General features: G+C 35.3%; 63 protein-coding genes (1 of these 63 running past the window's edge). 11 read left to right on the top strand and 52 right to left on the bottom strand.

The window, feature by feature from the left end:
* Together aroQ and J2X31_RS09510 are read left to right on the top strand one after the other, a co-directional pair.
* A protein-coding gene (gene aroQ, locus J2X31_RS09515) for a type II 3-dehydroquinate dehydratase (RefSeq protein WP_310026314.1) crosses the window boundary here: on the top strand, nucleotides 1-149 show its 3' end. Its footprint begins 265 nt before the window's first position; only the last 149 of its 414 coding nucleotides appear in the window; the start codon falls outside the window, past its left edge; the stop codon is at nucleotides 147-149.
* 112 nt (nucleotides 150-261) lie between these two features.
* Entirely contained in the window at nucleotides 262-2742 is a 2481-nt protein-coding gene (locus J2X31_RS09510) for a DUF5686 and carboxypeptidase regulatory-like domain-containing protein (RefSeq protein ID WP_310026311.1), read from the top strand.
* Between the two features lie 85 nt (nucleotides 2743-2827).
* On the opposite strand, the gene ctlX is transcribed toward J2X31_RS09510, so the two are convergent.
* From ctlX to J2X31_RS09470, 8 genes are all read right to left on the bottom strand, one after another.
* On the bottom strand, nucleotides 2828-3763 hold the full coding sequence (ctlX, locus tag J2X31_RS09505) for a citrulline utilization hydrolase CtlX (protein WP_310026309.1): 936 nt from the start codon (nucleotides 3761-3763) through the stop codon (nucleotides 2828-2830).
* A 44-nt stretch (nucleotides 3764-3807) separates the two neighbouring features.
* Nucleotides 3808-4176 (bottom strand): four helix bundle protein, encoded by a 369-nt coding sequence (locus J2X31_RS09500; RefSeq protein WP_310026307.1) that lies wholly within the window; start codon nucleotides 4174-4176, stop codon nucleotides 3808-3810.
* A 44-nt stretch (nucleotides 4177-4220) separates the two neighbouring features.
* Nucleotides 4221-5135, bottom strand: coding sequence for a dimethylarginine dimethylaminohydrolase family protein (locus J2X31_RS09495; RefSeq protein WP_310026306.1), 915 nt, complete (start codon nucleotides 5133-5135; stop codon nucleotides 4221-4223).
* Between the two features lie 179 nt (nucleotides 5136-5314).
* Nucleotides 5315-6598 (bottom strand): citrate synthase, encoded by a 1284-nt coding sequence (locus J2X31_RS09490; protein WP_310026305.1) that lies wholly within the window; start codon nucleotides 6596-6598, stop codon nucleotides 5315-5317.
* A 199-nt stretch (nucleotides 6599-6797) separates the two neighbouring features.
* Nucleotides 6798-10700 carry a leucine-rich repeat domain-containing protein gene (locus J2X31_RS09485; protein WP_310026304.1) on the bottom strand — a complete coding sequence of 1301 codons (3903 nt, stop codon included), beginning with the start codon at nucleotides 10698-10700 and terminating at the stop codon, nucleotides 6798-6800.
* Between the two features lie 184 nt (nucleotides 10701-10884).
* Nucleotides 10885-13941 carry a DUF7619 domain-containing protein gene (locus tag J2X31_RS09480; RefSeq protein ID WP_310026302.1) on the bottom strand — a complete coding sequence of 1019 codons (3057 nt, stop codon included), beginning with the start codon at nucleotides 13939-13941 and terminating at the stop codon, nucleotides 10885-10887.
* A 102-nt stretch (nucleotides 13942-14043) separates the two neighbouring features.
* Entirely contained in the window at nucleotides 14044-14805 is a 762-nt protein-coding gene (locus J2X31_RS09475; RefSeq protein WP_310026301.1) for a LytR/AlgR family response regulator transcription factor, read from the bottom strand.
* Between the two features lie 97 nt (nucleotides 14806-14902).
* Entirely contained in the window at nucleotides 14903-16876 is a 1974-nt protein-coding gene (locus tag J2X31_RS09470) for a tetratricopeptide repeat-containing sensor histidine kinase (RefSeq protein ID WP_310026299.1), read from the bottom strand.
* A 370-nt stretch (nucleotides 16877-17246) separates the two neighbouring features.
* On the opposite strand from J2X31_RS09470, the gene J2X31_RS09465 reads away from it, so the two are divergent.
* Nucleotides 17247-18851, top strand: a complete 1605-nt coding sequence (locus tag J2X31_RS09465) for a peptide-N-glycosidase F-related protein (protein ID WP_310026297.1) — start codon at nucleotides 17247-17249, stop codon at nucleotides 18849-18851.
* A 57-nt stretch (nucleotides 18852-18908) separates the two neighbouring features.
* On the opposite strand, the gene J2X31_RS09460 is transcribed toward J2X31_RS09465, so the two are convergent.
* Entirely contained in the window at nucleotides 18909-19340 is a 432-nt protein-coding gene (locus tag J2X31_RS09460; RefSeq protein ID WP_310026296.1) for a thioredoxin family protein, read from the bottom strand.
* A gap of 88 nt (nucleotides 19341-19428) precedes the next feature.
* Nucleotides 19429-20223 carry a class I SAM-dependent methyltransferase gene (locus J2X31_RS09455; RefSeq protein WP_310026294.1) on the bottom strand — a complete coding sequence of 265 codons (795 nt, stop codon included), beginning with the start codon at nucleotides 20221-20223 and terminating at the stop codon, nucleotides 19429-19431.
* 190 nt (nucleotides 20224-20413) lie between these two features.
* On the opposite strand from J2X31_RS09455, the gene J2X31_RS09450 reads away from it, so the two are divergent.
* The gene (locus tag J2X31_RS09450; RefSeq protein WP_310026292.1) at nucleotides 20414-20887 is read left to right on the top strand and encodes a hypothetical protein; all 474 of its coding nucleotides are present in this window, start codon (nucleotides 20414-20416) and stop codon (nucleotides 20885-20887) included.
* Nucleotides 20888-20956: 69 nt separating this feature from the next.
* A complete protein-coding gene (locus J2X31_RS09445; RefSeq protein ID WP_310026291.1) occupies nucleotides 20957-21448 on the top strand; it encodes a GNAT family N-acetyltransferase in 492 nt (163 codons plus the stop codon).
* Between the two features lie 47 nt (nucleotides 21449-21495).
* Here the strand turns inward: J2X31_RS09445 and eno are convergent, their stop codons facing one another.
* The gene (gene eno / locus J2X31_RS09440; RefSeq protein ID WP_310026289.1) at nucleotides 21496-22794 is read right to left on the bottom strand and encodes a phosphopyruvate hydratase; all 1299 of its coding nucleotides are present in this window, start codon (nucleotides 22792-22794) and stop codon (nucleotides 21496-21498) included.
* 380 nt (nucleotides 22795-23174) lie between these two features.
* Here eno and J2X31_RS09435 point away from each other — a divergent pair, with 380 nt between their 5' ends.
* The 3 genes from J2X31_RS09435 (at nucleotide 23175) to J2X31_RS09425 (ending at nucleotide 26875) form a co-directional block, all read left to right on the top strand.
* Nucleotides 23175-24605, top strand: coding sequence for a phospholipase D-like domain-containing protein (locus tag J2X31_RS09435; RefSeq protein WP_310026288.1), 1431 nt, complete (start codon nucleotides 23175-23177; stop codon nucleotides 24603-24605).
* A complete protein-coding gene (locus J2X31_RS09430) occupies nucleotides 24592-26175 on the top strand; it encodes a hypothetical protein (RefSeq protein WP_310026286.1) in 1584 nt (527 codons plus the stop codon). Before J2X31_RS09435 ends, J2X31_RS09430 begins: the two co-directional genes overlap by 14 nt.
* 61 nt (nucleotides 26176-26236) lie before the next feature.
* A complete protein-coding gene (locus J2X31_RS09425) occupies nucleotides 26237-26875 on the top strand; it encodes a hypothetical protein (RefSeq protein WP_310026285.1) in 639 nt (212 codons plus the stop codon).
* 5 nt (nucleotides 26876-26880) lie between these two features.
* Here the strand turns inward: J2X31_RS09425 and J2X31_RS09420 are convergent, their stop codons facing one another.
* The 34 genes from J2X31_RS09420 to rpsL form a co-directional block, all read right to left on the bottom strand.
* Nucleotides 26881-27105, bottom strand: coding sequence for a hypothetical protein (locus J2X31_RS09420; protein WP_310026284.1), 225 nt, complete (start codon nucleotides 27103-27105; stop codon nucleotides 26881-26883).
* Between the two features lie 186 nt (nucleotides 27106-27291).
* Nucleotides 27292-28392 (bottom strand): glutamine-hydrolyzing carbamoyl-phosphate synthase small subunit, encoded by a 1101-nt coding sequence (carA, locus tag J2X31_RS09415; RefSeq protein WP_310026282.1) that lies wholly within the window; start codon nucleotides 28390-28392, stop codon nucleotides 27292-27294.
* A 345-nt stretch (nucleotides 28393-28737) separates the two neighbouring features.
* On the bottom strand, nucleotides 28738-29244 hold the full coding sequence (gene rplQ / locus J2X31_RS09410) for a 50S ribosomal protein L17 (protein WP_310026281.1): 507 nt from the start codon (nucleotides 29242-29244) through the stop codon (nucleotides 28738-28740).
* A 62-nt stretch (nucleotides 29245-29306) separates the two neighbouring features.
* On the bottom strand, nucleotides 29307-30299 hold the full coding sequence (locus tag J2X31_RS09405; RefSeq protein ID WP_310026280.1) for a DNA-directed RNA polymerase subunit alpha: 993 nt from the start codon (nucleotides 30297-30299) through the stop codon (nucleotides 29307-29309).
* 20 nt (nucleotides 30300-30319) lie between these two features.
* On the bottom strand, nucleotides 30320-30925 hold the full coding sequence (gene rpsD, locus J2X31_RS09400; RefSeq protein ID WP_026706260.1) for a 30S ribosomal protein S4: 606 nt from the start codon (nucleotides 30923-30925) through the stop codon (nucleotides 30320-30322).
* Between the two features lie 123 nt (nucleotides 30926-31048).
* The gene (rpsK, locus tag J2X31_RS09395) at nucleotides 31049-31432 is read right to left on the bottom strand and encodes a 30S ribosomal protein S11 (RefSeq protein ID WP_026706259.1); all 384 of its coding nucleotides are present in this window, start codon (nucleotides 31430-31432) and stop codon (nucleotides 31049-31051) included.
* A gap of 8 nt (nucleotides 31433-31440) precedes the next feature.
* Complete coding sequence (gene rpsM, locus J2X31_RS09390) at nucleotides 31441-31815, bottom strand: 30S ribosomal protein S13 (RefSeq protein WP_026706258.1); 375 nt, start codon at nucleotides 31813-31815, stop codon at nucleotides 31441-31443.
* Between the two features lie 2 nt (nucleotides 31816-31817).
* Nucleotides 31818-31934, bottom strand: coding sequence for a type B 50S ribosomal protein L36 (ykgO, locus tag J2X31_RS09385; RefSeq protein WP_073370549.1), 117 nt, complete (start codon nucleotides 31932-31934; stop codon nucleotides 31818-31820).
* A 5-nt stretch (nucleotides 31935-31939) separates the two neighbouring features.
* On the bottom strand, nucleotides 31940-32155 hold the full coding sequence (gene infA / locus J2X31_RS09380; protein ID WP_007136545.1) for a translation initiation factor IF-1: 216 nt from the start codon (nucleotides 32153-32155) through the stop codon (nucleotides 31940-31942).
* 3 nt (nucleotides 32156-32158) lie between these two features.
* The gene (gene secY / locus J2X31_RS09375) at nucleotides 32159-33508 is read right to left on the bottom strand and encodes a preprotein translocase subunit SecY (protein ID WP_310026274.1); all 1350 of its coding nucleotides are present in this window, start codon (nucleotides 33506-33508) and stop codon (nucleotides 32159-32161) included.
* 13 nt (nucleotides 33509-33521) lie between these two features.
* A complete protein-coding gene (rplO, locus tag J2X31_RS09370) occupies nucleotides 33522-33974 on the bottom strand; it encodes a 50S ribosomal protein L15 (RefSeq protein ID WP_026706256.1) in 453 nt (150 codons plus the stop codon).
* A 12-nt stretch (nucleotides 33975-33986) separates the two neighbouring features.
* Nucleotides 33987-34169, bottom strand: a complete 183-nt coding sequence (gene rpmD, locus J2X31_RS09365; protein WP_035637325.1) for a 50S ribosomal protein L30 — start codon at nucleotides 34167-34169, stop codon at nucleotides 33987-33989.
* Nucleotides 34170-34181: 12 nt separating this feature from the next.
* On the bottom strand, nucleotides 34182-34709 hold the full coding sequence (rpsE, locus tag J2X31_RS09360) for a 30S ribosomal protein S5 (RefSeq protein ID WP_310026273.1): 528 nt from the start codon (nucleotides 34707-34709) through the stop codon (nucleotides 34182-34184).
* A 6-nt stretch (nucleotides 34710-34715) separates the two neighbouring features.
* On the bottom strand, nucleotides 34716-35066 hold the full coding sequence (gene rplR, locus J2X31_RS09355) for a 50S ribosomal protein L18 (protein WP_026706253.1): 351 nt from the start codon (nucleotides 35064-35066) through the stop codon (nucleotides 34716-34718).
* A gap of 14 nt (nucleotides 35067-35080) precedes the next feature.
* Nucleotides 35081-35623 (bottom strand): 50S ribosomal protein L6, encoded by a 543-nt coding sequence (gene rplF / locus J2X31_RS09350; RefSeq protein WP_310026272.1) that lies wholly within the window; start codon nucleotides 35621-35623, stop codon nucleotides 35081-35083.
* Between the two features lie 14 nt (nucleotides 35624-35637).
* Complete coding sequence (gene rpsH, locus J2X31_RS09345; protein WP_026706251.1) at nucleotides 35638-36036, bottom strand: 30S ribosomal protein S8; 399 nt, start codon at nucleotides 36034-36036, stop codon at nucleotides 35638-35640.
* Between the two features lie 158 nt (nucleotides 36037-36194).
* Entirely contained in the window at nucleotides 36195-36464 is a 270-nt protein-coding gene (rpsN, locus tag J2X31_RS09340; protein ID WP_026706250.1) for a 30S ribosomal protein S14, read from the bottom strand.
* Nucleotides 36465-36467: 3 nt separating this feature from the next.
* The gene (rplE, locus tag J2X31_RS09335) at nucleotides 36468-37019 is read right to left on the bottom strand and encodes a 50S ribosomal protein L5 (protein WP_310026270.1); all 552 of its coding nucleotides are present in this window, start codon (nucleotides 37017-37019) and stop codon (nucleotides 36468-36470) included.
* A gap of 2 nt (nucleotides 37020-37021) precedes the next feature.
* Nucleotides 37022-37336, bottom strand: a complete 315-nt coding sequence (gene rplX, locus J2X31_RS09330) for a 50S ribosomal protein L24 (RefSeq protein ID WP_026706248.1) — start codon at nucleotides 37334-37336, stop codon at nucleotides 37022-37024.
* A gap of 11 nt (nucleotides 37337-37347) precedes the next feature.
* Nucleotides 37348-37716, bottom strand: a complete 369-nt coding sequence (gene rplN / locus J2X31_RS09325; RefSeq protein ID WP_007803649.1) for a 50S ribosomal protein L14 — start codon at nucleotides 37714-37716, stop codon at nucleotides 37348-37350.
* A 2-nt stretch (nucleotides 37717-37718) separates the two neighbouring features.
* Entirely contained in the window at nucleotides 37719-37979 is a 261-nt protein-coding gene (gene rpsQ / locus J2X31_RS09320; RefSeq protein ID WP_026706247.1) for a 30S ribosomal protein S17, read from the bottom strand.
* Between the two features lie 17 nt (nucleotides 37980-37996).
* The gene (gene rpmC, locus J2X31_RS09315) at nucleotides 37997-38188 is read right to left on the bottom strand and encodes a 50S ribosomal protein L29 (RefSeq protein ID WP_026706246.1); all 192 of its coding nucleotides are present in this window, start codon (nucleotides 38186-38188) and stop codon (nucleotides 37997-37999) included.
* A gap of 11 nt (nucleotides 38189-38199) precedes the next feature.
* Nucleotides 38200-38625 carry a 50S ribosomal protein L16 gene (rplP, locus tag J2X31_RS09310; RefSeq protein WP_007803637.1) on the bottom strand — a complete coding sequence of 142 codons (426 nt, stop codon included), beginning with the start codon at nucleotides 38623-38625 and terminating at the stop codon, nucleotides 38200-38202.
* Nucleotides 38626-38644: 19 nt separating this feature from the next.
* Nucleotides 38645-39412, bottom strand: a complete 768-nt coding sequence (rpsC, locus tag J2X31_RS09305; RefSeq protein WP_310026267.1) for a 30S ribosomal protein S3 — start codon at nucleotides 39410-39412, stop codon at nucleotides 38645-38647.
* A gap of 1 nt (nucleotide 39413) precedes the next feature.
* Nucleotides 39414-39827, bottom strand: coding sequence for a 50S ribosomal protein L22 (gene rplV / locus J2X31_RS09300; protein WP_026706244.1), 414 nt, complete (start codon nucleotides 39825-39827; stop codon nucleotides 39414-39416).
* 6 nt (nucleotides 39828-39833) lie between these two features.
* Nucleotides 39834-40112 carry a 30S ribosomal protein S19 gene (gene rpsS / locus J2X31_RS09295; protein WP_014085019.1) on the bottom strand — a complete coding sequence of 93 codons (279 nt, stop codon included), beginning with the start codon at nucleotides 40110-40112 and terminating at the stop codon, nucleotides 39834-39836.
* 6 nt (nucleotides 40113-40118) lie between these two features.
* Nucleotides 40119-40943, bottom strand: coding sequence for a 50S ribosomal protein L2 (rplB, locus tag J2X31_RS09290; protein WP_026706243.1), 825 nt, complete (start codon nucleotides 40941-40943; stop codon nucleotides 40119-40121).
* A 17-nt stretch (nucleotides 40944-40960) separates the two neighbouring features.
* On the bottom strand, nucleotides 40961-41251 hold the full coding sequence (gene rplW / locus J2X31_RS09285) for a 50S ribosomal protein L23 (RefSeq protein WP_310026266.1): 291 nt from the start codon (nucleotides 41249-41251) through the stop codon (nucleotides 40961-40963).
* A gap of 7 nt (nucleotides 41252-41258) precedes the next feature.
* The gene (gene rplD / locus J2X31_RS09280; protein WP_310026264.1) at nucleotides 41259-41888 is read right to left on the bottom strand and encodes a 50S ribosomal protein L4; all 630 of its coding nucleotides are present in this window, start codon (nucleotides 41886-41888) and stop codon (nucleotides 41259-41261) included.
* Nucleotides 41888-42505, bottom strand: coding sequence for a 50S ribosomal protein L3 (gene rplC / locus J2X31_RS09275; RefSeq protein ID WP_026706240.1), 618 nt, complete (start codon nucleotides 42503-42505; stop codon nucleotides 41888-41890). The genes rplD and rplC overlap by 1 nt, the downstream gene beginning before the upstream one ends.
* A gap of 199 nt (nucleotides 42506-42704) precedes the next feature.
* A complete protein-coding gene (gene rpsJ, locus J2X31_RS09270; RefSeq protein WP_011963470.1) occupies nucleotides 42705-43010 on the bottom strand; it encodes a 30S ribosomal protein S10 in 306 nt (101 codons plus the stop codon).
* Nucleotides 43011-43021: 11 nt separating this feature from the next.
* The gene (gene fusA, locus J2X31_RS09265; protein ID WP_310026261.1) at nucleotides 43022-45178 is read right to left on the bottom strand and encodes an elongation factor G; all 2157 of its coding nucleotides are present in this window, start codon (nucleotides 45176-45178) and stop codon (nucleotides 43022-43024) included.
* Nucleotides 45179-45188: 10 nt separating this feature from the next.
* Complete coding sequence (gene rpsG / locus J2X31_RS09260; protein ID WP_026706238.1) at nucleotides 45189-45665, bottom strand: 30S ribosomal protein S7; 477 nt, start codon at nucleotides 45663-45665, stop codon at nucleotides 45189-45191.
* Nucleotides 45666-45737: 72 nt separating this feature from the next.
* Nucleotides 45738-46121, bottom strand: a complete 384-nt coding sequence (gene rpsL, locus J2X31_RS09255; RefSeq protein WP_007136570.1) for a 30S ribosomal protein S12 — start codon at nucleotides 46119-46121, stop codon at nucleotides 45738-45740.
* Nucleotides 46122-46407: 286 nt separating this feature from the next.
* On the opposite strand from rpsL, the gene J2X31_RS09250 reads away from it, so the two are divergent.
* Both J2X31_RS09250 and rlmB read left to right on the top strand, forming a co-directional pair.
* Nucleotides 46408-48096: a BamA/TamA family outer membrane protein gene (locus J2X31_RS09250; protein ID WP_310026259.1), complete on the top strand. Its 1689-nt coding sequence runs from the start codon at nucleotides 46408-46410 to the stop codon at nucleotides 48094-48096.
* A gap of 28 nt (nucleotides 48097-48124) precedes the next feature.
* Nucleotides 48125-48859 (top strand): 23S rRNA (guanosine(2251)-2'-O)-methyltransferase RlmB, encoded by a 735-nt coding sequence (rlmB, locus tag J2X31_RS09245; RefSeq protein ID WP_310026258.1) that lies wholly within the window; start codon nucleotides 48125-48127, stop codon nucleotides 48857-48859.
* A 158-nt stretch (nucleotides 48860-49017) separates the two neighbouring features.
* Here rlmB and J2X31_RS09240 read toward each other — a convergent pair whose 3' ends face one another.
* Nucleotides 49018-49815 carry a rhomboid family intramembrane serine protease gene (locus tag J2X31_RS09240; RefSeq protein ID WP_310026257.1) on the bottom strand — a complete coding sequence of 266 codons (798 nt, stop codon included), beginning with the start codon at nucleotides 49813-49815 and terminating at the stop codon, nucleotides 49018-49020.
* A gap of 246 nt (nucleotides 49816-50061) precedes the next feature.
* On the opposite strand from J2X31_RS09240, the gene J2X31_RS09235 reads away from it, so the two are divergent.
* Nucleotides 50062-51339, top strand: coding sequence for a replication-associated recombination protein A (locus J2X31_RS09235; protein WP_310026256.1), 1278 nt, complete (start codon nucleotides 50062-50064; stop codon nucleotides 51337-51339).
* Between the two features lie 33 nt (nucleotides 51340-51372).
* On the opposite strand, the gene J2X31_RS09230 is transcribed toward J2X31_RS09235, so the two are convergent.
* The 6 genes from J2X31_RS09230 to radC form a co-directional block, all read right to left on the bottom strand.
* The gene (locus J2X31_RS09230; RefSeq protein WP_310026255.1) at nucleotides 51373-52095 is read right to left on the bottom strand and encodes a hypothetical protein; all 723 of its coding nucleotides are present in this window, start codon (nucleotides 52093-52095) and stop codon (nucleotides 51373-51375) included.
* A 9-nt stretch (nucleotides 52096-52104) separates the two neighbouring features.
* Nucleotides 52105-52791, bottom strand: coding sequence for a YjjG family noncanonical pyrimidine nucleotidase (locus J2X31_RS09225; protein WP_310026254.1), 687 nt, complete (start codon nucleotides 52789-52791; stop codon nucleotides 52105-52107).
* Between the two features lies 1 nt (nucleotide 52792).
* The gene (locus tag J2X31_RS09220; protein ID WP_310026253.1) at nucleotides 52793-53338 is read right to left on the bottom strand and encodes a hypothetical protein; all 546 of its coding nucleotides are present in this window, start codon (nucleotides 53336-53338) and stop codon (nucleotides 52793-52795) included.
* Nucleotides 53331-54752: an ABC transporter permease gene (locus J2X31_RS09215; RefSeq protein WP_310026250.1), complete on the bottom strand. Its 1422-nt coding sequence runs from the start codon at nucleotides 54750-54752 to the stop codon at nucleotides 53331-53333. Before J2X31_RS09215 ends, J2X31_RS09220 begins: the two co-directional genes overlap by 8 nt.
* Nucleotides 54752-55378 carry an ABC transporter ATP-binding protein gene (locus J2X31_RS09210; RefSeq protein ID WP_310026248.1) on the bottom strand — a complete coding sequence of 209 codons (627 nt, stop codon included), beginning with the start codon at nucleotides 55376-55378 and terminating at the stop codon, nucleotides 54752-54754. The genes J2X31_RS09215 and J2X31_RS09210 overlap by 1 nt, the downstream gene beginning before the upstream one ends.
* A gap of 81 nt (nucleotides 55379-55459) precedes the next feature.
* Nucleotides 55460-56152, bottom strand: a complete 693-nt coding sequence (gene radC / locus J2X31_RS09205; protein ID WP_310026246.1) for a RadC family protein — start codon at nucleotides 56150-56152, stop codon at nucleotides 55460-55462.
* Nucleotides 56153-56176: the final 24 nt, after the last annotated feature.

Raw genomic sequence — 56176 nt, 5'->3', positions numbered from 1 at the left:
TTACAACTCCAGTAATTGAAGTGCATATTTCCAATACTTTCTCAAGGGAGGAATTCAGGCATCATTCCTATATTTCACCCAATGCAAAAGGAGTGATTCTTGGCTTTGGGCTTCAGAGTTATAGTCTAGCAATACAATCATTCCTTTAAAATATTCTATTAAAAGTCATAATTCCTTCGAAAAATATGTAAAATCATGTTAATTAAATTGTAGATACAACCTTTCTATTGATATATTCGTCTTACCATAAAACAATATACAATGAAACAAATCTCTACCCTACTTTTGCTTTTTTCGAGCTTTAGCCTCTTTTCTCAAATTAAAGGAACTGTCACCGACGACAAAAATCTTCCTTTACCTGTTGTTTCTATTTTTGTAGAAAACACTTATAACGGAACTTCATCAAACGAGGCCGGACAATACGAACTGAATGTTAGAACAGCTGGAAAACACACCATCGTTTTTCAATATCTGGGTTATAAAACACAAAAGAAAACCATCAACATTGATAAATTTCCTTTTGTTTTGGATGTCAAATTAGAGGAAGAAAACATTTCGCTTGCGGAAGTGGTCATCAACAGAAAAGAGGATCCCGCAAATGCTGTTATCCGAAAAGCCATTGCAGCAAAGAAAGAAAATGCCGACAATACAGGTCGTTTCAAGGCTGATTTTTACTCCCGTGGAATGTTTAAACTTAAAAATGTTCCTAAAAAATTCATGGGGCAAGAAATTGGAAATTTGGATGGTTCTTTAGACTCAACAGGAAGTGGCATTGTTTATCTTTCTGAAACCGTTTCTAAAATTATGTTTGAAAAACCCGATAATTTCAAGGAAAAAATCATCGCTTCGAAAATCAGTGGAAACGACAATGGTTTTAGCTATAATTCTGCCAGGGGAACCAATTTCGACTTTTATAAAAACACTCTCTCTTTTGGGGCAAACATGATTTCTCCAATTGCAGATAATGCCTTCAGCTACTACAAATTTGTTTTGGAAGGAACGTTCCAAGATGAAAACAATCAAATGATCAATAAAATCAAGATCATTCCAAGACGCGACAGAGAACCTGTTTTTGAAGGTTACATCTATATAGTTGAAGATTCTTGGGCGATTTATGGCGTTGATGTTGATGTGAAAGGATACAGATCGCATCAGGAATTTATGGATGTGATGAATTTGAAACAGAATTACAACTACAATAAAACGACACACATTTGGTCGAAAAACCTTCAAAGCCTTGAATTTACAGCTGGTGCTTTTGGAGTGAAGTTTCTAGGGAAATTTACCCACGTTTTTAGTAATTATGAATTTCCAGATCAATTTGAAAAGAAAACATTCACGAATGAAATCTTGAGCTTTGAAGAAAATGCCAACAAAAAAGATTCAGTCTATTGGAATGCCTACCGACCAGTTCCTTTGACTTTAGAAGAAAGCAATGACTATGTAAAGAAAGACAGCCTTCAAACGTTGAGAAAATCAGAAAAATACTTAGATTCGATTGATGCAAAAGGAAACAAATTTAAAATTTTTGATATCATTTCGGGTTATACTTATAAGAAATCGATAGACAAATGGTCGTTCAATTATGCTGGAATTATGGATTTAGCCTCAACGAGCTACAACACCGTTCAAGGTTGGAACCTGAATTCTGGCTTCTCATTCAGAAAATGGAACGAGGAAAACGGAAAATACACCTATATCAATTCTGTTTTCAATTATGGTTTTGCAGAAGACAGGCTTAGGGTTATGGGAAGCTACTACCACAGATTCAACAATCAGAACTATGCCGCAATCAGTGTTTCTGGAGGAAGCACAGTCAGTCAGTTCAATAGTGCAGAACCAATTTCTAAATTTGTAAATACTGTAAGCTCCTTGTTTTTCAAGGACAATTATATGAAAATTTACAACAAGGAATTTGCCCAAATTAATTATGGACAGAATGTTGTAAATGGTTTGTATTTGAATGGAAAGTTAGAATATGAACAAAGAAAACCGCTTTTCAACAATACTGATTATGTAATTATCAAAGACAGTGATTTGTTTACTTCGAACAATCCGTTGGCTCCGGATGATTATTTGAATGCTCCTTTTGAACAGCATCATTTGGTGAAAGCTTCTCTTTCTGGAAGGATCAATTTCGGACAGAAATACATTTCACGACCTGATGGAAGATTCAATATTAGAAACAATAAATATCCAACAGTGACTTTCAACTACGAAAAGGCATTTGCAGCAACAGATAAAGCGTATGAATTCCAAGCCGTTTCAGGATCAGTCTATTATGACAAAACATTAGGAAACAAAGGAACTCTTTCGATTAACTTGAAAGGTGGAACCTTTTTTGATGCTGATAATATTTCGTTTATCGACTACAAACACTTCAACGGAAATCAAACCCATATTGGAACAGCTGATCGTTATCTGAATGTTTTTAATCTGATGCCTTATTATTCAAACAGCACAAACAAGTCCTACTTTGAATCGCATTTTGAGCACAACGACAACGGTTTCATTATGAATAAAATTCCTTTGTTGAATAAATTGAACACGACACTTATTCTTGGATTCCACAATTTGGCTACAACCGATAGAAAACCCTATCAGGAATTTTCGGTTGGTTTGGACCGATTAGGCTTTGGGAAATTCAAAATGCTTCGAGTTGATTATGTTCGTTCCTACCAAAACGGGTATATTGGAGACGGAGTTGTTTTTGGTTTGAAGTTTCTGAATATACTTGAGTAAGGATAATTCTAAATTCCAAAAAAGAAATCCCAAATTCCAATACTAAAAACTTGGAATTTGGGATTTCATATTTTGGTTTTTTTACTTAATCCTTCGGAAGAAAAATTTCTGCCATCATGCATCTTGCACTTCCACCTCCACAAGCTTCAATAGTGTCGAGGCTTGAGCTTAAAATTTCGGCATGTTTTTCTAATTGCTCGATTTGTTTTGGTGTCAGACTTTGATGAGCAGCGGCACTCATGACCAAATATCGCTTATCGTTTGCTCCTCGAACTTCGAGCATGTTTCCTGCAAAATTATTTACTTGATCTTCGGTAATCAAAATGATTTCTTTTCCATCTTCTTTCAGATTATCCAAAACCATTTTTCGTTCTTTCTTGTCATCGATACAATCTGCACAAATAACTGCAAAAGTTTCGCCCAAACACATCATTACATTGGTATGATAGATTAGTTTTCTTTCTCCATTTACGGTTTGAAAAGCTTCAAAAATGACTGGTGCCAAATCGAAATCTTCACAGAACTCGATAAACAATTCCTCATCTGCTCTTGGCGACAAGGCACAATAGGCTTTTTTATTGGCACGGTCAAGCAACAAACTTCCGGTTCCTTCCAAGAAAAAACCATCGTCTTCTGCTTCTGTATAGTCTACAATATTATCAATCTGGAAACCTTTTTCTTCTAGTAAATCCAGGATTTCTTCACGGCGTTCTTGTCTGCGGTTTTCAGCAAACATCGGATATAAGGCTACGTCAGCATTTTCGTGAAACGAAATCCAGTTGTTCGGAAAAATAGAGTCTGGTGTGTCTGGATTTAAGGTATCGTCAACAACGGTTACATCAACGCCAACATTGCGAAGTTTTTCTACGAAAGTATCAAATTCTTGTTGTGCTTTTGCGTTTACAGTTGCTGGCAAAAGTCCGTCAAGCACTTTCTGATAATAATTATTTACGGCAGTTTGTTCGTTCATCCTGAAAGCTATAGGACGAATCATTAATATGGAATTGGTAGTTTGTTTCATATCTTTTGTTATAAGTTGTGAGTTATATGTTGTAGGTATTCCTTCTAGGTCTTCCAATTTTCTTCAACATATTTTATAAAGTTGTAAATTTTAGCACTTAATTCATTACATCTACCTATTAATTCTTCATGATTTAAAATTACATTGGGATATAATTTAATAATTTTTTCAATGTGAAAAACTGTTTCGAGACAACTCGCCCAAGAATACGTCAAAAATTTTATAAAATCAGCCTTATATCTTTTCCTTCCGTAACCTTCAACAATATTTGTCGGAACTGAATCCGAAGATCTTCTCAATTGGCTTCCTAATTCATACATTTCATATTTAGGCAATTGCAAGGAATAAGCATGCGACAAGTAAAACAACTCTAATCCTAGCTTATATACATCTAAATCTTTATAACTTTTCATAATTTGAGTGACTTACAACTTATAACCTACAACTGACAACTCAACTATTCTCTAATCAAAGGCAAAGTCGAACATCTCAAAAGTCCTTCCTGTTTGGCAATTTCAGCATACGGAATTTCTTCGACTGTAAAACCTTTTTCTCTCAACCAATTGTTTAGTCTCGTAAAGTTTTTTTCGGAAACCACTACATCTGGTGCGATGGAAAATACATTAGAATTCATGTGGTACATTTCCTCTCGTGTAATATGGAACAGATTTTCCTTTCCGAAAATATTCACCAGATACATATAATCGGCTTCTTCACGGAAACCACTTTTATAGATGATTCCTTTGTCGGTTCCAACAGGTTGAAAGCAACAATCTAAATGAAGAGCATTGTCTCTGGCTTCGATTTTTGATTTTACCAAATCGAATTCCTTCACGATTTTATTTGGGAACAAATTTCGGATGTATTCCACACCTTGCCAATTGGTTCTTGCTGTGATATAATCCTTATAATCGCTTCCTTTGTAGGTTCCGATGAATATATATTCGTTCCAAAGCATGACATCGCCACCTTCAATATGCACTTCTTCTGGAGGACGGACCACTTTTTTAGGATCGATTTGATTGATTATGTATTGAATGGCATCCAATTCTCGTTCGCGATCGGGCAAGATATTAGCTTTTATGAAAATATCATCGATAACAAATCCTATGTCTCTTGAGAAGATCTGATTGTAGTTTTCAATCATTTCCGGACGAAAAACCTTCACATCATATTTCTCGAATACTTTGTTGAAAGCTTCCATTTCATTCACCATATCTTCTTCAACCGGATATGTTCCTGCCAGAATATGTTCTAAAGATTTTGGATCATAGGCTTCTTCTGCAGTTGGTGTTGGACCATTGTTTACTGCTGAACCTAGAACAACAGCCCTTAATCTGGATGTTTCGTTTTTTACATTTAATTGCAACATAGCTTTTGGCTTTTCAGCGTCATTTTGTTGACGTTTGTAGGGCAAATATAAAAAAAGGGACTTGATTATTGAAGTTTTCCTATTGGAATAGTAGTTAAATTATCGATTAAATAAAACTTTAAAAATATTCCATAAAAAAACCTCTCGGTTGAGAGGTTCTAAAATTTTAAAAATAGATCTTATCTTTTATCAACTTCCTTAAAGTCTCTTAAAGGATGACCTGTATAAATTTGTCTTGGTCTTCCGATTGGTTCTTTGTTCAAACGCATTTCTTTCCATTGTGCGATCCATCCTGGTAAACGTCCGATGGCAAACATTACAGTAAACATATCCGTTGGAATTCCCAATGCACGATAGATGATTCCTGAATAGAAATCTACGTTTGGATATAGGTTTCTTGATTTGAAGTAGTCGTCGTTCAAGGCCGCTTCTTCCAATTTTTTAGCGATAGCCAAAACCGGATCGTTAACACCTAGAGTTGCTAGAACCTCATCGGCCGCTTTTTTAATGATTCTTGCTCTTGGATCGAAGTTTTTGTAAACTCGGTGACCAAAGCCCATCAAACGGAACGGATCGTCTTTGTCTTTTGCTTTCGCCATATATTTATCTGCATCTCCACCATCTTTTTGGATGGCTTCAAGCATTTCTAAAACTGCCTGGTTTGCACCTCCGTGAAGTGGTCCCCAAAGTGCTGAAACTCCTGCAGAAATGGATGCGAATAATCCTGATTGAGAAGAACCAACCATTCTTACAGTCGAAGTAGAACAGTTTTGCTCGTGATCAGCATGAAGGATAAACAATTTATCCAAAGCATCAACCACAACCGGATTGATTGTGTAAGGTCCTGTTGGCAATTCAAACATCAAACGCATGAAATTCTCAACATATCCTTTTGTATTGTCATAATAGTTCAACGGGAAACCAGAACTCTTTCTGAACGTCCAAGTTGCCAAAACAAGGAATTTACCCATTGTTTTACAAACTGTATCGTACATTTCCTTTTCGTTATCAACATTTACAACTTTAGGGTTGAAGGCTGTCAATGCACTTGTCAATGAAGATAAAACGCCCATTGGGTGAGCTGTTTTTGGAAAACCATCGATGATGTTTTTCATTTCTTCATTCACCAAGGTATATTTTCTGATGTCTTCTTCAAACTGGTGCAATTGCTGTTTTGTTGGCAATTCTCCAAAAATCACTAAATAAGAAACTTCAAGGAAGTTTGCCTTTTCAGCCAAATCCTCGATAGAATAACCTCTGTAACGCAAAATCCCTTCTTCTCCGTCAAGGAAAGTGATGTCACTTTTGCAAGATCCTGAATTTTTATAGCCCGGATCCATTGTTATAACTCCTGTTAAATCACGTAGTTTGTTAATATCGATTGCAACTTCTCCTTCGCTTCCTTCAATTACGGGAAACTCGTATTTTTTGCCATCAATCTCTAATATTGCTGTTTTTGACATAATTGTTTGGTATAATTTATCTTTGATAATAATAATTTAACAAACTTAAGGAATTGCAATTGAATTAAAAAATGAATAGTGCAATGATATCGTTAATTATTGTATAAATTATGCAAATTTGATATATACCACTGAAAATTAAAAAACCCACGGTTATGGCTCCGTGGGTTTGGGTAAAAAAACAGGTTATTGAATATGCCTACTTTTTAATTATTTTTTCAACCTTGATTCCCCTATCAGAATTTATCTTAAAGAAATAAACTCCATTTGCTTTATCGGCAATATCGATAGTTGTTTTACTATCATTAGGCAAATGGGTCATCAACAATCTTCCTTGGATGTCATAGACTTGAATTGAAGTGATTACAGAACTTGCTTCAATATTCACTACATCACGACTCGGATTTGGATAAACCGCTATCGAATTGTCAAACAAATGTTCATCAATAGAAAGATCTTGAAACGTTGTATTGGCATCGTTTGTAAGGATTGGAAAATTATAATCGAAGTAAATATTGGCTTTTTTGGTTACCGTTTCTCCTTCATTTACTGATGATTTCGATCTTACTTTCAGTAGGATATTTCCGTGTCCGTTGGTTTCCAGATTAATGGCCTTGAATATAAATTCGGCTATATTATTATTTACCATCGCTTCAACAGGATGAGATCCATTCAAAAGTTGCAAGCTTGAGAGATCATATTTCGTTGTATCGATTTCTACTTTTACCACTACATTTTCGGCTGGAGCGGTTCCCGTATTTTCAAAATTTACGATGTAATGAAGGTAGTTTCCAATTTCTGATGAGGATAAATTATCGCCTTCAATACAAACAATATCATTTGGATCAAAGGAACCAACAACAGTTTGATTATATGCAAATTGATTGTCCAACGGCAACTCATCACCTGCAACTGGGGTTATTGAAGTGGTAAAGTTTAAGACATCTCCATTATTAACGGCTGGTGTTTCCATAGGTCCATTTACATTAAGCCTAATCACGATGCTTCTGTTTTCAAATGGCATCAGGTTGACATAATTCCATGTAAGTGAATTTATTTCGACAGCATCAGCTATTGGTTCAGCCGAAATAAAATCGGTTCTAGCATCATCAAAAATGAAGTTTACGGCTCCAGAAACCATCTGATTTCCTTTGTTTTTATAAACCACTTTGTATGTTGCATCAAAACCTGGGCGAGCTGGCTCAAGAGGTGCTAAAACCACTTCTATGTCCTGATGCATGCCAACTGCTTGAATACAAAAATTTTGTGTTGCAATATTGTTATCGGTTGTAAAGGTAAAGGTTGATGATGGTGGAGAAAACTCAAACCACGTTGGATTTTCGATATTTGGCGTTATTTCAAAAGTACCTGCATCGGTATAAAAATTATAAGTTCCGTTGATGTTTGTTACAGTTGATCCAATTTCAGTTCCGTCGTTTATGTCAAGTCGGATAAATGGATTTACTTCATCGGCAACATCACATCCATTGTTATTGAAGTCAAAAATAGTGACTCCTGTTATGGTATTGTTGTTTCCACCAGGTGTGAAAGAACAATAGGTGTTGCAAACCGTAGCATTCATACCTGAATTATTCAATTGCGTTTGAATGCTTTCAATTTGTGAAGCATCAGCACAAATATAAGCTAGGTTTGGATTTCCAGAATAACTTAAATCTTGTTCGTTTCTTCCGTTTTTTATGAATAATGTTTCTAGTTGATTGTTGTTGCAATGCAAAACATGCAGAAATGGTGCGTTATTTACATCTAATGTTGTGAGCAAATTGTTATTGCAGTACAAAAAATTAAGCTGGTTCAGATTGCTTACATCCAGAACCGTTGTTTGAGTTCCTGATAATCCCAAAATTTGTAAGTTGGTTAAATTATTTACATTTAAATTAGGAATCAAATTATTAGAATAATCTAAGCGGTTCAAATTGCTTTGATTGCTTAAATCCAAATTGGTTAACTGGTTATTAATACAATACAATTGTTTCAAATTATTGAGCCAAAATACGTTTAGGTTTTCTATTAAATTATAACTACAATCTAACGCTTCAAGATTAGGCGAATTGAATACTTCTAAACTTGTAATTTGATTATTAGCACAAGTTAACGTTTTTAAATTCACCAAAGTACTAACATCCAAACCCGTAAGTTGATTTGCGTTACAGCTTAAACCTTCAAGATTAATCAAACCGCTTACATCTAAGCTAGTCAAATTGTTTGAATCGCATACCAATGATTTTAAATTTGTTGACAAGCCACTTATATTTGAAAGCGTAAGCTGATTATGGGAATAGTCCAGATTGACAAGGCTATTCAAACCGCTTAAATTTAAGGTTGTGAGTTGGTTAAAAGAACAATTCAAATCCGTAAGGCTGGCAAGATTAAGTACATTTAAAGTTACGAGTTGGTTTTGAGAGCAATTTAAAGTTGTAAGACTAGGCAAATCAACTAGATTCAAATTAGCCAATTGATTATAAGTATAGTCCAATACTTTAAGATTAATCAAACCCGTTAAATCCAAACTTGTAATGTGGTTACTGGAACAATATAAATCGGTCAGATTAGTCAGATTACTCACATTTAAACTAGTAAGTTGCTGGTTATTACAACTCAATTTTTTCAGATTGGTCAAACCGTTTACATTCAAAGAAGCAAGTTGCCCTAAATCATTAGATATACCATCACAATATAATTCCTCCAAGCTAGATAAACCTGTAAGATCTAAAGTAGTTAGCAAACTAAAAGCACAATACAATTTCTTCAAATTGGTTAATCCACTAACGTCCAAAGTAGTCAAATGTGCCGTTAGTTGCCCATCAACAACATAACCTCCTGCACAAGTCAATTCTACCAAGTTAGTCAAATTGGATACATTTAAGGCAGAAATTGGATTCGTATCGCAAACTAATTTTTGCAGATTAGGCAAGTTGCTTACGTTTAGATTAGTAATTTGATTTCTAGAACAATTCAGCTCTGTTAAACTGCTTAGTCCCTCTAAACTTAAAGAAGTTAACACCCCATTTTTGCAATCTAACTTTTGAAGGTTAGGCAAACCACTCAAATTTAAAGTTGTCAGTTGTCCTAACGGAACTGAACTGCCATTGACATTCCCTATCACTTTTAATTCCTGCAGATTAGGTAAATTTTGTAACGTTACACTGGTAAGTTCATTGTTATTACCACAATCTAAGTTTACTAAATTAGGTAATCCATTTAGGCTAAAAGTAACGAATTTATTGTAGGCACATGATAGTGTTGTTAGGTTTTCAAGTCCGTTCACGTTCAAGCTAGTAAGTTCGTTTCCTCCACAATACAATTCGGTCAAGTCAGTCAGACTGCTTACATTCAATGAGGTAAGTTTGTTGTTTTCACAGTTCAATTTGATGAGATTAGGAAAACCATTCAGGTTGGTAAGCTGGTTTCCTGAACAATTCAAATCCGTGAGGGCTGTAAGTTCATTGGCGGTCAAAACACTAAGGTTATTGAAAGCGCAATCCAGTTTGGTAAGGCTAGGAAGCTGACTAAGATTCATAGTAGTTGTAAGTTGATTTCCTGAATACAGAATTTCAGCAAGATTTGGAAGTCCACTAACATTTAAACTAACAATTGATGTTCCCAAACAGTTGAGTTTAGTCAGATTAGTTAAATTGTTAATATTTAGAGTTACAAGATTCGGCAAGCTAATGCACATCAAATTGTTCAGATTAGTCGCTCCGTTTACATTTAGGGTGGAAAGAATTTGCATATTAAGGCAGGTCAATGACTTGAGATTAGTCAGCCCGCCAATATTTAACGTCGTTATCAAAGAAGTGGTAATTCTCAAGGATTCAAGATTGCTAAAACCCTCAATACCTGTAACATTAAACACCAATAATTCAGAAATTGCTAAAAGCTTCACTTGTTGTGCTTCGCTTTCTTGAATTTCTCCATCGTTATTAGCATCAATTTTAATCCATTGATCGTCAAAATTCATAGCTTTTTCAACTGTCGGACTAGCCGCCAATAGTTCCGCCTTGAAAGTAGCGTCCGGAATGTTGATGATCTGTGCGTTTGCAAACCCGAAAGTTAACAACAGTAAGAGTAGTATTTTTTTCATTTTTAAAGTGTTTTTATTTAATTGCTGAATTATTTTATAAAGATAATTCGCATTTGCTGATTCATTTGGGGTGAATGAGTATTCGCTGCTTTCAAATTAGAATTCGCTTTACCAATCAAAGTACTAAAATCTCTAAAAAACAAAAGGCAGGCATTTACCTCAATAAATGCCTGCCTTCGCAAACTTATTTTTTAATTACTTTTTCAACCTTGATTCCTTTTTCAGAATATATCTTAAAGAAATATACGCCATTGGTTTTATTCGAAATATCAATACTTGTCTTGACATCGTTTGCCAAGTGGGTCATCAACAACCTTCCTTGCATATCATAAACCTGAACCGAATTGATTGCAGCATCAGCTTCAATTTTCACCAGATTAGAACTTGGATTTGGATAAATTTTTATTGAATTATCCAATAAATGTTCTTCAACAGCAAGATCTTGAAACGTAGTATTGGCATCATTTGTCAGGATTGGGAAATTATAATCAAAGAAGATATTTGCTTTCTTCGTAACCGTATCTCCAGCATTGAGAGATGTTTTTGATCGTATTTTCAAGAGAATGTTTCCGTGTCCATTGGTTTCCAGATTGATCACTTTAAAGATGAATTCCGCTACATTGTTATTCAATCTCGCTTCCAGTGGATGAGATCCATTCAAAAGTTGCAAGCTTGAAACATCATATTTAGTTGCATCAATATCCACTTTCACCACGACATTTTCTGCTGGAGCTGTTCCAGTATTTTCGAAATTTACAATATAATGCAGGTAATTTCCAATTGCTGATGGAGCTTCACTTTCCCCTTCCAAACAAATGATGTCGTTTGGATCAAAAGAACCTACCACGGTTTGGCTAAAATCAAAATTATTATCTGTCCAATTATCATCTGTACTTACATCGATGAATGCATTAAAAGTTAAAATATCATCAATATTTATCGCTGGAGTTTCTTGTGGGGAATTGACATTTAAAGTCACGTCGATACTTCCCGACGCAAACGGTGCTATGTTTGACACAACCCAATTCATGTGTCCGTCTGACTGATTTTGCGGAACAATGGAAGACGAAACAAAATCCAGAACGGTTTCATTGTAGGTGAAATTTACATATCCATCAACCGTTTGATTTCCTTTATTTTTATAAACAAGTTGATAAACCGCATCAAAACCTGGTCGTGCTGGAACAAGTGGAGCAATTACAACTTCTAAATCTGGATGAATGCCATTTGCCGTGATACAAAAATTATTCGTTGAAACGGAATTATTATTGATTGGAAAATCTACCTCTACTGTTGCTGGTGAAACTGTAAAAAGTGATGGATTTTCCAATTGAGGTGTTACTGTGAAAATACCTGTTTCAGATGTATAAAAATTATACTTCCCTAGATTATCTGAAATCTGTACAAAATCAGTTGAAGCACCATCGAGTTCTATACTAACTTTCGTAAATATTGCAGGAAAATCAAGAGCATCACAACCATTTAAATTCAAATCATAACTAATTTTTCCCTTTATCGTGTTATAATCTCCACCAGGAAGAAAAGAGCAATAAGAGCTTACACTGACAGGGCCATTATTGGATTGTATTAAGTAATTAATAAAATTATCACCAACAGTATCATTAACGCAAACAAAGTTTAGAGTATTTGATAGGATTTGATAACTACTCAAATTAGGCCCCCCATTTTTTAAATTTAGCATCCCTAAAGAATCATTATTACTTACATTTAAACTAGTTAGCAATAGATTGTATGATAAATCTATACCTTCTATAGAAGTATCATTACAGCCTACACTTATTAAATTTGGGAAAAGAAAAAAATTAAACGTAGTGAAATTATCTTGAAAGATGGATAGTGAAGTTATACCTGATTTATTCTCAAAACCAATAAAATTTGTATACCCTGGCGAGTAGGCTAAATCTGTTAGATTTATTAAATTTCCAAGATTAAAACTTTCAATTAATGTATTCTCTATATGCAATTTAGTTATACTAATATTCCCACCTAAATTTATATTGGAAATAGTACTACCTCCTACTTCTAAAGATAACAAATCAACATTATTCGCTAGTTGCAATTCTGTTATTGGATTATTACGACATTTTAAATGCTGCAAGTTTATTAAACTACTAATATTTAAAGAATTTAGCTCATTAAGACTGCAATCAATTTCCAATAAATTAGTAAAGCTTTCAATTCCCTGCATTGAAGCTATACCTCCTAATTGAACATCAAGAAAGGAAACAGTTAGCGCTTCTGAATATTGAATCTCACCATCATCATTTACATCCACCGCTATCCAATTTCCGTTCAAATCCTTGGCTATTTCATTGGTAGTACTTGCCGCCAACAACTTCGCCTTAAAATTGGCATCAGGAATATTTACAATTTCAGTGGAATCCTCAAGGGTAACACAACTTGAGAGTATCGCAGTACAGGATGGTATCGATGAACCTGTTACTTCTATTAAACAAATCACTGTATTTGGAGTGGAAATTGGATGTGTGATTGTAACAACTCCTGTGGCATTCAAAACAACCGTAGTCGGAATGCTATCGACACTATAGGTAACATTTGCCGAAGGTGTCCCAGAAATAGTAAAAACAGCTAATTGATCCATTAGAGAATAGTCCGTGATTTCCGCAGTTGGAGCAGGAATAACCGTTACCACACTACTATCTTCATAACTGCATCCTGTTACAAGGTCTGTCACAAGTAATTTATAAGTTCCCGATTCTGTTGTCTGGAAAGCAGTAGTTGTCTCACCTGGGATAGGGGTATTTCCTGAAAACCACTGAAAACTATAAAAACCTGCATTTAATCCTGAATACATAAAAGCAGCAGTTCCTTGACACATTACTACGTCGTCAATATTAAAAACAGGCAAAGGCACAACTTGCATGTGGAGAAAAGTCCAGGCAAAGTTTTCTGGATCCGCTATTTCTTCAACTCTAAAATACGCAGTTGAAGGACCGGTTAGGATCGTATGATTGGCAGGAAATAAAATCAAACTTTCAATATCCTCACTTTGTGCTCCACTCTGGGTTGAATAGTAAGTAATCAAATATTCTGATGGATTCAAGGTTCCTAGAATTTCGGGAACAACGGATGTCAAATCAAAAGTTTCAACGCCATCATTACCAATATCACAAAATGAAAGTGTAGTGGGCTGATTGATCTCTACTTGACCATAGAAACGAGCGGTAATCAACAACAATAAGAGTAAAATTTTTTTCATATTCAGGGTATTTATGAATGCTAATTCAAGGTATAAAGATAATTTTCATTTAGTATCAATTGTGTCTCAATGAGTATTTGCAGGTTTTGAATTAGAATTTACCTAAATCGTCTTCAACAATTCCTGCAACCGTTCTTTTTTTCGTTGCGATATCGGAAGGTTCGAATTATCGGCCATCACTACATAACCTCCATCTTTTTTGATATATGATTTCAAGTAGGAAAGATTAATCAAGTGCGATTGATGGATGCGTTCAAACCCGTGTTCCGTCAGCATTTCTTCGTATTCCTTCAAGGTTTTCGAAATCATAATCGGCTTGTTGTTTTTGATGTAGAACTTGGTATAATTATCCTCACTTTCACATCGAATAATATCGCTGATTTCAAAAAGATGGATCCCATCTGAAGTCGAAAGTGCTATCCTTTTGAAATTATCTACTTTCTTTCTGATGTTTTCCAACAGCAAATCAATATGGGCATATCCGTCGTTTTGCTTCAAAACGTTTTTTATCTTCTCGACAACTTTCTGCAATTCTTCCGGATCCACGGGTTTCAACAAGAAATCCAAGGCGCTAAAACGGAATGCTTTTATGGCATACTGTTCGTGAGCCGTAATAAAAACAATATGCGAAGACGATTTTCCGTTTTTCAACGCCAGTTGTTCCAAGATGTCAAATCCTGTTCCGTCACCAAGTTGGATATCTAAAAAAACCACCTGTGGTTTGAATTTATCCATGGCTTCAATTCCTGTTTTCACCGAATCGGCTTCGCCTAAAATTTGAATTTCTGGAGCATATCGAGCCAGAAGTCCCTTCATTCCGTTGCGTAAATTTTGATCGTCGTCTATAAGTAAAGCTGTAATCATATCGTTATTTATCTATTGGAAATCTTTCAATCTTTCAATCTTTCAATCTTTCAATCTTTCAATCTTTTAATCTTTTAATCTTTCAATCTTTTAATCTTTATTTTATATACTGTATCGGCAATTTCAAAATCACGATCGTCCCCATGATTTCTCCATTTGATGCCACTCGTTCCTCAATTTCTACGTTTGAAGTTTTGGTAGTCATCGCTTCCATCATTTCCAATCGCTTTCGCGTAATGTCCAATGCCATCGATTTGTGAACGGAAACCAGATTTTCCTTCATCTCCTTCGATTTATTAAAGCCAATTCCGTTATCTATAATCTTGCAAACCAAACTCTGTTCTTCTATCGAAAAATCGATATCAATATAGCCTTTTCCTGTTTTGGGAATCAAGCCGTGAATGATGGCATTCTCCACAAAAGGTTGCAACAACAACGGTGGTAAGGCCATATCGTCTTCAAGTTCGCCACTTTTTGTAATATTAAATTCAAATTTCTTATTAAATCGAAGCTGTTCCAATTCCAGATAATTTTGGAGGCTTTCTATTTCCTTGTCCACCGGAATCAGCGATTCTTTAGAATATTCCAAAGTCAATCGCATCAGTTTAGAGAATTTGGAAAGGTATTTTATGGCCGAATCCGTTCCGTTTTGCACAATAAAACTCGAAATCGAACCCAAACAGTTGAACACAAAATGTGGATTCATCTGCAAATGCAAGGCTTTCTGTTCGTATTCTGCGAGTTCTTTTTGCAGGGTCAATGTTTTTTTCAATTGCAAGCGGTTGTAGAAAAGAAATACGATTCCGAAAATCAATAAAATAAAAAGAATTACGAAACCTATCTGTTGCCGGTGGCGTTTTGATTGTTCGTTATAAATGAGTTCTTTCTTTTCCTGCTCTTTTTTCTGAAGGGCTTCCTTTTTATCAAACTCAAAATTCATTTCGGTCCGAACACTGTTCCGGATGCTTTCGTTGTTACTCACACTGTCTTTTGCAATCGTAAACATTTTATAATGAGCAAGAGCTTCGGCTGGTTGGTTGAGCTTGTCGTAGATTTCACTCAATCGTTGCTCGGTGTTTTTCACCTGCTCCATCACGTTGAGTTCTTTGGCCAAAGCCAGTGCTTTATTGGTGGCAACCAAAGCTTCTTGGTATTTTTTTTGCTCCAGAAAAATTTCTCCGATATAATAATAGGAGTCCGAGGCTCCAAATTTGTTTCCGATGCTGTTGAAAATTGCCAAAGCCTGGTTGTAATTCCCCAAAGCTTCATCTGTTTTCCCAGTCTGCTTAAAATACAATCCTAAATTATTATGCAATTCTCCAAGACCAATCTGATTGGGGTATTTTTCGAAAAGTGATTTTGCTTTTGTATAGTATTCAATTGCTTTCGCATAATTCTTCTGATGGAGGTAAATATTTCCAATATTGGTTGTCGTAATTCCAACCGTTTCATCCTTGATTTTCTCTTGGATTTTCAAACATTTGATGTAATAATTTAAGGCCTTGAAATCTTCGCCTTGGGCTTTATAAACAATTCCTATGTTGTTGTAAATTCTGGCAGATCGACCCAAATCATTGGTTTCCTCATAAATCTTGACAGCCTTCAAATGATATTGCAAGGCTTTTGTATAACTGCTTTGTTCCGAAAAAACAATCCCTATACTTCCGTAGGCTCGGGCCAGTCCGTTCTTGATTTCTTTTTTATTTTCTGATGAATTGCTTTCGAGTTCCTTTTCGAAAACCGCTTGGGCATTACTGAAATTTCGCAAAGCTTCGGGATAATTGCCCAAGATGATATTTCCGTTTCCAATGTTCAAGTAGGAAGTTCCTTCGGCAAGTTTGAATTTTATTTTTTTTGATAATTGCAAAGCTTTGTTGGCATATTCTAAAACCAGTTTCGGATCGCTTGACTGGTATTCAACAGCAATTGTGTTTAGGAGTTGGATCCTATCAATATCATTTTTAGAGTTGGTCAAAGCCAATTTAAGACTGTCGATGGTTGAATTTTGGGCAAATGTAAAACCCGAAAAGCATCCGAAAAGAAGAAAAAGGAAAAAGTAGAGTTTTCTCATAGCGAAAAATAACTGCAGATTGCCTAACAAAAATAGCATTTACTTTCCATAAAGAATCAGCCAATTAGAATTTGATGGTTTTGATTGAGAATTTGAAGAACTGCAGAAAATTAAACTGTAATTGATTTGCTAGATTTGGTTTGGATTACGGTTGGTGGAAGTTAAAATCAAATGTCCTATGGACACCTACTTCTGATGCAGCCCGGCTTGAGCGGAAATCCTTTTGAGAGGAGGAACGACGACCAAAAGATTGAGAGCGGAAGACGGAAAAGCTGCCCAAATAAAAAAGAAGGAAACGTCATTTAATTTATTGTCTAACCCATTATTTTTATATAGATTTGTCAACCCTTTAACTAATTCATTACAAATTATGAAAAAAACCACTACCCAATTCTTTACTTTTATTGCCGCTTTCCTGATGCTAATTTCCTGCAACAAAGACGAAGATGAAGCTGGAATTACTTCTTTGACACTATCTGCGACAGCCACAACCGTTCAAGTTGGCGATGGCACTATTTTAACCGTGCTCTCGAACACCAATGTTGACTTGACTTCAGTTGCAACATTTTATGTTAATGACACCCAAATAGCAAGCAATATCTTTGTTCCTGAAACGGCAGGAGAATATAAGGTTGTTGCAAAATACATTGTCGGGGACCAAACCCTGACCAGCAACGAAATAACTATTAATGCTACCGCTGTTCCTATTACAGGAATTACAGTGACTGCTACTCCAGAAATTATTGAAATTGGACAAAATTTCACCTTAGGTGTTGTGGCAAGCAATATGGCACAATTGTCAGCCGGAGTTACTTATTATGTAAACGACACCGCGATTGCATCAAATATTTTCACGCCAACTCAAACTGGAAGCTACACAATCAAAGCTACTTACGATAACAATGGACAACTGCTAACGGCTTCACCAATTACCGTTACGGTAACTCCAGTAATGACCGAAGTGACAATTTTTAATAAAGTGGTTTTTTACGATGGATATGCCGCAACTGTAAGCAATCCGGTTCAGGCTGGAACAATCCGTAAGAGCAATGCCGCTTATGTTACCAAACTCACCCCTACACAAATTGCATCGCTGAGCAATAAGTTGAAACTAAAGGTTACGATTGGTGCTTTGTGCGACAACTATGACAGGATTGGTGGTGTTTTTATAAATATGGTTGATAAGGGAACGGCTTTTACGGTTGACAATGTTACCAAACGCCTTGAAGTTGGCCGTTTTATCACACCTTTTATGAACAAGAATATTTCGCCAAAAGAGGTTGATTATATTTTTGATACTGATAATTTGGCCTTGCTTTTTAATGACCCAGCAATTAACGACTTATATGATTTTTGGATCGAGCTGAATGTTTTTGGAGTGCCGTATGCCGCACAAACGCAAGTTAGCGGATGTCAAGGAAGAATTGATGTTTTTGAAGGAACATTGAAATTTATTTCTACAGATGAAAGCTACGATCACATCAACCAGCTTTTTGTTCCGATCGTAACCTACCAAGAACTGAAAAATTATGACCTTTCTGGTACTGATGTTTTGGGACAAACGGTTAGAACTTATAGTTTCAATGTGGCTTCAAACATTACGAATGCTAAATTGTATGTAATTACTTCTAATCACGGAGCCAATGCCAACGGAGAGGAATACAACAGGAGAGAACATTTTATTTCTTTTGATAATTCGCTGATAGATACTTACATACCTGGCGGAAAATCGTGTGAACCGTTTAGGGTTTATAATACTCAAGGAAATGGAATTTATGGCCCAACTCCAAGAACTTTGGCACAATGGCTTTCGTTCAACAACTGGTGTCCTGGGGATATTATTCCGATCAGGGTTTATGATTTGCAAAATGTAAATCAAGGAAACCACACGTTCAAGATAGAGGTTCCAGATGCAGTTTTTGCAAACAACGAAGGATACTTTCCTGTATCTGTTTACCTTCAGGGAGATCTGTAGATTTGGATTTTATATAAAAAATAAAGCCGATGCAATTACTGTATCGGCTTTGTTTTTTTATTTCAGCTTCTTGAGTGTTTCCATCGTTTTCTCAAAAGAAGTGAGCTTTTCCGAAACAACAGCTTTCAATTGTTCATCGGAATCCAAAAGGATCAAACTGGGCAAAGCATTGGTTTGGTATTTTTCCTTAAAGAAGGCATAGTCCTGATATACCTTAGAATTCATATCCCAATTTCGAGGCATATTTACCTCAAAAATTACAAAACTTTGACTTGCATAATCTATAAACTCTTGGTTTTCGAACACATTCTTTTTCATCTTCACGCAAGGTTTGCACCACTCGGATCCGGTTAAAACAATGAGTATATCCTTGTTTTGGTTTTTGGCTTGCACTTTTGCCGTTTCATAATCCGGACTTTTTTGGATTTGAGCTTGAGAAGTAGTGAAAATAAACAGGAATACGATTTGAAAAAGAAAGTTTGGTTTCATAGATGAATTTAAAGTTTAGCAATTAGGCGAGAACGGAAATAGTATAAATAAATTGTATGTAGATAGTGTAGATAGTTAGTTACTAATTTCATTTTTTAGTTGCCATGATGGCATAAACCATTGGAATCTTATTCTCTAAATGTTCAATTCGATACTTTCTAGGTTCAAATTCAATAGTTTTATTGAAACAGTTATAGGGCGAATAATCAAATTCGTCTAGCGAATTTATTTCAAGGCCGTTTTTAATCAAATTATTAACCACTTCACTGATGCTGTGGTTCCACGTTACATATTCATTTGATATTGGGGCTTGCTTATCGGCATAAGTGCCAGTTTCTGTTTCTACAATTGCACCTGTGTTGAAATAATTATAGCCCACTTTTTCAAAATTATCATCAAACATCCATACTACAGGATGAAATTCAACGAACAAGAATTTGCCTTCTGGTTTTAAAAATCTTGCAACAATTTTTGCCCATTTATCCAAATCGGGCAACCAGCCAATTGTTCCATAACTCGTAAATACCATATCAAACTGTTCGTCCAAATGATTAGGCAAATCATAGACATCACAGCAAATAAATGATACTTCGGCAGTTGTTTTCTTTGCAAGTTCATTTGCACTTTCAATTGCCTTGTCCGATAAATCTACACCTGCAACTTTGGCTCCTAGCCTTGCAAGGGAAATAGTATCCTGTCCAAAATGGCATTGCAGGTGCAAGATGGTTTTTCCACTTATTTCTCCAAGCAAATCAAGTTCAATTTTGTTCAGGGATGTTTTACCTTCAATAAAACCTTTGACATCATAAAATTCTGATTCTAAATGTGCATCGGTTCTATTGTTCCAAGATTTTTTGTTTATTTCGATATATTCTTTTTCCATTATACTTCTTCTTAATATGAAACCAAGTTATAAAAAAAAGAGTTTGCATGGATTATTGGTACCAAAAATTCACAAGTAAAAACTTAACATTGGCGAATCTCTTTAAAGCTTATCTTTGTTAACGATAAATTTACAATTCAATAACGTTAAATAAACTTTATCTATTTAATACAATTTTAAAATACAATTAATGAGAAAAGCAACCCCTACCCCAACACCACAAATCGAAGAAAACAAACCTGAAGCAATTGATAATAATGTTCAAGAAACTCCTGCTCCAGAAGAAATAAAAGAAGAAACTCCTGTTGAATCAAACGAGGAAATCAAAATTGACACTCCAACCGAAGAAGTTGAGTTAACAAATACTTCAATAGAAGAAGTACAAAAAGAAGAACCTTTGAAAAAAGATTCCACTATAAAAATCAAATCCCCTAAAAGAAAGATGAAAATGAAAAAAGACGATAAGGCAAAGGAAAAAGTAAAGAAAGAAAAAGCTAAAAAACTGAAAGCCAAACAAAAGGAGAAGCAAAAAGAAAAAGAGAAAAAAGCCAAGGCGAAAGAAAAGGCAAAAGAGAAAGCTAAAAAAGAAAAGGCAAAGGAAAAAGCAAAGAAGCAAAAAGCGAAAAGCCAAGCCAAGAAAAAAACAAGTAAGAAGAAAAAATAATAGCAAAGTCGATGTTAACGCATCGGCTTTTTTTGTGGAATAGTCTTATTTTTGAATTAAATTCTAATCATGCAAATACAAAAAGCAACCCAGGCTGATATTGATGTTATCCTGACCATAATCGATGAAGCAAGAAGCATCATGCGGGAAAACGGAAACACCACTCAATGGACAAATGGCTATCCTTCAGAAAAAACTATTTTAGAAGACATCAATAATGAACAGGCCTTTGTTTGCCTGTTTAATGATAAAATCGTGGGGTATTTTTGTTTTATGCAAGGCGAAAATCCCGATCCAAATTATAGCCTGATTGAAGGAAATTGGCTCAACAATGATCCTTATGGCGTAATTCATAGATTGGCTTCTGGTCGATCAGTTAAAGGAATTGCTCAAAAAGCATTCGATTTTGCTTTTACAAAAACCAATAATGTTCGGATTGACACTCTACACGAAAATATTCCAATGCAAAACTTCTTGAACAAAAATGGCTTTGAATATTGTGGAGTCATTTATGTTGGTGACGGAAGTCCAAGAGATGCTTTTCAAAAAGTGATTATATAAAAAAGCCCAGATTTTCATCCAGGCTTTATTCATATAATAATTTAAAATTATTTTTTCTTAATCTTAAAAGCATTTTCTCCAGGAAAGTAAGCCGTGCTTCCCAATTCCTCTTCAATACGCAACAACTGGTTGTATTTTGCCATACGGTCAGAACGTGAAGCCGAACCCGTCTTGATTTGACCACAGTTCAAAGCAACTGCTAAATCAGCAATCGTGTTGTCCTCTGTTTCTCCAGAACGGTGCGACATTACAGAAGTATATCCTGCATTGTGTGCCATGTTTACCGCTGCTATCGTTTCGGTCAAAGTACCAATCTGGTTCACTTTTACCAAGATAGAATTTGCAATTCCTTTGTCGATTCCAGTTTTCAAACGTTGTACATTCGTTACGAACAAATCATCGCCAACTAATTGCACTTTATCGCCAATCAAAGTCGTAAGGTATTTCCATCCGTCCCAATCGTCCTCTTGCATACCGTCTTCAATCGAAATGATTGGATATTTAGCCGCCAATTCAGCCAAATATTCAGCCTGTTCTTTCGAACTTCTGATTTTACCACCTTCGCCTTCAAACTTTTTATAATCGTAGTTTCCGTTTACATAAAATTCCGAAGCAGCACAATCCAAAGCAATCATCACTTCGTCGCCAAATTTATAACCCGCCTTTTCAACCGCTTTCTTGATAGAATCCAAAGCATCCTCAGTTCCGCCAGCCAAGTTTGGTGCAAAACCACCTTCATCTCCAACAGCCGTACTCAAACCTCTATCGTGCAATTCTTTTTTCAGGTTGTGGAAAATCTCAGTTCCCATTTGCATCGCATGTGAGAATGATTTTGCCTTAACCGGCATGATCATAAACTCTTGAAAAGCAATTGGAGCATCAGAGTGCGAACCACCGTTTATGATGTTCATCATCGGAACCGGCAATGTGTTACCCGAAACTCCACCAACGTATCTGTATAATGGCAAACCAAGTTCAGCAGCAGCCGCTTTTGCAACAGCAAGCGAAACCCCTAAAATCGCATTAGCTCCAAGGTTTGATTTGTTGTGAGTTCCGTCCAATTCAATCATCGTCTGATCGATCAGGTTTTGCTCAAACACAGAAGTCCCCACCAATTCCTCAGCAATTCTAAGGTTTACGTTTTCAACCGCTTTCAAGACTCCTTTTCCAAGAAATGCCTTTCCACCGTCTCTCAACTCCACCGCTTCATGCTCTCCAGTAGATGCTCCAGAAGGAACAGCCGCTCTTCCAAGCACACCGTTTTCCGTTACCACATCTACCTCAATTGTAGGATTTCCTCTTGAATCAAAAATTTGTCTAGCGTGAATTTTAATAATAATGCTCATTTTTTCTTATTTTTAATTATGAATTACATATTTATATTTACAAATATATCATAAGTTTAGAAATGATTTACCTAAAATTATGAATCTTATCAACTCAAACGATTTAGTGAATTGTTAATCAGTAAAATAGTTAGGAGCGAATCGCTTGGGCGTTTTTGGAATCCATTTTCCTGCTGGAGCCACTCGCTTTATCTCGTTTTAAGAACGAGATAAGAGCTCAAACAATGGCACCATCAGGGCTAGAGGGAAAATTGATTGAACTTTGGAAAACTTCCTAAAAAAATGAATAAAATTACTCGATTATTAAGAAAAATTGGATGACTTTTTAACATTCAAAAGTTAGAAGTGCTATATTTATCTTTTATTTTATAACATCCTAAATGAAATCACAAGCCTACTTCGAAAAAATCCATAAACAAATTGAAATTCGTTTACACGAAGCAGACACAAGTATTCGACTTGCAGTAGCTTGGTTTACAGATCAAAAACTTTTTAACATCATTTGCGAAAAAGCAAAAAACGGAGTTGAAGTAGAATTAATCATCGCTAATCATGAGATTAATCACGAAAGCAATATTGATTTTAGCAGACTGAAACAAAGCGGAGGAAGTTTGTATTGGATTGGTAATGGGTACAAATATGAGGCTTTAATGCACAATAAATTTTGTATAATTGACAATCGGGTTCTTATTACAGGCTCTTACAATTGGACACAGAAAGCAAAATCTAATCACGAAAGTATTACTGTTATTGAGGAAGATGATAATTTGATTTTAGATTTTAATCAGGAGTTTGACAAAATCATCAGTAAATATTTCAATAAAGAAAACATTGAGATTGATTGGGACAAAGTCATTATCCGATTAGAAACACTGCTAAATGTTATTCGATTAGAAGATGAGGAAGACATAAACTATCAGTCTGAAAAAATCAAGAGTTTGTTGCCGAAAAAAGCAACCGATGAAAAAACAACAACAATTCTTTCTATTCTAAACCTCTGTAAAAAAGCAGAATTTAGTAAAGCCGTCAATGCAATACAGGAATTTACAAGATCCTACAAACAAATAACGATTTATAATGATCCAATAGTTCCCGCTTTACAACTTGAAATAAGAGGCTTGGAATTTCAAGTTACCAGTTTAGAAGATGAAAAAACAGATATAGAAAAGCTCATTAATACGTACAAATTACAATACAATCTAGAATTGGGTGATTTGATTAAAAAAATACTTTTTCTAAAAAAACAATTGGCGAAATACGATGCCGAACAAGACATAGAAAATGAGGAAAAACAAAAAGAATATGAAGAAACTTCAAATGATTATGACGACTTTTCGAAATCCTATGAAGATAATTTAAAAGAGCCTAAACCTTTTGAATTAACAGAAGAACAATTAAAAGATTTAAAAACGAGTTATCGTAAAGCCACAAAACTATGTCATCCTGATAAAGTTACGGATGAACAAAAAGAACAAGCACAAAGAATTTTTACCGAGCTAAAAAACGCTTATGACAATAATGATTTCGAAAAAGTAAATACAATACTGGCTAATCTTGAAAAAGGAATTTTTAAATCGCAAGGTGAAACCATTACGCAAAAAGAAAAACTTTTGATGGTTAAACAAGAACTAGAATTAAAAAGAGAAGCATTAGAAAAAGCACTTCATCAACTGAAAGCAAGCGAAGCTTATCAAAAAATCATACAATTAAACGATTGGGAAACGCATTTCCAAACCTCAAAACAAAGATTAGCTAGTATATTGGATACCCTAAAAATGAAATACGAAAGAGCAAGTTATGGAGCAGAATAAAAACCAATTAATTCCGATTAATAATTCTTTAGCCAGTTTTGAAAGACAAATTTCTATTGGGGAGAAATTGTTGGGATTAAAATTAAGTGATTATGAAAAGGAAACAATTAGAAATTTTTTAGCAGAAATAGTTTTAAAATATTTCAGATTCCACATTTCTGAATATTATCCTCTATCAGAAAAGTTAATTGATAAATATCAGGATATTCTATCGTGGAGTGGTTTAATTGCGAATGAAAACATTCTAATTCCAGAATGGTCTGAATGGTCAGAAAATCTAATTTTGAAATATAAAGACAAACTCGTAGGGGAAAATGTTTGGACTTCATTAAGCTTGAAATCTTTTTGGACAATTTCATTAATTGAAAAATACAAAGAGAATATTGATTGGGAATACTTTAGTGGTAATGGTAAAATTTCTTGGAACGAAGAAGTAATCGATAAATATATTGAAAAATGGGATTGGACATTTTTAAGTCAAAATATAAATCTATTTTGGACTTCAAAAATTATTAATAAATATGTTGAATATTGGAACTGGGAATCGTTGAGTAGAAGTTTTAATTTTGATTGTAAACTTGAGTTGATTGAAAGGTATCTTGACAAATGGGACTGGAATTTAATTAGTAAAAATTCTAGATTCCCTTGGAATTTAGAATTAATAGAAAAATTTTCAAAATATATTTATTGGGAAAATAGAATCTATCTCTATGAAAATATTGAAATAGAAGAATCACTCATAGAAATAGAAAATTATTTAACTTCTTCGAACATAAAAGATAGCGATATTTTAGAATTTAGTACCGAATATAATGGAAGGGGATTTGATTATATTCCTATACTAACTAAATCAAAGCTACTTGACTATTTAAGTGGAAATCATAAAATGAATTGGACTGATGAACTAATTGAAAAATATGAAAACAAATGGAATTGGAAAAAAATTTCTATTAATCCAAAAATACATTGGTCAAGTGTTTTAATTGAGAAATACTCCAGTAAAATAGATTGGAAATTAATTTGTTTAAACAATATACCTTGGAATATTCAATTAATCAAAAAGTTTGAATTTTCAGTAAATTGGGAATCGTTAAGCTCAAATCCTATTTTCTATGACAATCACTTAAATATTGAATACTATGCTGACCATCTCAAAAACGATTGTATTTTCTTTAATAAAGATGCAAATAAGTACATCGAAAACCTAGATGAATGGACAAAAAAAAGGTATTATCAAATTCATTCCGAAAAAATAAAAAAATTCAAATTAGATCAAAACTATATTTTGAAAAATAAAACTTTAGTAGATTGGAAAATTTTGAGCAAAAATCAGTCATTTGAATGGTCTGTAAATTTTATTAATTTGTTTATTGATTACTGGGACTGGAAACTTTTAAGTTCAAATAAGTCTGTTGTAACTAATATAGAAATTTTTATGCATTTTAAAGATAAGTGGGAATATAATAGTAGTAGGTGGGAGTTGAGATCTGTAATTAGAGACTATATGATTGAATATATTACAGATGCAGATATTATTAAGATTTTAGAAAAATTTAAAAGTAGTCAATAACAAAACTATCTATTAAAGTGATTAAAAAACTCACGGGATTGTGGTTAAAAAACAACATAACATGGAAAATTCAAAGCTAAACTCATTATTAAATAGAATAAAAAACTTAGATAAAAATTATAACAAAATATTGGTTCCGCCATGGATGAGTAAACAAATTACTTCCTATATGTTGATAAGAGAAGATTTGTTCTTTGTAAAAACTAATGCTGAATTACTTATTAATTGTAAAAATAATAAATTAAGAGTTGAACATACCGAAGAAGCATTGTGGTATTCTTTGATTATAATATATGGAAGATGTTTCAGTAATGCTACAAAAGGTCAAAAAGTGAAGTTAGATAAAGAAAAACTCTTTAGTGCTAATGATTTAAATAATAATCATTTACTTACTCACAATAAATTAATTGACATTAGAAATAATTTTATTGCCCATCGTGGTGATAATGAAAATGAAATTCCAATTGTATATTTAAAACTTCCAGTAGATGAAATAGATGAAACTTACCAGCCTGAATTTGAAATAGTTTCTACTAGATACGTAACTGATAGTTTTGAATTCTTAGAAGAAATAGTATTATTAATAAATTTTTTAATTCCGCAAGTAGATATGAAATTAAAAAAATGTGGTGAAAAATTAAAAAAAGGTTTATTCAGTCTTGAAAAAGATTTATTGTTAAAACTAACGATTAAAATATAATAAAACTACCTTCTCATACGAACACCGAAGATTTTAAATAAACCATCTTTAGCATATCTGATAGCAGTTTCGTCAAAAAATATTTCATCGGTAGTCAAATTATCCTCTGCATATTCATTAAAGTACTTTTCTGTTTTTGGCACAACCATCCAAACATACTCAACACAATCTTTGAAAAATGGATTTTCTTTTTGAGAATTTTTAAAATCTAATGCTTCTTGATAATCCATAGTAATAAAGTTTAAACGAAAATAATAAAAAGAATTTATAGAAAATGCTAAACTATTTCAGAAAATTGTCCGACACCAGAAAAATCTCCCTGGATTTTAATTAGTCTTTAAGTGAAATGATATTAATTGTTTTTTTGCCGAAAATACTAAAAAAACCTGCAAATCATCAATTTGCAGGTTCTCTATTTAGCGTTGTATTCTTTCTATAAACTCATCAAACAAATAGCTTGAATCGTGTGGTCCAGGACTTGCTTCCGGGTGGTATTGTACCGAGAAACAATTCTTGTTTTTCATTCGCATTCCGGCAACCGTACCGTCATTGATGTGAAGGTGTGTGATTTCGAAATCGGGATGTTTTTCCAGTTCTTCCCTGTTTACGGCAAAACCGTGGTTTTGAGAAGTGATTTCTCCTTTTCCCGAAACTACATTCATCACCGGATGGTTGATACCTCTATGTCCGTTGAACATCTTGAAAGTCGAAATTCCATTGGCCAAACCAATCACTTGGTGTCCCAAACAAATCCCGAATAAAGGTTTATTGTTTGCCAAGATTTCCTTTGCGACTTGGATGGCTCCATCTAATGGTTCTGGATCGCCAGGACCGTTGGAAAGGAAGAATCCATCTGGATTGAATTCTGCCAAATCGCTGTAAGTTGCATCGAAAGGGAAAACCTTGATGTAGCAATCTCTCTTGGCGAAGTTGCGAAGGATGTTTTCCTTGATGCCTAAATCGAGTGCTGAGATTTTATAGGTTGCATTTTCGTTACCGTAGAAATAAGGTGCTTTTGTCGAAACTTTTGAAGCCAATTCAAGACCTTTCATATCGGGAACATCTGCCAACAAAGCTTTTAATTCTTCTATAGATTTTCCATCGGTAGAGATTACGGCATTCATGGCTCCATTGTCGCGGATGTAGCTTACCAAAGCTCTTGTATCGACATCTGAGATACAGATTAGGTTTTGCTTCTTGAAATAGTCTTCCAAGCTTCCTGAAGCATCTGGTCTTGAATAGTTAAAGCTGAAATTCTTGCAAACCAATCCTGAAATCTTGATTGAATCTGATTCTACTTCCTTATCGTTCACACCATAGTTTCCGATGTGTGGATTTGTAGCTACCATAATCTGACCAAAATAGGATGGATCAGTAAAGATTTCCTGATAGCCTGTCATTCCCGTGTTGAAGCAAACTTCGCCAAAGGTTGTTCCTTCGATTCCGATTGATTTTCCGTGAAAGATGGTTCCGTCACTTAGTAAAAGGATTGCTTTTTGTCGTGTTGTATATTTCATTCGTTGTAGCTATTGTTTTTTATAGGTCTCATGGAACTCCGCTTCGCTTCGTTTCATTATTTGTTGTTGTCTTGTGTAGTTGTAGTTACGGTTTGCAAATTTAGTTGTTTCGCCTAAAGGTTGCAATTTTTAAAAGCCTAAAGTTTAAAAGTATTCCTTTTGTTTCCTTTTAGCCCTGACTGGAGGGAAAATCCTTTTTATTTTTTTTCTTTAAAAAAATAAAAAGATTTGGAAGGAAGGCAGGAACATGGATTCCAAAAATGCCCAAACGTTTCGCTTCTGAACAAAAAAAAAGGACAAACTAATAAAAGTTTATCCTTGATTTTTATTGAATAGTGAATTTCATTATTCAGCTGTTTCAGTGTTTTCAGTTTCAGTAGCTGGAGCTTCTGGTGCTTGAGCTTCAGGAGTTGCTTCAACAGCATCTTTCTTTGCTTTACCACCACGACGGCTTTTTGCTTTCTTAACTTCTTTTTTACCACCGTTGTATAGTTCGTTGAAATCTACTAGTTCGATCATTGCCATATCAGCATTATCTCCTAAACGATTTCCAACTTTTATGATACGTGTGTAACCACCTGGACGATCTCCAACTTTTGCCGCTACGTCTCTGAACAAGTCAGTTACTGCATATTTGCTGCGTAGGTAAGAGAAAACGATACGACGGTTGTGGGTTGTATCTTCTTTTGATTTTGTTATAAGCGGCTCAACATATTGTTTAAGTGCTTTTGCTTTAGCAACAGTAGTGTTGATACGTTTGTGCTCGATTAGAGAACAAGCCATATTAGACAACATTGCGGCTCTGTGACCTTTCTGTCTGCTTAAGTGATTGAATTTTTTTCCGTGTCTCATGACGTGTTTTTTTAAACTTCATCTTGCTTCAATCCGCTTTGGAGAGCAAAATATGAAGCTATTTATTCTTTATCTAATTTGTATTTTGCCAAATCCATTCCGAAGGTTAAATTCTTCACTGCAACAAGTTCATCAAGTTCAGTCAAAGATTTCTTACCGAAATTACGGAATTTCATCAGGTCATTTTTATTGAAAGATACTAGATCTCCAAGTGTATCAACTTCAGCCGCTTTCAAGCAGTTTAATGCTCTAACTGAAAGATCCATGTCAACAAGCTTAGTTTTAAGCAATTGTCTCATGTGCAATGATTCCTCATCGTATGATTCAGTTTGTGCGATTTCGTCAGCCTCAAGTGTAATTCTTTCGTCAGAAAACAACATGAAATGGTGGATTAGAACTTTTGCTGCTTCAGTAAGTGCATCTTTTGGATTGATAGAACCATCAGTTTTGATTTCAAAAACTAATTTTTCATAATCTGTTTTTTGCTCTACACGGAAGTTTTCAATTGCATACTTCACGTTCTTTACCGGAGTAAAGATTGAGTCAGTAAAAATTGTTCCAATCGCTGCATTTTGTTTTTTGTTTTCCTCTGCAGGAACGTACCCTCTACCTTTTTCGATAGTAAGTTCTATATTAAGGTTTACTTTGCTGTCTAAATTACAGATAACTAGTTCTGGATTTAGGACTTGGAAACCTGAGATATATTTTTGAAAATCGCCAGCAGTAAGTTGGTCTTTACCAGATACAGATATTGTAACTGATTCATTATCTACATCTTCGATCTGACGTTTGAAACGTACTTGCTTAAGATTAAGAATAATTTCTGTAACGTCTTCAACAACTCCTGAGATAGTAGAAAATTCGTGGTCTACACCTTCAATTCTAACAGATGTAATTGCATATCCTTCTAAAGCAGATAGCAAAACTCTTCTAAGTGCATTACCAACGGTCAATCCGTAACCAGGTTCTAAAGGTCTAAATTCAAATTTACCTTCAAAATCGGTTGAATCGATCATGATAACTTTATCGGGCTTCTGAAAATTAAATATTGCCATAATTTCGACTAAGTCAATTATTATTTGTTGTACAATTCGACGATTAATTGTTCTTTAATGTTTTCTGGAATTTGCAATCTTGCAGGAACAGAAACAAAAGTACCTTGTTTGGTATCGTTATTCCAAGTAATCCACTCGTAAACATGACTAGAATTTGATAAAGAACGTTCGATAGCTTCTAAAGATTTAGATTTTTCACGAACAGCAACAACGTCACCTGGTTTTAGGTGGTATGAAGGAATATTTACAATTTCTCCATTAACGGTAACGTGTCTGTGAGATACGATTTGACGAGCACCTCTTCTAGATGGAGCAATCCCCATTCTGAATACTACGTTGTCAAGTCTTGCTTCACATAATTGTAATAAGATTTCACCTGTAACTCCTTTTGAAGCCGATGCTTTTTCAAAAAGGTTTCTGAATTGTTTTTCTAAAATTCCGTAAGAATATTTAGCTTTTTGCTTTTCCATCAACTGGACAGCATATTCAGATTTTTTACCTCTTTTTTTTGCCATCCCGTGTTGTCCAGGAGGGTAGTTTCTTCTTTCGAAAGATTTGTCATCTCCGAAGATCGCTTCACCGAATTTACGAGCGATTCTTGTACTAGGACCAGTATATCTTGCCATTTCTTAAAATTAAATTAAGGTAGAGATTATGAATTCAGGTCATATCCTCCGATAATCTTAGTTCTACCTTTTGATTATACTATTTACTTATTTGTTTATTGATGTTTGATGAACAAACAAAAATTAAACTCTACGTCTTTTAGGAGGACGACATCCGTTGTGAGGCATTGGAGTTACGTCAATGATTTCTGTAACTTCGATTCCACCGTTATGCAAAGAACGGATTGCAGACTCACGTCCGTTTCCTGGTCCTTTTACATAAACTTTCACTTTTTTCAATCCAGCTTCTAAAGCCACTTTACTACAATCTTCGGCTGCCATTTGAGCTGCATACGGAGTGTTCTTTTTAGAACCTCTGAAACCCATTTTACCTGCAGAAGACCAAGAAATAACTTCACCTTTTTTGTTTGTCAAAGAAATGATGATGTTGTTAAAAGTAGCACTAATATGAGCTTCACCTGTTGATTCAACGATAACTTTACGCTTTTTTACACTTGCTTTAGCCATACTACTTATTATTTAGTTGCTTTTTTCTTGTTAGCAACAGTTTTTCTTTTACCTTTTCTCGTTCTAGAGTTGTTCTTAGTTCTTTGTCCTCTTAATGGAAGACCAGATCTATGACGGATTCCTCTATAACATCCGATGTCCATTAAACGTTTGATGTTCAATGAAACTTCTGAACGTAGTTCACCTTCAATTTTAAAGAATGATACGGCTTCACGAATTCCTCCGATTTCGTCGTCATTCCAATCTTGAACTTTTTTATCTTGGCTTACCTGAGCTTTTTCTAAAATCTCAATAGCTCTACTTCTTCCTATTCCGAAGATATAAGTTAAAGCGATAACTCCTCTTTTGTTTTTCGGGATGTCTACCCCTGCTATTCTTGCCATAATTATCCTTGTCTTTGTTTAAATCTAGGATTCTTTTTGTTGATCACATATAATCTGCCTTTTCTTCGTACAATCTTGCACTCGGCACTTCTCTTTTTTACTGAAGCTCTAACTTTCATATCCTTTAATATCTATAAGTAATTCTTGCTTTTGACAAATCGTAAGGGCTCATTTCCAGTTTCACTTTATCACCTGGTAATAATTTGATGTAGTGCATACGCATCTTTCCAGAAATGTGTGCGATTACAATATGTCCATTCTCTAATTCTACACGGAACATTGCATTTGACAATGCTTCAATGATTGATCCGTCTTGTTCTATTGCTGATTGTTTAGCCATAAATTAAGCTACTGCTTTTCTGTTTTTACCACTTTTCATCAATCCGTCGTAGTGTTTGTTCAACAAGTACGAATTGATTTGCTGTATTGTATCTATAGCAACTCCAACCATAATAATCAATGATGTACCACCAAAAAACATCGCCCAAGATTGTTGAACATTCATAATACTTACAAGAATTGCTGGGAACACAGCTATTAAAGCAAGAAATAAAGAACCTGGGAAAGTAATTAAAGACATCACCTTATCTAAAAAGTCAGATGTTTCAACTCCTGGCCTAATACCCGGAATAAATCCACCACTTCTTTTTAAATCATCTGCCATTTTATTGGTAGGAACCGTGATTGCTGTATAAAAGTAAGTAAACACTACGATTAAAGTTGCAAAAACTAAATTGTACCAAAATCCGAACATATTACTGAATGCTCCAGCAACTGATTGAGAAGTTTCAGAATCTGACAATCCTGCAACAGCAGCCGGGATAAACATAATCGCTTGTGCAAAGATAATTGGCATTACACCAGATGCATTAAGCTTTAATGGAATCCACTGTCTGTTACCATCTTGTTCAAATTCGCCAGAAACTGTTCTTCTTGCATATTGAACTGGAATTTTTCTTACCGCCATTACCAAAAGGATACATGCTACAATAACAAGCAACCAGATAATAATTTCAAGAACCAATAACATCGGGCCACCATTATTATTGGTAATCGTAGATGTAAATTCTTGAATGAAGGCTTGAGGAAGTCTAGCCAAAATACCCACCATAATCAATAGTGATATACCGTTTCCGATTCCTTTATCAGTAATTTTCTCACCCAACCACATTGCAAAGATTGTCCCTGTAACTAAGATAGTAACAGAAGAAAACAAGAATGAAAATTGAGAAATCAATTCAGGGTTTGTTGAAGCAATGATAGCATTAGGAATAGTTCTGTAAAGGTTGTAAATATAACCTGGAGCTTGAACTAAAGTAATACCAATTGTTAACCAACGTGTAATCTGATTGATCTTTTTTCTACCACTTTCTCCGTCTTTTTGAAGTTTTTGCAAATAAGGAACCGCGATTCCCATAAGCTGAACAACAATAGATGCAGAAATATAAGGCATAATTCCCAAGGCAAAAACAGATGCTTGAGAAAAAGCACCACCAGTAAACATGTCTAGAATTGAACCAATTCCGTTTTCTGTTTGCCCAGCCAAATTTGCTAATTGTGTCGCATCAATACCTGGAAGAGTTACTTGAGCTCCAAAACGATAAACCAATAACAGACCCAAAGTAATAAGGATTCTGTTTTTTAGTTCTTCAATTTTCCAAACATTAATAAATGATTCAATAAATTTCTTCATCTTACTAGAAAAATTATAATGTTACGGCTTCTCCTCCAGCAGCTTCGATAGCAGCTTTTGCAGTAGCAGTAAATTTGTGAGCAGTTACCTTTAATTTTGCTTTCAATTCACCTCTACCTAAAATCTTAACGATTTCATTTTTGGTAGCCAAACGGTTAGTTACAAAAACTGACATATCTACAGTATCTGTAATTACTCCGTTATCAACAAGTAATTGAAGCGTATCAAGATTAACACCCTCGTAGTTCTTACGATTGATGTTCGTGAAACCAAACTTAGGCACACGTCTTTGAAGAGGCATTTGTCCACCTTCAAAACCAATCTTTTTAGAATAACCAGAACGAGATTTTGCTCCTTTGTGACCTCTTGCAGAAGTACCACCTTTACCAGAACCTTCTCCTCTACCTAATCTTTTATTTTGATTGTGTGTAGAACCTTCAGCAGGTTGTAAGTTACTTAAATTCATAACTATAATTTGTTATTTAGCTTCTTCTACAGAAACTAAGTGTTTAACTTTGTTTATCATTCCAAGGATTGCAGGATTTGACTCGTGCTCTACAACTTGGCCCATTTTACGAAGTCCTAAAGCTTCCAAACCTCTCTTTTGAGTAAGAGGACAGTTGATTTTACTTCTAACTTGCTTTACTAATAACTTAGCCATAATTTCCTTGAATTAACCTTTAAAAACTTTTTCTAAAGAAACTCCTCTTTGTCTTGCAACAGTATGAGCGCTTCTCATTTGAAGTAAAGCATCAAAAGTTGCCTTAACTACGTTGTGAGGATTTGATGATCCTTGAGATTTTGACAATACATCGTGAATACCTACTGACTCAAGAACTGAACGAACAGCTCCACCAGCAATAACTCCTGTACCATGAGAGGCAGGAATCAAGAATACACGTGCACCACCAAATTTACCTTTTTGTTCGTGAGGAACAGATTGTCCGTTCAAAGGAATCTTCACAAGATTTTTCTTTGCATCTTCTACTGCTTTCGCAATTGCTTCAGAAACGTCTTTAGATTTTCCTAATCCGTGACCAACTACTCCATTTTCATCACCTACCACTACAATTGCAGAAAAACCGAAAGCTCTACCACCTTTTGTAACTTTAGTAACACGATTTACACTTACCAAACGATCTTTCAATTCAAGACCACTCGGCTTTACCAACTCTACGTTTTTGTATTTACTATTAGACATACTATATTAGAATTTAAGCCCAGCAGCTCTCGCGCCTTCTGCTAATGATTGAATACGACCGTGATATAAGTATCCTCCTCTATCGAAAGTTACTGTTTCGATCCCGGCTTTTAACGCTTTTTCTGCAACTAGTTTTCCAACTGAAGATGCAACTTCAACGTTTGTACCTTTACCTACTTCTTTTTCTCTTGAAGATGCAGCCAATAAAGTTACTCCGTTCACATCATCAATAAGTTGTGCGTAGATTTCTTTATTGCTTCTGAATACAGAAAGTCTTGGCTTAGCAGCAGTACCGCTAACAATCTTTCTAATTCTGAATTTGATTCTCTGTCTTCTATCAGATTTTGTTAATGACATAATCTTATATTTTATTAAGCGGATTTACCTGCTTTTCTTCTTAATACTTCACCTACGAATTTAACACCTTTTCCTTTGTAAGGTTCTGGTTTGCGGAAACCTCTGATTTTCGCAGCTACAGCTCCTAACAATTGCTTGTCAAAAGAAGTTAATTTCACGATTGGATTCTTACCTTTTTCAGAAATTGTTTCCAATTTTACTTCGTCAGCAACTTCCAAAATGATGTTGTGAGAGAACCCTAAAGCCAAATCAAGTTTTTGCCCTTGATTAGAAGCTCTGTAACCTACTCCAACTAGTTCCAATTCTTTAGTAAAACCTTCAGATACACCGATAATCATGTTATTGATTAAAGATCTGTATAATCCGTGTTTTGCTCTCTGGTCTTTATGATCAGATGATCTTTCAACTTGAACCTGATCACCTTCAACGTTCACAGTAACATCTGAATATTCCTGTGTTAGTTGACCTAATTTTCCTTTTACCGTAATTACTCCTTCGGCAACTGAAACAGTCACTCCAGCAGGAATTGTAACGGGGTTTTTACCTATTCTTGACATCTCTTAGCTTTTTATTAGTATACGTAACAAATTACTTCACCACCAACATTAAGTTGTTTGGCTTGTTTTCCTGTCATCAAACCTTTTGATGTAGAAACAATAGCAATACCTAATCCATTAAGGATTCTAGGCAATTTAGAAGCACCTGCATACTTACGTAAACCTGGTTTACTAATTCTTTGGATATCTTTGATTACTGGCTCTTTGGTATCTTTATCATACTTCAAAGCAATTTTGATTGAACCCTGAACGGCGTTGTCCTCAAACTTGTAGCTCAAGATATACCCTTGATCAAATAAGATCTTGGTAATCTCTTTTTTTAGATTAGATGCAGGAATCTCAACGACTTTGTGGTTTGCTGCCACAGCGTTTCTCACCCTTGTCAAATAATCCGCAATAGGATCTGTGTACATATAATTGAAATTGCGGTTTTGGTATTCGTACCGGACTCTCCGGCAGAACCTGAAACCATTAAACTCTACAAATTAATTAACAGATAATTGTACGTTGCCGACAAAAATCCGGCAAACATACAACTATCTGTTGAAATATCAAAATTGGAAAATAAATTTTACCAACTTGCTTTTTTAACTCCTGGAATTAATCCATTATTGGCCATTTCACGGAAAGTTACACGAGAAATACCGAATTGACGCATATATCCTCTTGGTCTTCCTGTTAATTTGCAACGATTGTGCATACGAACTGGTGAAGCATTTTTCGGTAATTTTTGTAAACCTTCGAAATCTCCAGCTTCTTTCAAAGCTTTTCTTTTCTCAGCATATTTTGCTACCGTTTTTTCTCTTTTCACCTCACGGGCTTTCATTGATTCTTTAGCCATGTCTTAATTCTTTTTAAAAGGTAATCCTAATTCAGCCAATAATGACTTTGCTTCCTTATCTGTTTGTGCAGTAGTAACAAAAGTAATATCCATTCCAGAGATTTTATTCACTTTATCAATGTCAATTTCTGGGAAGATAATTTGCTCTAAAACTCCTAAGTTGTAGTTACCTCTTCCGTCGAAACCAGTAGCTTTGATACCGCTGAAATCTCTAACACGTGGCAAAGCAGAAGTAATAAGTCTATCTAAAAACTCATACATTCTTTCTCCACGTAAAGTAACTTTTGCTCCAATTGGCATTCCTTTTCTCAATTTGAATGACGCAACGTCTTTCTTAGAGATTGTAGAAATTGCTTTTTGTCCAGTAATCTTTGTTAATTCATCAACCGCATAGTCGATTAATTTTTTGTCAGATACTGCCGCACCAACTCCACGGCTCAAAACGATTTTTTCAAGTTTTGGAACTTGCATTACGTTTTTGTAACCGAACTCTTCTTTAAGAGCAGAGATAACTCTGTTCTTATATTCATCTTTTAGTCTAGGTGTATATGCCATCACTATAGTACTTGATTAGATTTTTTTGAAAATCTTACTTTCTTATCTCCTTCTACTCTAACTCCTGTTCTTGTAGTTTCCTTTGTTTTAGGATCTATAAGAGCAATGTTAGAAATTTGTATTGGAGCCTCTTTCTTAACGATTCCACCTTGAGGGCTTTTTGCACTTGGTTTTGTATGTTTCGAAACCATGTTTACACCTTCAACAATCGCTTTGTTCTTCTCACGATCTACCTTTACAACTTTACCTTCAGCACCTTTATGGTCTCCAGCAATAACTCTAACGATATCTCCTGTTTTTATTTTTAGCTTTATCATCTTGCAAATAATTAAAGCACTTCTGGTGCTAATGATACAATTTTCATGAATTGTTTTTCACGAAGTTCTCTTGCTACCGGACCAAAAACACGAGTTCCTCTCATTTCTCCTGCAGCGTTCAAAAGAACACATGCATTGTCATCGAAACGGATATAAGAACCATCAGCTCTTCTCACTTCTTTTTTGGTACGTACCACAACTGCAGTTGAAACAGCTCCTTTTTTAACGTTTCCGTTTGGAGTTGCATCTTTAATAGATACTACAATCTTGTCACCAACAGAGGCATACCTTCTTTTGGTACCTCCTAAAACACGGATAGTTAAAACTTCTTTTGCTCCCGTGTTATCTGCTACTTTTAGTCTTGATTCCTGTTGTACCATAATTATTTAGCTCTTTCTAAGATTTCAACTAATCTCCAACATTTTGATTTACTCAAAGGACGCGTTTCGCTAATTCTTACAGTATCTCCAATGTTACAGTCGTTTGTTTCGTCGTGTGCAACAAATTTCTTTGTTTTCAACACGAACTTACCGTATAATGGGTGTTTTACTTTAGTTACTTGAGCAACAACAATAGACTTATCCATTTTGTTTGAAGTAACCACACCAATTCTTTCTTTTCTTAAATTTCTTTTTTCTTCCATCTTTCAGTAGAATACAATTATTGCAACTCTCTTTTAGTTAGTTCAGTTGCTAATCTTGCAACAGTACGTCTAGCACCTCTAATTTGAAGCGGATTTTCAATTGGAGAAATAGCGTGAGCCATTTTCAAATCAGCATATGCTTTTTTAGATTGGCTTAGCTTTTCCTGTAATTCAGTTACAGAAAGATTCTTTATTTCTGATTGTTTCATAATAATATAGATTATGCTTCGAAATCTCTAGCAACGACGAATTTAGTTTTTACTGGAAGCTTTTGAGCTGCAAGACGTAACGCCTCTTTTGCAACTGACAAAGGTACTCCTCCAACTTCAAACATAATTCTTCCAGGTTTAACAACGGCAGCCCAATATTCAACTGCACCTTTACCTTTACCCATACGTACTTCAAGAGGTTTCTTTGTGATAGGTTTGTCCGGAAATATTTTAATCCATAATTGTCCTTCTCTCTTCATAAAACGAGTAGCTGCAATACGAGCTGCTTCGATTTGACGAGAAGTTAAGAACATTCCATCTTCATGTACAGATTTAATTCCAAACATTCCATTTGAAAGTTCGTGCCCTCTTTGAGAGTTACCTTTCATTTTACCTTTTTGTACCTTACGGTATTTTGTTCTTTTAGGCTGTAACATTTTTCTTTAGTTTAAAAGTTTACTTTCTCTTACGGTCTCCGCCTGGTTTTCTGTCTTTATTGAAAGGCTTACGATCTCCTCTTGGAGCATCACCACCTTTACCACCGCCACCAGTTCCAGATTGTTTTTTATCCATTCCCACAAGTGGAGATAGATCTCTCTTTCCGTAAACTTCACCTTTCATGATCCATACTTTGATTCCCATTCTACCATAAGTAGTATGAGCTTCTGCCAAAGCATAATCAATATCGGCTCTGAAAGTTGATAGAGGAATTCTACCTTCTTTGAATCCTTCTGAACGTGCCATTTCAGCTCCGTTCAAACGACCAGAAATCAAAACTTTAATTCCTTCTGCATTCATTCTCATAGATGCAGCGATAGCCATTTTAATGGCTCTTCTGTAGGAAATACGACTTTCGATTTGACGACAGATACTTGTTGCAACTAAAAAAGCATCTAACTCAGGTCTTTTAATTTCAAAGATGTTGATTTGAACCTCTTTGTCAGTAACTTTCTTAAGTTCTTCTTTCAACTTGTCTACCTCTTGTCCACCTTTTCCGATAATGATACCAGGTCTAGCAGTAGTGATAGTAACGGTTACAAGTTTCAAAGTTCTCTCGATGATTACTTTTGATACACTAGCTTTTGATAAACGAGCATGGATGTACTTTCTGATTTTATAATCTTCGGCAAGCTTGTCACCGTAATCATTTCCACCATACCAGTTTGAATCCCATCCTCTGATGATACCAAGTCTGTTTCCAATTGGATTTGTCTTTTGTCCCATCTTAATTATTTGCTTGTGTGTTATCTAATTGTCCTAACACGATTGTCACGTGGTTAGAACGTTTTCTAATTCTGTGTGCACGACCTTGTGGAGCTGGACGAAGTCTTTTCAACATCATTCCACCATCTACTCTGATCTCTTTAACGATTAAGCCTGCTTCAGCTACGTTACCTTCTGCATTTTTCTGTTCCCAATTGTTGATTGCAGATAACAAAAGTTTTTCTAACTTTCTTGAAGCTTCTTTAGAGCTGAATCTTAATATATTCAAAGCTCTTTCCACTTTCTGACCTCTTACTAGATCTGCTACTAAGCGCATTTTTCTAGGTGAAGTAGGGCAGTTATTCAATTTTGCGAAGGCAATCTGCTTGTTAGCTTCTTTGATGCCTTCAGCTCTTTCTCTTTTACGAACTCCCATTGCTTCTTATTTTTTACCTTTATTTTTTGCTCCAGCGTGACCTCTAAAAGATCTTGTTGGTGAAAATTCTCCTAATTTGTGACCTACCATGTTTTCTGTTACGTAAACTGGTACAAACTGACGACCGTTATGAACTGCGATAGTCTGTCCAACAAAATCTGGAGTAATCATTGAAGCTCTAGACCATGTCTTTACAACTCCTTTGTTACCTTTTTCAATATTTTCTTGAACTTTCTTATCTAATTTATAGTGTACAAAAGGTCCTTTTTTTAATGAACGTGCCATATCTTATTATTTCTTTCTACGTTCTACGATATACTTGTTACTCGGGTTTTTCTTAGAACGAGTTCTATAACCTTTAGCAGGAACTCCGTTTCTTGAACGAGGGTGTCCTCCTGATGAACGACCTTCACCACCACCCATTGGGTGATCGACAGGGTTCATTGCAACTGGTCTTGTTCTAGGTCTTCTACCTAACCATCTAGTTCTACCTGCTTTTCCAGATACTACTAATTGATGATCAGAATTAGATACTGCTCCAATTGTTGCTGAACAAGTAAGCAAGATTAATCTTGTTTCACCTGATGGCATTTTGATTGTAGCATATTTTCCATCTCTTGCCATTAATTGAGCGAAAGTTCCAGCAGAACGAGCTATTACAGCTCCTTGCCCTGGACGTAACTCAATACAAGAGATAACAGTTCCCAAAGGAATTTTGCTTAATGGAAGTGTATTACCAATTTCCGGTTGAGCATCGGCACCAGAAACTAATTTCTGACCAACTTGCAATCCGTTTTGAGCAATAACATATGTTTTCTCTCCATCAGCATAAGCTAACAAAGCGATAAATGCAGTACGATTTGGATCGTATTCAATTGATTTCACTGAAGCTGGAATTCCATCTTTAGTTCTTTTGAAATCAATAATACGATATCTCTGCTTGTGACCACCACCCGTATAACGCATGGTCATCTTTCCTTGACTATTTCTACCTCCAGAGTTTTTTATCGGTGCTATCAAAGAGCGTTCCGGCTTATCAGTTGTAATGGCGTCATAACCATTCACAACTCTAAATCGCTGACCTGGGGTAATAGGTTTTAATTTTCTAACTGACATAATGCTGCCTAAATTTATTAGATATTATTGTAAAAATCTATTGTTTCTCCTTCTTGTACTTGTACCATTGCTTTCTTGTAAGCATTAGACTTTCCACTGATCAAACCACTTTTAGTGTATTTTGTAGTTCTGTCTGGCCTCACGTTCATTGTATTAACAGCAGTGACAGTTACTCCATAAGCAGCTTCAACAGCTTTCTTAATTTGTACTTTGTTTGCTTTTTTATCTACAACGAAACCGAAACGGTTAGAAACTTCACTTTCTTTGGTTACTTTTTCAGTTACTATAGGTTTAATTATGATGCTCATATTCCTATTATTTGCTTAAATTTTCTTCAATTCCTTCTAAAGAACCTTCCAAAAGCACTAAATTATTAGCGTTAAGAATGGCATAAGTGCTTAATTCTGAGCTACTTACAACGTTAGAAGCTTTTAAATTGCGTGACGACAAATATACATTTTTATTCGAATCACCCAACACAAATAATGATTTTTTATTCTCTAACCCTAAAGCTTTCAAAACGTTAATGAAATTTTTAGTGTTTGGAGTCTCAAAATTGAAGTCTTCTAAAACGATTATATTTGACTCTTTTGCTTTGATAGAGAAAGCTGATTTTCTTGCCAATCTTTTCAAGCTTTTATTCAATTTGAATGAATAACTTCTTGGTCTTGGACCGAAAACCGTACCTCCGCCTTTAAACAAAGGGTTCTTTGCACTACCAGCACGAGCTGTACCAGTACCTTTTTGCTTTTTAATCTTACGAGTTGATCCAGCAACTTCAGCTCTCTCTTTAGCTTTATGAGTTCCTTGTCTTTGATTAGCAAGGTACTGCTTTACATCAAGATATACTGCGTGATTGTTTGGCTCGATTGCGAATACTGAATCAGAAAGAGTGATCGTTCTGCCAGTTTCTTTTCCGTTGAAATTTAAAACTTTTACTTCCATTACTTCTGAATGATTACATAAGAGTTTTTATGTCCAGGAACACATCCTTTAATAACAAGTAGGTTCTTATCAGCCACTACTTTTAAAACTCTAAGATTTTGTACTTTCACATTATCTCCTCCCATTCTTCCAGCCATACGCATTCCTTTGAATACTCTAGATGGATAAGAAGAAGCTCCTACAGAACCTGGCGCTCTTAAACGGTTGTGTTGACCGTGAGTTGCTTGTCCAACACCACCAAAACCGTGACGTTTTACAACCCCTTGAAAACCTTTACCTTTTGAGACACCTTGTACATCTACAAATTCTCCTTCTTCAAAAATGGAAACATCGATAATGTCACCTAATTTTTGTTCAGTTGCAAATTCTTGAAATTCAACGACTTTTTTCTTAGCTACAGTTCCAGCCTTTTTAAAGTGACCTACGGCCGCTTGAGTGGAATGTTTCTCAGTTTTGTCATCGAAACCAAGTTGCAACGCTTCGTACCCGTCAACACCTTTGGTTCTGACTTGGGTAACAACGCATGGACCAGCTTCAATAACAGTACATGGAATATTTTTTCCATTCTCGTCAAAGATACTAGTCATGCCAATTTTTCTTCCGATTAACCCAGACATATTAAACATTTATTAATTAAACAATTACTTTTGGGTATTTTTCGCCCCAAAAAGGTTGCAAATGTATTGTTTTTTTTTTGATTTACAATACATTATGATATTTTTTTTGAGTGTAAATTTTACATCAAAAAAAACAGCAATAAAAAAAGCGAAACATAAGTAAAACCTATGTTTCGCCTCTATTAAGTTCAAAATATAATTATACTTTGATTTCTACTTCAACACCACTTGGCAACTCTAATTTCATCAGAGCGTCAATAGTTTTTGAAGATGAAGAGTAAATATCAATCAATCTCTTGTATGACATTACTTCAAATTGTTCTCTCGCTTTTTTGTTAACGTGTGGAGAACGTAATACAGTGAAAAGTTTTTTGTGAGTTGGCAATGGAATTGGACCAGTTACAACCGCACCCGTACTTTTTACGGTTTTTACAATCTTCTCAGCAGACTTATCTACCAACATGTGATCGTAAGATTTTAATTTTATTCTGATTTTTTGACTCATTTTCTTTAGAATTAAGCGTTACCTTTTGCTTTTTTGATTACCGCTTCTGATATATTAGAAGGCGTTTCAGCATAGTGAGAAAACTCCATTGTTGAAGTAGCTCTACCTGATGACAATGTTCTCAATGTAGTTACATATCCAAACATTTCAGACAAAGGCACATCAGCTTTGATTGTTTTAGCACCATTTCTGTCTCCCATATCATTCACCTGACCTCTACGACGGTTGATATCACCTACGATATCTCCCATGTTTTCTTCTGGTGTAATCACCTCCATTTTCATGATTGGCTCAAGAATTACAGCACCTGCAGCTTTCGCTACTTCTCTATAACCCATTCTTGCCGCTAATTCAAAAGAAAGCGCATCAGAATCCACTGGATGGAAAGATCCGTCCAACAAAGTTACTTTCAAACTATCTACTTGGTATCCTGCTAAAGGACCCGTTTTCATAGCTTCTCTGAAACCTTTTTCTACAGATGGGATGTATTCTTTAGGAACGTTACCACCTTTAACCGCATTAACAAACTGCAATCCTACAGGAACTTTACCGTCAACCTCTTCAGCTGGCTCAAGTTTAAATACGATATCACCGAATTTACCACGACCACCTGATTGTTTTTTGTATGTTTCTCTATGTTGAGCAGATTTTGTAAACGCTTCTTTGTATTCCACTTGAGGCTCACCTTGGTTTACTTCAACTTTAAATTCACGTTTCATACGGTCTACTAGGATATCCAAGTGAAGCTCACCCATACCTGAGATAATCGTTTGCCCTGAAGCCTCATCAGTTCTAACTGTAAACGTTGGATCCTCTTCAGCTAGTTTAGCCAAAGCCATACCCATCTTATCTACGTCAGCTTTTGTTTTAGGCTCGATAGCAATACCAATTACCGGTGCAGGGAATTTCATTGACTCAAGAATAATTGGGTGTTTTTCATCACACAATGTATCTCCAGTTTTGATATCTTTAAATCCAACTGCTGCTCCAATATCACCCGCTTCGATATAATCGATTGGATTTTGCTTGTTGGCATGCATTTGGTAGATACGAGAAATTCTTTCTTTGTTGCCTGAACGTGTATTCAAAACGTAAGAACCTGCATCAAGTCTTCCTGAATAAGCACGGAAGAAAGCCAAACGACCTACGAATGGGTCAGTTGCAATCTTAAATGCCAAAGCAGCGAAAGGCTCTTTTACATCTGGCTTACGCAAGATTTTTGTTTGATCTTCTTCTAACAATTCAGCATCATCAGGATGAATTCCTTCGATACCCTCTTTATCCATTGGAGAAGGCAAGTATTTACATACCGCATCTAACATGAACTGAACTCCTTTGTTTTTGAAAGAAGAACCAGCAATCATAGGAATAATCGCCATATCCATAGTAGCTGCTCTTAAAGCCTTGTTGATTTCGTCTTCTGTAATAGAATCCGGATCTTCCATGTATTTATCAAGCAAGTTCTCATCGTAATCAGCAACTGCTTCGATAAGAATATCTCTGTATTCTTTTACTTCAGCAACCATATCAGCTGGAATTTCGATAATATCGAAAGTTGCTCCTTGAGTTGCATCATGCCAAACGATAGCTTGGTTTTTTACTAAATCCACAACACCTTTGAAATCATTTTCTTCACCGATTGGCAAAGTGATAGCAACTGCGTTTGATTTTAGCATATCTCTAACTTGTTGACATACTCCTAAAAAGTTAGATCCTTGACGGTCCATCTTGTTAACAAATCCCATACGTGGAACTCTGTATTGATCAGCAAGTCTCCAGTTAGTTTCTGATTGAGGCTCAACACCATCAACAGCACTAAACAAGAAAACCAAACCATCTAATACTCTCAACGAACGGTTTACCTCTACGGTAAAATCCACGTGTCCAGGAGTATCGATAATATTAAAGTGATAAGGCAATGTTTCTGGTAAAACTTTACCTTGTTCAGTTGGAAAATTCCACTCACAAGTTGTAGCAGCAGATGTAATTGTAATACCTCTTTCTTGCTCTTGTGCCATCCAGTCCATAGTTGCAGCACCATCGTGCACCTCACCTATTTTATGTGATTTTCCTGTGTAAAAAAGAATACGCTCTGTTGTTGTTGTTTTACCAGCATCAATGTGAGCCGCAATTCCAATATTTCTTGTATATTTTAGATCTCTAGCCATTTCCTATGTATTAAAATCTAAAGTGAGAGAATGCTTTGTTTGCTTCAGCCATTTTGTGAGTATCCATTCTCTTTTTAACAGCAGCACCTTCTTCTTTAGCAGCAGCTAAAACTTCAGAAGCTAGTTTTTGAGCCATAGATTTCTCATTTCTTCTACGTGCATAAAGTATCATCCACTTCATTGCCATAGAGATTTTACGGTCTGGTCTGATTTGCATTGGAATTTGGAATGTAGCTCCACCAACTCTACGGCTACGTACTTCTACGTGAGGCATAACGTTTGTTAAAGCATCTTTCCAGATTTCTACTGACGATTTTTCAGCGTCTTGTTTCTTAGCTTCTACAATATCCATTGCATCATAGAACACTTTGAAAGCTGTTGATTTTTTACCATCCCACATTAGGTTGTTCACAAAACGTGTTACCAATTGGTCGTTAAACCTTGGATCTGGCAAAAGAGGTCTTTTCTTGGCCTGTCTTTTTCTCATTTCTTCGTTTTTTTGTTATCCATTAAAATGCATCGTTTGACGTGCAACTTTTAACTTATAACGTGTTTAAGATTACTTTTTTGCTTCTTTTGGGCGTTTAGCACCATACTTAGATCTTCTTTGCGTTCTTCCTGCAACACCTGATGTATCAAGTGCTCCACGAACGATGTGGTATCTAACTCCTGGTAAATCTTTTACCCTTCCACCCCTAACTAATACTATCGAGTGCTCTTGTAGATTGTGTCCTTCTCCAGGGATGTAAGCGTTTACTTCATTTCCATTAGTCAAACGTACACGCGCTACTTTACGCATTGCAGAGTTTGGTTTTTTTGGAGTAGTAGTGTAAACACGCGTACAAACACCTCTTCTTTGAGGACAAGAATCTAAAGCAACCGATTTACTCTTCTTAGTTATCTGAGTTCTTCCTGTTCTTACTAATTGTTGAATTGTTGGCATAATTAATACTAAAAATTTCTTATATATTAAATTCCCGCTTTTTACGGGGTTGCAAATGTAGTAATTATTTTTATTGAAACAAATCATAATACATTAATTTTCAAATAGATTAATATTCATTTCATTTTTATAGAATAGAAAATGCTTTTTTGCGTTATTTTTACAATGGTTTCAAAAGGGTAAATAGTTTATCCTCTAGCCCCGATTGGAGCTACTATCCTTTTTGTCTCGTTTCTTTAACGAGACAAAAAGATAGTAGTGGAAAGCGGGAACATGGTTTCCAAAAATGCCCGAGCCTTTCGCTCCTGATAATTTTAACGACTTGAATAGATTTTTTGTTTATGTTTTTTGTGTTTTATATCTGAATTGTTTCGGACAGAATTTGCATTTGAAGATTGAAGCTGAAAACGAAAATGCAACCAAAACTATTGATTCTTTGAACTACAAAAAAGTACACGAGAATGCAAAATCGGCAATTGACGAGGGAAATTTGGTTTCGGACAAACTTACTAAGCTTGGTTTTATTGAAAATGAAATTCTAGAAAATAAAAAGCTCAACGACACAACATTCAACTTCAATTTTGTTATTGGAAAAAAAACTGAATTTATACATGTATATATAGGTAGTGAATTTTCGGGTTATTTTGATGATAAAAAAGACACCTTGAAGATTCGTTTTGAAGAAACCGAAAGCTTTCTGAATGCAACTTTGAATCAATTGGAACGGAAAGGCTTTTCGTTGGCACGATTGAAACTGATAAATTTCAAGAAAGAAAAGAATGCTCTTTTTGCTGAATTGTATTTGGAAACCGGAAATCAAAGGCAGTTAAACGACATTGTGATCAATGGTTATGAGAAATTTCCCGAAGGCCATAAAAAAAACATCAAGCGTTTGTACCGCAACAAAACGTTTAATCAGGAAAATTTAAAGAAGCTGTATGATGATTTCAACAAATTCAGGTTTGTGAGTCAGACGCGTTATCCTGAAATTTTGTTTACGAAAGACACAACCAAAGTGTATGTTTATTTGGAAAAATCGAAGCCGAATAAATTTGACGGCTATATCGGTTTTACAAATGACGACGAGGATAAGGTAAATTTTAATGGTTATTTGGATTTGCTTTTAGTGAATTCTTTGAATGTTGGTGAGGAATTTACGCTATATTGGAAAAGCGATGGAAACGAACAACGTACTTTTAACGTTGGGATTGAATTACCGTATATTTTCAAAAGTCCGTTTGGGTTGAAGGCGAGTTTAAATATTTTCAAGCAAGACAGTACTTTTCAAAACACCAAAACCGCGATTGATTTGGGATATTATTTCAACTACAACACCCGACTTTATGTTGGCTATCAATCGACAGAATCGAGCGATATTCAAAATACGAATAATTTTAGCATCAGCGATTTTGAAAATTCTTTTGTAACGAGCACGTTTGAGTTTTTAGATTTCAAAGTAGATGATTTTTTATTTCCAGAGAAAACCAGAATCAGCCTAAAAGCCGGTTTAGGGAAAAGGAGTTCAAAATTAGAATCGAACAGTCAAAGTTTTCTTGATTTCAATATCAAGCATAATATTTATCTGAACGAAAAGAACAGCTTCAATATTAAGAGTCAGAATTTTTATCTGCAGAGCGAGAATTATATCATCAATGAATTGTATCGCTTTGGCGGAATCAACTCAATTCGAGGCTTCAACGAAAATAGCCTTCAAGGAAATTTATTGACTTCCATACTAACAGAATACCGCTATGTTTTGGCTCCAAGCATTTATGTGCATTCTATTATTGATTATGGATATTATCAAGACAAGACTTCGAACATTAACGACAGGCTTCTCGGAATTGGTTTCGGATTTGGATTGCTTACCAAAAATGGACTTTTAAATTTGGTTTATGCAAACGGAAGCACAAAGGACCAAACCATAAAGCTCTCAAATTCAATCGTTCACATCAGTTTTAAGACCACATTTTGATTGGCAGATTTTTTATTACATTTGCACCATGGAAAAAGAGCATCAAATATTCGGGATTAGAGCAATTATTGAAGCAATTCAAGCAGGAAAAGAAGTAGATAAAGTATTTCTTCAAAAAGACGCACAAGGCGAATTGATGAAGGACTTGATGAAAGTCATGAAACGCAATAACGTCAACTTTTCTTATGTCCCAGTAGAAAAACTGAATAGATTGACGCCAAACAACCACCAAGGTGCTGTAGCAACCATTGCTCCAATCTCTTTCCAAAATCTAGAAACTTTAGTAGAACAAGTTCTTGAAAGTGGTAAAACACCTTTATTCTTGATCCTTGACCAAATTTCGGATGCACGAAATTTTGGAGCGATTATCCGAACTGCCGAATGTACCGGAGTTAACGGAATCATAGTCCAAAAAGCAGGTTCGGCTCCCGTAAATGGAGATACTGTAAAAACTTCAGCTGGAGCCGTTTTCAACGTGCCAATCTGCAAAGTCGAACACATCAAAGACGCTATTTTCTTCCTTCAGGGTTCCGGAATCAAAACCGTAGCTGCAACCGAAAAAACCGATCAAAACATCTACGATTTATCACTAAACGAACCTTTGGCAATTATCATGGGATCGGAAGATAGAGGAATCAACCCTTCAGTTCTGAAAATTGTCGATGAAAAAGCAAAACTTCCAATGTTCGGAACCATCGGATCACTCAATGTTTCCGTGGCTTGTGGTGCTTTTCTTTATGAAACGGTGCGACAAAGACAATAATAATTTTAGATTTCAGATTATAGATTTTAGATTTCTTTCAGGAGCGAATCGCTTGGTTTATGTTTGAAATCCATTTTCCTGCTGGAGCCACTCGCTTTGTCTCGTTTTAAAAACGAGACAAGAGCTCAAACAATGGCACCATCAGGGCTAGAAAACAATCAAAAGGCATCCTTTTTATCTTCGGGATTTTCACCAGCCGGAACATCTTTGCCTTCTATAAAATGATAGGTAATCCTGAAATTCGAAGTTGAAGAAATTTCAGGAAACATTTCCAGTTCAGGTTCTGGCTTGGGCGGATTTACAAAGTTTCCGTTTTCGTCAAAACGCTCCAAAAACTTATCTCCAGTTGGGTCAAAATCAGGTTTTTCCCATTCATATTTGATCATTTTTTGGTATTCGGGTGTTTTATAAATACTTGCAAAAACAAAACCTGTGATTAAACCAGCCAAATGTCCTTCCCACGAAATTCCTTCCTCTACTCCTGGAAAAACATACCAAATCAAACTTCCATAAAGTGTCACAATCAAAAGCGAAAGTGCCACCAATCGGTAATACTTGGTCATTATTCCTTTGAAGAACATAAAACTTACCAAAACATAAATCAATCCGCTGGCTCCAATATGATAGGAATCTCTTGCGATAACCCAAGTTAAAAAACCTGAAAGTAGAATCCCAAAACCAATTATCTTAAAAAAATGCTCCCTGTAAAAATACCTTAAACCGGCAACCAACATAAACAACGGAATTGAATTATTGTAGAGATGCTCCATACTTCCATGTAAGAAAGGACTAAATATAATTCCTCTTAAACCTGTAAAGGTTCGAGGATGAATTCCGTATTCGGTAAGGTTTATTTTATAGGTAATTTCAAACCAAAACACCAACCAAAGCAACAACACAAATAGAAGTGGCAATACGAAAACGGATAATGAAAATTTGAAATGGTTGTCGTTCATTGTTCAGTTGATTTTGGTTCTTCTAAAGCGTTAACTCAAGAATGTAACCAAAGTTTTTTTAATGCAATTTTGGCAGAAGTTTACAAAAATTGACATAGATTCCTCTAGCCCTGATAGAAACGGAAATCCTTTTTGTCTCGTTTCTTTAACGAGACAAAAAGATTGGGAGTGGATAGCAGGAAAACCGATTCTGAAATTCACTATCGGCTATGCTCCTAAAAATAAATATTTGAGTAATTTTACAAAATGGAAGCACCTTTAGCAGAAAGAATTCGTCCCCAACAATTAGAAGATTATGTGAGTCAGTCCCATTTGGTTGGCCCAAACGGTTCGTTGACCCACCAAATTTCGAAAGGAATCATTCCTTCATTAATTTTTTGGGGACCTCCGGGAACGGGAAAAACGACCTTGGCTCAAATTATTGCACAGGAATCAAAACGGCCTTTTTATATTTTAAGTGCCATCAATTCGGGTGTCAAGGATATTCGAGATGTGATTGAAAAAGCGAAACAAAGTGGCGGAATTTTCACGACTAAAAACCCAATTTTATTTATTGATGAGATCCATCGTTTCAGCAAATCGCAACAGGATTCTCTTTTGGCAGCAGTTGAAAAAGGCTGGATCACTTTGATTGGTGCCACAACCGAAAATCCGAGCTTTGAAGTAATTCCCGCCTTACTGTCGCGTTGTCAGGTTTACATTTTAAATGCATTTTCTAAACAGGATTTGGAAGCCTTGTTGGAAAGAGCAATGAAAACGGATGTTTATCTGAAAGAAAAAGATATCGAACTCAAGGAAACCGAAGCTTTACTACGACTTTCGGGTGGTGATGGAAGAAAATTACTGAACATTTTTGAATTGGTGGTAAATGCTTCCAATCTAGAAAAAATTATCATTACGAATGAGTTGGTTTTGCAATTGGTGCAACAAAACACCGTTTTATATGACAAAACGGGCGAACAACATTATGATATTGTTTCAGCTTTTATAAAATCGATTCGAGGCAGCGACCCAAATGGAGCGGTTTATTGGCTGGCCAGAATGATTGAAGGTGGTGAAGACGTGAAATTTATTGCTAGAAGAATGCTGATACTTTCAAGTGAAGACATTGGAAATGCCAACCCGACGGCTTTTGTAATGGCCAACAATACTTTTCAAGCGGTTTCTACAATTGGTTATCCTGAAAGTAGAATTATCTTGAGCCAATGTGCGGTTTATTTGGCGACTTCTCCTAAAAGCAATTCTTCCTATTTGGCAATTGGAACGGCTCAACAGATTGTGAAACAAACAGGGGATTTGCCTGTTCCTATTCATTTGAGAAACGCTCCAACAAAATTGATGAAGGAATTGGGTTATGGTGAGGAATATAAATATTCTCACGATTACCAGAATAATTTTGCCGAACAGGAATTTCTTCCGGATGCTATTTCGAATACGCCAATCTATGTTCCAGGAAATAATTCCAGAGAAAACGGAACAAGGGAGTTTCTAAAAAATCGCTGGAAAGATAAATATGGATACTAAAATTTTAGATTTTAGAGTTCAGATTTTGGAGTTTTAAAACTTGATGTCTAATTTTTCTGAAATTAGCTTGTCGTTTTCATAATATTCAAAAAACCATTCGTTGTTTTTCTTGAAAACAACTCCATTTTTTGTGTCTGAAACTGCCGTGTAATAATCTGTTTGCGAAGTTTTGAACATTTTCAAAACTACTTTCGGAGTTGTGTCAACCAATTGAAATCCATTTGATATCGCTTGAGCAAAAAGCTGATTTGTGTTGATTTTCACTTCTTGTTTTACAACTTCAACGGACTGATCTTCTGTGGTTTTTTTATCTGAAACCGAAGCCGATTTATTGCCACTATATTTATAATTTAGAGCTTGAACTGATTCAAATGCTTCTGTCAATGCTTCAACATAAGCTAATTTTCTGTCTTTTTCTTTGCTTGTACCTTCCTTGGAAGTGAAAACAATATTGTTATTGCAATCTGTAAAAGTAATTATCAATTTAGTGGTCAAGAAACTCCCGTTATCTTTTACAGCTACTGCTAGATAATCGCACCTGTCATTGTAGTTTATGCCTAAATTATCTTTCTGATAAAAAGCTGTAAATCCAAACTTTTCTAAATTGAATTTTGTTAAGGTATTCAATCTGTAATCATTTTCCTTTTTTTGGAAATCAAATTTTGTTGGAACAATTACATATTGATAATCATTTATATTCTGTGCAAACCCTGCAAAACTGAACAAAAGAAGTAGAAGGTAAATATATTTTTTCATAATTATAATTTAAAGGTATTTTTTTAATGCAAGTAAGTTATTAATGTGTTTGATGTTTTCTGGAACTTCGGCATTGCATTCATTGAACAGAATGGCATCCAATCCAAAGTTTAATGCTCCTTTTACATCAGCTTCGATACAATCGCCAATCATGATGGAATTTTCTTTTTTGGCTTTAGCCGAAGTGATGGCATATTCAAAAATTCTAGGATTTGGCTTTTTCACCCCAGCTGATTCTGAATTGGTGATGGTTTGAAAATACCCACCAATATTGGAATTTTTCAATTTATTACTTTGAATTTCATGAAATCCATTAGTAATAATATGAAGATTATATTTGGGTTTCAGATATTCTAAAATCTCGATTGTTCCTTCAAAAAGATGATTAAATTGGGGCAAATAGTGGATGTATTCATCCGAAAGGAAGAAGATTTTCTCATCCTCAATTTCATACGAAAGCAAATCAAAAGTATCTTTTAATCTTCCATATCGTAATTGAGTTTGCGTAATTTTATCTACACGATAAAGCTCCCAATATTTGAGATTAATTGGAACATAATGCGAAACGAATAGATCAATATCAACTTCTATCTTGTGTTTGGTCAAAACCGTTTGAAATGCCAAAGCCGAATTTTTTTCAAAATCCCACAAGGTATGATCTAAATCAAAAAAGACGTCTGAAATTTTTGCTTCCAAATTATTTTCCTTTAACAATTACTGCATCTTCGATATGGTAAATCCAATCTTCCACATCATTTTCATTTATCCTGAAATTTCCTTCAAGCGTTACATATTGGTCGGTTTTCAATTTTGGAGTTGCTCCTCTGAATTTAATTCCCATAATGGTTTCCGGACCTGCAGCTCCACAAAAAAAGCAAGATGCAAATACGTTTTTGCTCAACGCGAAAGATACATTATCGATTGGAACGATAAAACCTGTCATGGCAATTCGTTTCTTGTTTTTCTGTTTCAAAAGTGGACTGATAACTGGATACATTACTTCGCCATATTCCTTGTCTGGTTTTTTTACGAATTTAATCATGCCGAGAAGTTTCCAATTTAGCGTGTCAATTGCTGTTGGAGCTGCAATTACATCGGTGCCGAAATTTGTTGGAAAGAATGAGGCTGTTTCTAAATTAGCTGTTTTTGAAGAAACTTGAATATCATTTCCTTTTGAAGAAAAACCATTCTCCAAAACCAATAAACCCGTTAATAAAAAAACTAAAAAATATATTTTACGCATTTGCTAAGGTTTTTGAAATGTTTAATCGGTATGCTTTTATGGCTGGAATCAATGCCGCAATGATTCCCACAAAGATAGTCACTAAAAATAAAACTCCTTCCTTTTCTAATGCGAAAGCAAAAGGATCGAAAGCCATTTTATATTCTTGCTCTGTTGTTGTTGAAATCAGCCACAGTCCTACTCTACCAACAATTGTACCAAGAAAAAATCCGGTTGTGCAAAGTAAAAGGCTTTCAAAAAGAACCAATCCCAATAATTGCAATCGGCTTGCTCCACTGACTCTCATCAAGGCAAATTCGTATTTCCTTTCTTTTAAAGTATTGTATAGGGCTATGAAAATACTAATTCCTGAAATCAGCATAATTCCATAAGCAAGATATTGCAAGGCTTGTAACCCAATTCCAAATAATGAAAATAATCTGTTGATTTCTACAGCCGGAGAAGCAGCCTGCATATCAGTATTTTGGGCAATCAGTCTAGGCCATAAAACAAATCCCATCTTGTTTTTGAATTTTATTAAAACGGCTGTTATCTCCTTTCCTTCTTCGGAAATTTCGTCGTGATCGTGTTCTTCTCCTTCTTCGTGAACATGACCTTCTTCTCCATGTGCTGGATTTTCGGAATGAGCTTCTTTATTATCGTGATGGTGTTCCTCTCCTTCTTCATGGACATGACCTTCCTCACCGTGTGCTGGATTTTCAGAATGAGCTTCTTTATGATCGTGATGATGTTCTTCTCCTTCCTCATGGACATGACCTTCTTCGCCGTGTGCTGGATTTTCAGAATGAGCTTCGTGATCATGACTATCGTGCATGGCCCAAACGCTTTGAATATTCGATAAAATCAAATTATCAATTACTTTTCTTGTTGGGCTTGCAATTCCTGAAACGACATAAGCAAATTCTTCATGCACTTCACCTTCCTCAGCATCGCCATGGGAACCGAAAAATTTATCTCCTACTTTTATGTTTAACTTCTTGGCAATTTCACTTCCGATAACTACCTCAAAATTTTTGCTGAATATTTTTCCTGTTTCAACTTTTGCTGAATATTTTTCCAGATAATCGGGCGTTGTTCCAACAATTTTGAAACCTTTGTAATTATCTCCAAAAGCCAATGGAATTGCAGTTTTCACAAAAGGGTGCTTCATCCAGATTTTGGCTTCCTCATAACTTATATTACCAGTTGGAGCATCTACTTGATAGACAGATGAAAGTATCAGTTGCAAAGGACTTCCTTTGGCACCTATTACCAAATCTACACCATCGATATTACTGGAAAATTGTTTTTCGAATTGTTCCTGAAGTAAAATCAAAAGTGAAATTATCGCGACACTGGCAGTCAGCAAAATTACACTTAGAAGTGTATTCAAAGGCTTATACCAAATATTTTTCCATGCTAACTTTGTAATCATTATAAAGAAATTTGGTGAGGGAATCGATCTTTTAATCTTTGGTCGTGGGTTACGATAATCAATGCCGCATTGTGTTTTTTGGATAAACTTGAAAGAAGTTCCGCAACAATAATCGCATTTTCATCATCCAAACTTGATGTTGGCTCATCTGCCAAAAGCAATTTTGGATCATTGATCAAAGCTCTTGCAATTGAAACTCTTTGTTGTTGGCCAATGCTCAATTGTGAAGGCAATTTATATATTTGATCTTTCAAATCGAGTTGTTCTAACAAGGTTTGTATCTTTTCGGTTTTCTTTTTTTTATCTGATAACCAAGAGGCAAGTTCTACATTTTCAAGAACATTCAAGGACGAAATAAAATGAGATTGCTGGAGAACCAGTCCGATATTTCTTCCACGAAAGTGATCCAGTTTTTTTTCTGACAAAGAACTCAGGTTGACATCTCCAATCAAAATTTCGCCCGAAGCAGGTCGTAATAATCCTCCTAAAAGATGTAAAAATGTAGTTTTTCCTTTTCCTGAACCTCCCGTAATAAGAAGTGCTTCTGTAGGATTGCATTGCAAATCAGGGAAATCAAATCCTGTTTTTGAATTATAATTGAAATTTAAATTCCGTGTAGTGATCATTCTGGATTTCTATTTTATCAGTAAAGCCTGCAATATACTAAAACTGCAAAAATTAAATCCTTAAAATTGGGTTAAACGATTTTAAAAAACACCATCGTCCTTAAAACTGTAATACCCTTTTTCGGTTATAATGATATGGTCGAGGACATTTATATCCAAATTATTTCCCGCTTCTTTAAGTTTTTTGGTTATCTGTTTATCGGCATCGCTTGCTTGGAGCACTCCCGAAGGGTGATTATGCGTCAGGATGATTGCAGTTGCATTATGCTCGAAAGCTGTTTTGAATATCAACCTGATATCTACGACAGTTCCAGTAATTCCGCCTTTGCTCAATTGTGACTTGTAGATAACTTTATTGGAATTATTCAGGTATAAAACCCAAAATTCTTCGTGGGGCAATTCGCCAATTATGGGTTGCATGATGTTAAAAACCGCTCTACTTGAAGTGATTTTTGTGAGTTCGACTGTCTCTTCGGAACGACGTCTTCTTCCGAGTTCCATTGCAGCAATGATTGTTATTGCTTTTGCTTCGCCAATTCCCTTAAAGGTAGTGAGCTGTTGTAAGGACAATTTCCCCAAAGCATTGAGATTTTCTACACTTGCCAAGATACGTTTGCTTAAATCAACTGCACTTTCGCTTCGGCTTCCTGAGCTGATGAGTATGGCTATTAATTCGGCATCACTGAGAACGCTTTTGCCTTTGAGCATTAATTTTTCGCGGGGCTTGTCGTCTTCTGCCCAATATTTTATCGAAAAAGGAGTATTTTCTTCCATTGCTTTTGGCGTTTAGTTATTGGA

Origin of the sequence: Flavobacterium arsenatis (assembly GCF_031456785.1) — a bacterium.
Taxonomy (GTDB): Bacteria; Bacteroidota; Bacteroidia; order Flavobacteriales; family Flavobacteriaceae; genus Flavobacterium; species Flavobacterium arsenatis.
Note: the sequence above shows the minus strand (reverse complement) of the source record. Positions and strands in the feature narration are given on the sequence as shown.

What these genes read in the sequence shown, in the direction of transcription:
- J2X31_RS09445 (WP_310026291.1), top strand. Translation starts at nt 20,957, where the DNA reads ATGCAAATACAAAAAGCAACCCAGGCTGATATTGATGTTATCCTGACC.
- rpsK (WP_026706259.1), bottom strand. Translation starts at nt 31,432, where the DNA reads ATGGCTAAAGCAAGTGTAAAAAAGCGTAAAGTTATCGTTGAATCAACA.
- J2X31_RS09435 (WP_310026288.1), top strand. Translation starts at nt 23,175, where the DNA reads ATGAAATCACAAGCCTACTTCGAAAAAATCCATAAACAAATTGAAATT.
- J2X31_RS09470 (WP_310026299.1), bottom strand. Translation starts at nt 16,876, where the DNA reads ATGAGAAAACTCTACTTTTTCCTTTTTCTTCTTTTCGGATGCTTTTCG.
- rpsJ (WP_011963470.1), bottom strand. Translation starts at nt 43,010, where the DNA reads ATGAGTCAAAAAATCAGAATAAAATTAAAATCTTACGATCACATGTTG.
- J2X31_RS09485 (WP_310026304.1), bottom strand. Translation starts at nt 10,700, where the DNA reads ATGAAAAAAATACTACTCTTACTGTTGTTAACTTTCGGGTTTGCAAAC.
- rpsQ (WP_026706247.1), bottom strand. Translation starts at nt 37,979, where the DNA reads ATGGAAGAAAAAAGAAATTTAAGAAAAGAAAGAATTGGTGTGGTTACT.
- rplW (WP_310026266.1), bottom strand. Translation starts at nt 41,251, where the DNA reads ATGAGCATCATAATTAAACCTATAGTAACTGAAAAAGTAACCAAAGAA.
- rpsE (WP_310026273.1), bottom strand. Translation starts at nt 34,709, where the DNA reads ATGTCTAATAGTAAATACAAAAACGTAGAGTTGGTAAAGCCGAGTGGT.
- rpsD (WP_026706260.1), bottom strand. Translation starts at nt 30,925, where the DNA reads ATGGCAAGATATACTGGTCCTAGTACAAGAATCGCTCGTAAATTCGGT.
- ctlX (WP_310026309.1), bottom strand. Translation starts at nt 3,763, where the DNA reads ATGAAACAAACTACCAATTCCATATTAATGATTCGTCCTATAGCTTTC.
- rplC (WP_026706240.1), bottom strand. Translation starts at nt 42,505, where the DNA reads ATGTCTGGGTTAATCGGAAGAAAAATTGGCATGACTAGTATCTTTGAC.
- J2X31_RS09420 (WP_310026284.1), bottom strand. Translation starts at nt 27,105, where the DNA reads ATGGATTATCAAGAAGCATTAGATTTTAAAAATTCTCAAAAAGAAAAT.
- J2X31_RS09215 (WP_310026250.1), bottom strand. Translation starts at nt 54,752, where the DNA reads ATGATTACAAAGTTAGCATGGAAAAATATTTGGTATAAGCCTTTGAAT.
- rplP (WP_007803637.1), bottom strand. Translation starts at nt 38,625, where the DNA reads ATGTTACAGCCTAAAAGAACAAAATACCGTAAGGTACAAAAAGGTAAA.
- J2X31_RS09495 (WP_310026306.1), bottom strand. Translation starts at nt 5,135, where the DNA reads ATGTTGCAATTAAATGTAAAAAACGAAACATCCAGATTAAGGGCTGTT.
- rpsH (WP_026706251.1), bottom strand. Translation starts at nt 36,036, where the DNA reads ATGTACACAGATCCTATTGCGGATTATTTGACAAGGGTGAGAAACGCT.
- rplF (WP_310026272.1), bottom strand. Translation starts at nt 35,623, where the DNA reads ATGTCAAGAATAGGTAAAAACCCCGTTACAATTCCTGCTGGAGTGACT.
- carA (WP_310026282.1), bottom strand. Translation starts at nt 28,392, where the DNA reads ATGAAATATACAACACGACAAAAAGCAATCCTTTTACTAAGTGACGGA.
- rplO (WP_026706256.1), bottom strand. Translation starts at nt 33,974, where the DNA reads ATGAATTTAAGTAACTTACAACCTGCTGAAGGTTCTACACACAATCAA.
- J2X31_RS09480 (WP_310026302.1), bottom strand. Translation starts at nt 13,941, where the DNA reads ATGAAAAAAATTTTACTCTTATTGTTGTTGATTACCGCTCGTTTCTAT.
- rpmC (WP_026706246.1), bottom strand. Translation starts at nt 38,188, where the DNA reads ATGAAACAATCAGAAATAAAGAATCTTTCTGTAACTGAATTACAGGAA.
- rplB (WP_026706243.1), bottom strand. Translation starts at nt 40,943, where the DNA reads ATGTCAGTTAGAAAATTAAAACCTATTACCCCAGGTCAGCGATTTAGA.
- J2X31_RS09490 (WP_310026305.1), bottom strand. Translation starts at nt 6,598, where the DNA reads ATGTCAAAAACAGCAATATTAGAGATTGATGGCAAAAAATACGAGTTT.
- secY (WP_310026274.1), bottom strand. Translation starts at nt 33,508, where the DNA reads ATGAAGAAATTTATTGAATCATTTATTAATGTTTGGAAAATTGAAGAA.
- J2X31_RS09465 (WP_310026297.1), top strand. Translation starts at nt 17,247, where the DNA reads ATGAAAAAAACCACTACCCAATTCTTTACTTTTATTGCCGCTTTCCTG.
- J2X31_RS09230 (WP_310026255.1), bottom strand. Translation starts at nt 52,095, where the DNA reads ATGAAAAAATATATTTACCTTCTACTTCTTTTGTTCAGTTTTGCAGGG.
- rpmD (WP_035637325.1), bottom strand. Translation starts at nt 34,169, where the DNA reads ATGGCTAAGTTATTAGTAAAGCAAGTTAGAAGTAAAATCAACTGTCCT.
- rpsN (WP_026706250.1), bottom strand. Translation starts at nt 36,464, where the DNA reads ATGGCTAAAGAATCAATGAAAGCCCGTGAGGTGAAAAGAGAAAAAACG.
- J2X31_RS09240 (WP_310026257.1), bottom strand. Translation starts at nt 49,815, where the DNA reads ATGAACGACAACCATTTCAAATTTTCATTATCCGTTTTCGTATTGCCA.
- eno (WP_310026289.1), bottom strand. Translation starts at nt 22,794, where the DNA reads ATGAGCATTATTATTAAAATTCACGCTAGACAAATTTTTGATTCAAGA.
- J2X31_RS09475 (WP_310026301.1), bottom strand. Translation starts at nt 14,805, where the DNA reads ATGATTACAGCTTTACTTATAGACGACGATCAAAATTTACGCAACGGA.
- rplV (WP_026706244.1), bottom strand. Translation starts at nt 39,827, where the DNA reads ATGGGAGTTCGTAAAAGAGAAAGAGCTGAAGGCATCAAAGAAGCTAAC.
- J2X31_RS09500 (WP_310026307.1), bottom strand. Translation starts at nt 4,176, where the DNA reads ATGAAAAGTTATAAAGATTTAGATGTATATAAGCTAGGATTAGAGTTG.
- rpsS (WP_014085019.1), bottom strand. Translation starts at nt 40,112, where the DNA reads ATGGCACGTTCATTAAAAAAAGGACCTTTTGTACACTATAAATTAGAT.
- J2X31_RS09510 (WP_310026311.1), top strand. Translation starts at nt 262, where the DNA reads ATGAAACAAATCTCTACCCTACTTTTGCTTTTTTCGAGCTTTAGCCTC.
- J2X31_RS09405 (WP_310026280.1), bottom strand. Translation starts at nt 30,299, where the DNA reads ATGGCAATATTTAATTTTCAGAAGCCCGATAAAGTTATCATGATCGAT.
- rpsG (WP_026706238.1), bottom strand. Translation starts at nt 45,665, where the DNA reads ATGAGAAAAAGACAGGCCAAGAAAAGACCTCTTTTGCCAGATCCAAGG.
- J2X31_RS09455 (WP_310026294.1), bottom strand. Translation starts at nt 20,223, where the DNA reads ATGGAAAAAGAATATATCGAAATAAACAAAAAATCTTGGAACAATAGA.
- rplX (WP_026706248.1), bottom strand. Translation starts at nt 37,336, where the DNA reads ATGATAAAGCTAAAAATAAAAACAGGAGATATCGTTAGAGTTATTGCT.
- fusA (WP_310026261.1), bottom strand. Translation starts at nt 45,178, where the DNA reads ATGGCTAGAGATCTAAAATATACAAGAAATATTGGAATTGCGGCTCAC.
- rlmB (WP_310026258.1), top strand. Translation starts at nt 48,125, where the DNA reads ATGGAAAAAGAGCATCAAATATTCGGGATTAGAGCAATTATTGAAGCA.
- infA (WP_007136545.1), bottom strand. Translation starts at nt 32,155, where the DNA reads ATGGCTAAACAATCAGCAATAGAACAAGACGGATCAATCATTGAAGCA.
- rplD (WP_310026264.1), bottom strand. Translation starts at nt 41,888, where the DNA reads ATGGAAGTAAAAGTTTTAAATTTCAACGGAAAAGAAACTGGCAGAACG.
- rplE (WP_310026270.1), bottom strand. Translation starts at nt 37,019, where the DNA reads ATGGCATATACACCTAGACTAAAAGATGAATATAAGAACAGAGTTATC.
- J2X31_RS09450 (WP_310026292.1), top strand. Translation starts at nt 20,414, where the DNA reads ATGAGAAAAGCAACCCCTACCCCAACACCACAAATCGAAGAAAACAAA.
- J2X31_RS09220 (WP_310026253.1), bottom strand. Translation starts at nt 53,338, where the DNA reads ATGCGTAAAATATATTTTTTAGTTTTTTTATTAACGGGTTTATTGGTT.
- rplQ (WP_310026281.1), bottom strand. Translation starts at nt 29,244, where the DNA reads ATGAGACACGGAAAAAAATTCAATCACTTAAGCAGACAGAAAGGTCAC.
- rplR (WP_026706253.1), bottom strand. Translation starts at nt 35,066, where the DNA reads ATGTCATTAACAAAATCTGATAGAAGACAGAGAATCAAATTCAGAATT.
- J2X31_RS09425 (WP_310026285.1), top strand. Translation starts at nt 26,237, where the DNA reads ATGGAAAATTCAAAGCTAAACTCATTATTAAATAGAATAAAAAACTTA.
- J2X31_RS09460 (WP_310026296.1), bottom strand. Translation starts at nt 19,340, where the DNA reads ATGAAACCAAACTTTCTTTTTCAAATCGTATTCCTGTTTATTTTCACT.
- ykgO (WP_073370549.1), bottom strand. Translation starts at nt 31,934, where the DNA reads ATGAAAGTTAGAGCTTCAGTAAAAAAGAGAAGTGCCGAGTGCAAGATT.
- J2X31_RS09235 (WP_310026256.1), top strand. Translation starts at nt 50,062, where the DNA reads ATGGAAGCACCTTTAGCAGAAAGAATTCGTCCCCAACAATTAGAAGAT.
- rpsM (WP_026706258.1), bottom strand. Translation starts at nt 31,815, where the DNA reads ATGGCAAGAATAGCAGGGGTAGACATCCCGAAAAACAAAAGAGGAGTT.
- J2X31_RS09250 (WP_310026259.1), top strand. Translation starts at nt 46,408, where the DNA reads ATGCCCGAGCCTTTCGCTCCTGATAATTTTAACGACTTGAATAGATTT.
- rpsC (WP_310026267.1), bottom strand. Translation starts at nt 39,412, where the DNA reads ATGGGACAAAAGACAAATCCAATTGGAAACAGACTTGGTATCATCAGA.
- J2X31_RS09430 (WP_310026286.1), top strand. Translation starts at nt 24,592, where the DNA reads ATGGAGCAGAATAAAAACCAATTAATTCCGATTAATAATTCTTTAGCC.
- J2X31_RS09210 (WP_310026248.1), bottom strand. Translation starts at nt 55,378, where the DNA reads ATGATCACTACACGGAATTTAAATTTCAATTATAATTCAAAAACAGGA.
- rpsL (WP_007136570.1), bottom strand. Translation starts at nt 46,121, where the DNA reads ATGCCAACAATTCAACAATTAGTAAGAACAGGAAGAACTCAGATAACT.
- rplN (WP_007803649.1), bottom strand. Translation starts at nt 37,716, where the DNA reads ATGGTACAACAGGAATCAAGACTAAAAGTAGCAGATAACACGGGAGCA.
- radC (WP_310026246.1), bottom strand. Translation starts at nt 56,152, where the DNA reads ATGGAAGAAAATACTCCTTTTTCGATAAAATATTGGGCAGAAGACGAC.